General features: G+C 70.0%; 51 protein-coding genes and 12 pseudogenes (1 of these 63 cut by a window edge). 30 read left to right on the forward strand and 33 right to left on the reverse strand.

Annotated features, from left to right (window positions below):
• Positions 1-92, forward strand: the end of a protein-coding gene (locus tag CP980_RS33525) for an ester cyclase (RefSeq protein WP_132760788.1). The gene continues 388 nt to the left of window position 1, outside the view; the window shows 92 of its 480 coding nt (coding positions 389-480); its start codon lies off the left edge, out of view; its stop codon occupies positions 90-92.
• A 40-nt stretch (positions 93-132) separates the two neighbouring features.
• Here CP980_RS33525 and CP980_RS33530 read toward each other — a convergent pair whose 3' ends face one another.
• The 6 genes and pseudogenes from CP980_RS33530 to CP980_RS33555 form a co-directional block, all read right to left on the reverse strand.
• Positions 133-801 carry a hypothetical protein gene (locus tag CP980_RS33530; RefSeq protein ID WP_150529909.1) on the reverse strand — a complete coding sequence of 223 codons (669 nt, stop codon included), beginning with the start codon at positions 799-801 and terminating at the stop codon, positions 133-135.
• 603 nt (positions 802-1,404) lie between these two features.
• Positions 1,405-2,271, reverse strand: coding sequence for an NmrA family NAD(P)-binding protein (locus CP980_RS33535; protein WP_150529910.1), 867 nt, complete (start codon positions 2,269-2,271; stop codon positions 1,405-1,407).
• A gap of 118 nt (positions 2,272-2,389) precedes the next feature.
• Entirely contained in the window at positions 2,390-2,785 is a 396-nt protein-coding gene (locus CP980_RS33540) for a hypothetical protein (RefSeq protein WP_308439379.1), read from the reverse strand.
• Between the two features lie 229 nt (positions 2,786-3,014).
• Positions 3,015-3,533: a MarR family winged helix-turn-helix transcriptional regulator gene (locus CP980_RS33545; RefSeq protein WP_150529912.1), complete on the reverse strand. Its 519-nt coding sequence runs from the start codon at positions 3,531-3,533 to the stop codon at positions 3,015-3,017.
• A gap of 481 nt (positions 3,534-4,014) precedes the next feature.
• Positions 4,015-6,069 carry a hypothetical protein gene (locus CP980_RS33550; RefSeq protein ID WP_150529913.1) on the reverse strand — a complete coding sequence of 685 codons (2,055 nt, stop codon included), beginning with the start codon at positions 6,067-6,069 and terminating at the stop codon, positions 4,015-4,017.
• A 151-nt stretch (positions 6,070-6,220) separates the two neighbouring features.
• A pseudogene (locus CP980_RS33555) lies at positions 6,221-6,629 on the reverse strand (IS5 family transposase); the annotation flags it as partial.
• 130 nt (positions 6,630-6,759) lie between these two features.
• On the opposite strand from CP980_RS33555, the gene CP980_RS33560 reads away from it, so the two are divergent.
• The 4 genes from CP980_RS33560 to CP980_RS33575 all read left to right on the forward strand — a co-directional run bounded on the left by CP980_RS33560 (position 6,760) and on the right by CP980_RS33575 (position 9,753).
• Complete coding sequence (locus tag CP980_RS33560; RefSeq protein ID WP_229907119.1) at positions 6,760-7,218, forward strand: hypothetical protein; 459 nt, start codon at positions 6,760-6,762, stop codon at positions 7,216-7,218.
• 114 nt (positions 7,219-7,332) lie between these two features.
• Positions 7,333-7,896: a papain-like cysteine protease family protein gene (locus CP980_RS33565; RefSeq protein WP_229907120.1), complete on the forward strand. Its 564-nt coding sequence runs from the start codon at positions 7,333-7,335 to the stop codon at positions 7,894-7,896.
• Positions 7,897-7,906: 10 nt separating this feature from the next.
• Complete coding sequence (locus tag CP980_RS33570; protein WP_150529914.1) at positions 7,907-8,782, forward strand: hypothetical protein; 876 nt, start codon at positions 7,907-7,909, stop codon at positions 8,780-8,782.
• Between the two features lie 554 nt (positions 8,783-9,336).
• Positions 9,337-9,753: a hypothetical protein gene (locus tag CP980_RS33575; protein WP_150529915.1), complete on the forward strand. Its 417-nt coding sequence runs from the start codon at positions 9,337-9,339 to the stop codon at positions 9,751-9,753.
• Positions 9,754-9,797: 44 nt separating this feature from the next.
• Here CP980_RS33575 and CP980_RS33580 read toward each other — a convergent pair whose 3' ends face one another.
• Positions 9,798-10,454: a DJ-1/PfpI family protein gene (locus CP980_RS33580; protein WP_150529916.1), complete on the reverse strand. Its 657-nt coding sequence runs from the start codon at positions 10,452-10,454 to the stop codon at positions 9,798-9,800.
• A gap of 71 nt (positions 10,455-10,525) precedes the next feature.
• Between CP980_RS33580 and CP980_RS33585 the strand changes: the two genes are divergently transcribed.
• A complete protein-coding gene (locus tag CP980_RS33585) occupies positions 10,526-11,527 on the forward strand; it encodes a helix-turn-helix domain-containing protein (RefSeq protein ID WP_150529917.1) in 1,002 nt (333 codons plus the stop codon).
• A gap of 391 nt (positions 11,528-11,918) precedes the next feature.
• A complete protein-coding gene (locus CP980_RS33590; protein WP_132760799.1) occupies positions 11,919-12,395 on the forward strand; it encodes a cupin domain-containing protein in 477 nt (158 codons plus the stop codon).
• A gap of 564 nt (positions 12,396-12,959) precedes the next feature.
• On the opposite strand, the pseudogene CP980_RS33595 reads toward CP980_RS33590, so the two are convergent.
• Together CP980_RS33595 and CP980_RS33605 are read right to left on the reverse strand one after the other, a co-directional pair.
• Positions 12,960-13,223, reverse strand: a pseudogene (locus CP980_RS33595) (hypothetical protein); the annotation flags it as partial.
• A gap of 168 nt (positions 13,224-13,391) precedes the next feature.
• Positions 13,392-14,087, reverse strand: coding sequence for a DUF5994 family protein (locus CP980_RS33605; protein WP_425281774.1), 696 nt, complete (start codon positions 14,085-14,087; stop codon positions 13,392-13,394).
• Between the two features lie 616 nt (positions 14,088-14,703).
• Here CP980_RS33605 and CP980_RS36155 point away from each other — a divergent pair.
• A pseudogene (locus CP980_RS36155) lies at positions 14,704-15,081 on the forward strand (SAM-dependent methyltransferase); the annotation flags it as partial.
• Between the two features lie 366 nt (positions 15,082-15,447).
• On the opposite strand, the gene CP980_RS33615 reads toward CP980_RS36155, so the two are convergent.
• Positions 15,448-16,806 carry a chloride channel protein gene (locus CP980_RS33615; protein WP_150530458.1) on the reverse strand — a complete coding sequence of 453 codons (1,359 nt, stop codon included), beginning with the start codon at positions 16,804-16,806 and terminating at the stop codon, positions 15,448-15,450.
• Between the two features lie 383 nt (positions 16,807-17,189).
• Here CP980_RS33615 and CP980_RS33620 point away from each other — a divergent pair, with 383 nt between their 5' ends.
• Positions 17,190-17,417, forward strand: coding sequence for a hypothetical protein (locus tag CP980_RS33620; RefSeq protein WP_150529918.1), 228 nt, complete (start codon positions 17,190-17,192; stop codon positions 17,415-17,417).
• An 84-nt stretch (positions 17,418-17,501) separates the two neighbouring features.
• Here the strand turns inward: CP980_RS33620 and CP980_RS33625 are convergent, their stop codons facing one another.
• The gene (locus tag CP980_RS33625; RefSeq protein WP_132760803.1) at positions 17,502-17,981 is read right to left on the reverse strand and encodes an SRPBCC family protein; all 480 of its coding nucleotides are present in this window, start codon (positions 17,979-17,981) and stop codon (positions 17,502-17,504) included.
• Between the two features lie 57 nt (positions 17,982-18,038).
• Between CP980_RS33625 and CP980_RS33630 the strand changes: the two genes are divergently transcribed.
• The 3 genes and pseudogenes from CP980_RS33630 to CP980_RS36610 all read left to right on the forward strand — a co-directional run.
• Positions 18,039-18,620 carry a TetR/AcrR family transcriptional regulator gene (locus CP980_RS33630; protein WP_150529919.1) on the forward strand — a complete coding sequence of 194 codons (582 nt, stop codon included), beginning with the start codon at positions 18,039-18,041 and terminating at the stop codon, positions 18,618-18,620.
• Positions 18,621-19,182: 562 nt separating this feature from the next.
• On the forward strand, positions 19,183-19,341 hold the full coding sequence (locus CP980_RS35345) for a hypothetical protein (RefSeq protein ID WP_167535919.1): 159 nt from the start codon (positions 19,183-19,185) through the stop codon (positions 19,339-19,341).
• 180 nt (positions 19,342-19,521) lie between these two features.
• Positions 19,522-19,731 (forward strand): annotated as a pseudogene (locus CP980_RS36610) (IS5 family transposase); the annotation flags it as partial.
• Here the strand turns inward: CP980_RS36610 and CP980_RS33645 are convergent.
• The 3 genes and pseudogenes from CP980_RS33645 to CP980_RS33655 form a co-directional block, all read right to left on the reverse strand.
• Complete coding sequence (locus tag CP980_RS33645; protein WP_167535920.1) at positions 19,726-20,127, reverse strand: hypothetical protein; 402 nt, start codon at positions 20,125-20,127, stop codon at positions 19,726-19,728. The pseudogene CP980_RS36610 and the gene CP980_RS33645 sit on opposite strands and share 6 nt — an antisense overlap.
• Positions 20,128-20,351: 224 nt before the next feature.
• Positions 20,352-20,531: a hypothetical protein gene (locus CP980_RS33650; RefSeq protein ID WP_150529921.1), complete on the reverse strand. Its 180-nt coding sequence runs from the start codon at positions 20,529-20,531 to the stop codon at positions 20,352-20,354.
• Positions 20,532-21,079: 548 nt separating this feature from the next.
• A pseudogene (locus CP980_RS33655) lies at positions 21,080-21,708 on the reverse strand (IS110 family transposase); the annotation flags it as partial.
• 434 nt (positions 21,709-22,142) lie between these two features.
• On the opposite strand from CP980_RS33655, the gene CP980_RS33660 reads away from it, so the two are divergent.
• The 3 genes from CP980_RS33660 (at position 22,143) to CP980_RS33670 (ending at position 25,373) form a co-directional block, all read left to right on the forward strand.
• Positions 22,143-23,213, forward strand: a complete 1,071-nt coding sequence (locus CP980_RS33660; RefSeq protein WP_167535921.1) for a pentapeptide repeat-containing protein — start codon at positions 22,143-22,145, stop codon at positions 23,211-23,213.
• A 1,382-nt stretch (positions 23,214-24,595) separates the two neighbouring features.
• Positions 24,596-24,934: a MerR family transcriptional regulator gene (locus tag CP980_RS33665; RefSeq protein WP_132760806.1), complete on the forward strand. Its 339-nt coding sequence runs from the start codon at positions 24,596-24,598 to the stop codon at positions 24,932-24,934.
• 235 nt (positions 24,935-25,169) lie between these two features.
• Complete coding sequence (locus CP980_RS33670) at positions 25,170-25,373, forward strand: cold-shock protein (RefSeq protein WP_150529923.1); 204 nt, start codon at positions 25,170-25,172, stop codon at positions 25,371-25,373.
• 1,372 nt (positions 25,374-26,745) lie between these two features.
• On the opposite strand, the gene CP980_RS33680 is transcribed toward CP980_RS33670, so the two are convergent.
• Entirely contained in the window at positions 26,746-27,576 is an 831-nt protein-coding gene (locus tag CP980_RS33680) for a dienelactone hydrolase family protein (RefSeq protein ID WP_150529924.1), read from the reverse strand.
• A gap of 147 nt (positions 27,577-27,723) precedes the next feature.
• On the opposite strand from CP980_RS33680, the gene CP980_RS33685 reads away from it, so the two are divergent.
• On the forward strand, positions 27,724-28,764 hold the full coding sequence (locus CP980_RS33685; protein WP_150529925.1) for a GlxA family transcriptional regulator: 1,041 nt from the start codon (positions 27,724-27,726) through the stop codon (positions 28,762-28,764).
• Between the two features lie 97 nt (positions 28,765-28,861).
• On the opposite strand, the pseudogene CP980_RS33690 reads toward CP980_RS33685, so the two are convergent.
• Positions 28,862-29,787, reverse strand: a pseudogene (locus tag CP980_RS33690) (LysR family transcriptional regulator).
• Positions 29,788-29,857: 70 nt separating this feature from the next.
• Between CP980_RS33690 and CP980_RS33695 the strand changes: the two are divergent.
• Together CP980_RS33695 and CP980_RS33700 are read left to right on the forward strand one after the other, a co-directional pair.
• Positions 29,858-30,799: an NAD-dependent epimerase/dehydratase family protein gene (locus CP980_RS33695; RefSeq protein WP_132760812.1), complete on the forward strand. Its 942-nt coding sequence runs from the start codon at positions 29,858-29,860 to the stop codon at positions 30,797-30,799.
• 13 nt (positions 30,800-30,812) lie between these two features.
• A complete protein-coding gene (locus CP980_RS33700) occupies positions 30,813-31,706 on the forward strand; it encodes an aldo/keto reductase (protein WP_150529926.1) in 894 nt (297 codons plus the stop codon).
• 39 nt (positions 31,707-31,745) lie between these two features.
• Here CP980_RS33700 and CP980_RS33705 read toward each other — a convergent pair whose 3' ends face one another.
• From CP980_RS33705 to CP980_RS33735, 5 genes are all read right to left on the reverse strand, one after another.
• Positions 31,746-32,153 (reverse strand): TraR/DksA family transcriptional regulator, encoded by a 408-nt coding sequence (locus tag CP980_RS33705; protein WP_150529927.1) that lies wholly within the window; start codon positions 32,151-32,153, stop codon positions 31,746-31,748.
• Between the two features lie 522 nt (positions 32,154-32,675).
• Positions 32,676-32,942, reverse strand: a complete 267-nt coding sequence (locus CP980_RS33715) for a DUF4235 domain-containing protein (RefSeq protein ID WP_150529928.1) — start codon at positions 32,940-32,942, stop codon at positions 32,676-32,678.
• Positions 32,939-33,337, reverse strand: coding sequence for a DUF3618 domain-containing protein (locus tag CP980_RS33720; RefSeq protein WP_150529929.1), 399 nt, complete (start codon positions 33,335-33,337; stop codon positions 32,939-32,941). Before CP980_RS33720 ends, CP980_RS33715 begins: the two co-directional genes overlap by 4 nt.
• Positions 33,334-33,747 (reverse strand): phage holin family protein, encoded by a 414-nt coding sequence (locus tag CP980_RS33725; RefSeq protein ID WP_150529930.1) that lies wholly within the window; start codon positions 33,745-33,747, stop codon positions 33,334-33,336. The genes CP980_RS33720 and CP980_RS33725 overlap by 4 nt, the downstream gene beginning before the upstream one ends.
• Before the next feature lie 1,669 nt (positions 33,748-35,416).
• A complete protein-coding gene (locus CP980_RS33735; protein ID WP_150529931.1) occupies positions 35,417-35,743 on the reverse strand; it encodes a TfoX/Sxy family protein in 327 nt (108 codons plus the stop codon).
• A 141-nt stretch (positions 35,744-35,884) separates the two neighbouring features.
• On the opposite strand from CP980_RS33735, the gene CP980_RS33740 reads away from it, so the two are divergent.
• Both CP980_RS33740 and CP980_RS33745 read left to right on the forward strand, forming a co-directional pair.
• Positions 35,885-36,283 (forward strand): VOC family protein, encoded by a 399-nt coding sequence (locus tag CP980_RS33740; RefSeq protein ID WP_150529932.1) that lies wholly within the window; start codon positions 35,885-35,887, stop codon positions 36,281-36,283.
• 163 nt (positions 36,284-36,446) lie between these two features.
• Positions 36,447-36,854 carry a VOC family protein gene (locus tag CP980_RS33745; protein ID WP_150529933.1) on the forward strand — a complete coding sequence of 136 codons (408 nt, stop codon included), beginning with the start codon at positions 36,447-36,449 and terminating at the stop codon, positions 36,852-36,854.
• A gap of 160 nt (positions 36,855-37,014) precedes the next feature.
• On the opposite strand, the gene CP980_RS33750 is transcribed toward CP980_RS33745, so the two are convergent.
• Positions 37,015-37,482 (reverse strand): ATP-binding protein, encoded by a 468-nt coding sequence (locus CP980_RS33750; protein WP_132760818.1) that lies wholly within the window; start codon positions 37,480-37,482, stop codon positions 37,015-37,017.
• 326 nt (positions 37,483-37,808) lie between these two features.
• Here CP980_RS33750 and CP980_RS33755 point away from each other — a divergent pair, with 326 nt between their 5' ends.
• From CP980_RS33755 to CP980_RS33780, 6 genes and pseudogenes are all read left to right on the forward strand, one after another.
• The gene (locus CP980_RS33755; protein WP_150529934.1) at positions 37,809-38,405 is read left to right on the forward strand and encodes a TetR/AcrR family transcriptional regulator; all 597 of its coding nucleotides are present in this window, start codon (positions 37,809-37,811) and stop codon (positions 38,403-38,405) included.
• A 242-nt stretch (positions 38,406-38,647) separates the two neighbouring features.
• A complete protein-coding gene (locus tag CP980_RS33760) occupies positions 38,648-39,388 on the forward strand; it encodes a class I SAM-dependent methyltransferase (RefSeq protein ID WP_132760820.1) in 741 nt (246 codons plus the stop codon).
• 160 nt (positions 39,389-39,548) lie between these two features.
• Positions 39,549-40,055 (forward strand): DinB family protein, encoded by a 507-nt coding sequence (locus tag CP980_RS33765; RefSeq protein WP_150529935.1) that lies wholly within the window; start codon positions 39,549-39,551, stop codon positions 40,053-40,055.
• A gap of 66 nt (positions 40,056-40,121) precedes the next feature.
• Positions 40,122-40,229: pseudogene (locus tag CP980_RS36795) on the forward strand (IS5/IS1182 family transposase); the annotation flags it as partial.
• Positions 40,230-40,857: 628 nt separating this feature from the next.
• A pseudogene (locus tag CP980_RS33775) lies at positions 40,858-41,283 on the forward strand (CBS domain-containing protein); the annotation flags it as partial.
• A gap of 258 nt (positions 41,284-41,541) precedes the next feature.
• Entirely contained in the window at positions 41,542-42,726 is a 1,185-nt protein-coding gene (locus tag CP980_RS33780) for a zinc-dependent alcohol dehydrogenase (protein WP_132760822.1), read from the forward strand.
• Between the two features lie 51 nt (positions 42,727-42,777).
• On the opposite strand, the gene CP980_RS33785 is transcribed toward CP980_RS33780, so the two are convergent.
• The 5 genes from CP980_RS33785 to CP980_RS33805 form a co-directional block, all read right to left on the reverse strand.
• Positions 42,778-43,281: a hypothetical protein gene (locus CP980_RS33785; protein ID WP_132760823.1), complete on the reverse strand. Its 504-nt coding sequence runs from the start codon at positions 43,279-43,281 to the stop codon at positions 42,778-42,780.
• A 192-nt stretch (positions 43,282-43,473) separates the two neighbouring features.
• On the reverse strand, positions 43,474-44,034 hold the full coding sequence (locus CP980_RS33790; protein ID WP_132760824.1) for a hemerythrin domain-containing protein: 561 nt from the start codon (positions 44,032-44,034) through the stop codon (positions 43,474-43,476).
• Positions 44,035-44,168: 134 nt separating this feature from the next.
• On the reverse strand, positions 44,169-45,170 hold the full coding sequence (locus tag CP980_RS33795) for a PHP domain-containing protein (RefSeq protein ID WP_150529936.1): 1,002 nt from the start codon (positions 45,168-45,170) through the stop codon (positions 44,169-44,171).
• Positions 45,167-46,063 carry an SDR family oxidoreductase gene (locus CP980_RS33800; RefSeq protein WP_132760825.1) on the reverse strand — a complete coding sequence of 299 codons (897 nt, stop codon included), beginning with the start codon at positions 46,061-46,063 and terminating at the stop codon, positions 45,167-45,169. The genes CP980_RS33795 and CP980_RS33800 overlap by 4 nt, the downstream gene beginning before the upstream one ends.
• A gap of 33 nt (positions 46,064-46,096) precedes the next feature.
• A complete protein-coding gene (locus CP980_RS33805) occupies positions 46,097-46,726 on the reverse strand; it encodes a flavodoxin family protein (protein ID WP_132760826.1) in 630 nt (209 codons plus the stop codon).
• Positions 46,727-47,577: 851 nt separating this feature from the next.
• Between CP980_RS33805 and CP980_RS33815 the strand changes: the two genes are divergently transcribed.
• Positions 47,578-48,102, forward strand: coding sequence for a cysteine hydrolase family protein (locus CP980_RS33815; RefSeq protein WP_150529937.1), 525 nt, complete (start codon positions 47,578-47,580; stop codon positions 48,100-48,102).
• A gap of 102 nt (positions 48,103-48,204) precedes the next feature.
• Here the strand turns inward: CP980_RS33815 and CP980_RS35350 are convergent, their stop codons facing one another.
• The 3 genes and pseudogenes from CP980_RS35350 to CP980_RS36170 form a co-directional block, all read right to left on the reverse strand.
• Positions 48,205-48,363, reverse strand: coding sequence for a hypothetical protein (locus CP980_RS35350; RefSeq protein ID WP_167535922.1), 159 nt, complete (start codon positions 48,361-48,363; stop codon positions 48,205-48,207).
• Complete coding sequence (locus CP980_RS35355; protein WP_167535923.1) at positions 48,327-48,473, reverse strand: hypothetical protein; 147 nt, start codon at positions 48,471-48,473, stop codon at positions 48,327-48,329. Before CP980_RS35355 ends, CP980_RS35350 begins: the two co-directional genes overlap by 37 nt.
• A pseudogene (locus CP980_RS36170) lies at positions 48,452-48,754 on the reverse strand (nitrate reductase); the annotation flags it as partial. The pseudogene CP980_RS36170 and the gene CP980_RS35355, both read right to left, overlap by 22 nt.
• A gap of 224 nt (positions 48,755-48,978) precedes the next feature.
• On the opposite strand from CP980_RS36170, the gene CP980_RS33830 reads away from it, so the two are divergent.
• The gene (locus tag CP980_RS33830; protein ID WP_132760828.1) at positions 48,979-49,359 is read left to right on the forward strand and encodes a hypothetical protein; all 381 of its coding nucleotides are present in this window, start codon (positions 48,979-48,981) and stop codon (positions 49,357-49,359) included.
• A gap of 117 nt (positions 49,360-49,476) precedes the next feature.
• On the opposite strand, the gene CP980_RS33835 is transcribed toward CP980_RS33830, so the two are convergent.
• Positions 49,477-50,166 carry a hypothetical protein gene (locus CP980_RS33835; RefSeq protein ID WP_150529938.1) on the reverse strand — a complete coding sequence of 230 codons (690 nt, stop codon included), beginning with the start codon at positions 50,164-50,166 and terminating at the stop codon, positions 49,477-49,479.
• Between the two features lie 375 nt (positions 50,167-50,541).
• Here CP980_RS33835 and CP980_RS33840 point away from each other — a divergent pair.
• Positions 50,542-51,203 (forward strand): annotated as a pseudogene (locus tag CP980_RS33840) (DUF998 domain-containing protein).
• 102 nt (positions 51,204-51,305) lie between these two features.
• Here the strand turns inward: CP980_RS33840 and CP980_RS33845 are convergent.
• Positions 51,306-52,253, reverse strand: a complete 948-nt coding sequence (locus CP980_RS33845; protein ID WP_244328242.1) for a sigma-70 family RNA polymerase sigma factor — start codon at positions 52,251-52,253, stop codon at positions 51,306-51,308.
• A 577-nt stretch (positions 52,254-52,830) separates the two neighbouring features.
• Between CP980_RS33845 and CP980_RS33855 the strand changes: the two are divergent.
• A pseudogene (locus CP980_RS33855) lies at positions 52,831-53,969 on the forward strand (serine hydrolase domain-containing protein).
• Between the two features lie 479 nt (positions 53,970-54,448).
• Here the strand turns inward: CP980_RS33855 and CP980_RS35365 are convergent.
• Positions 54,449-54,733, reverse strand: a pseudogene (locus tag CP980_RS35365) (MerR family transcriptional regulator); the annotation flags it as partial.
• Between the last annotated feature and the right edge of the window lie 36 nt (positions 54,734-54,769).

The raw sequence follows: 54,769 nt of genomic DNA on the forward strand, positions 1-54,769 counted from the left end.
TCGGGGTCAGCGTCATGCTCGCCCAGCTCGGCGTCCACCCCGACTTCGCGGGCGCCGTCGCCGCAACGACCACCACGACCACCGCGCGCTGACCCGCCGCTGTCGCGGAAGGGCTCTTGGCTGCTGCGGTGTTCACTCCAGTCCCGGGTAGTAGCCGCGCTGGTACGGCGACAATTGGGAGGCGCTCAGCTGCCCCTGGCCCCGGCAGATAGGGCAGATCTTCCTCGTGTGGCACTCCGCGCACCGGCTTTTCCGCTGTGGCGGGGCGAGCACCCACCCGCGGCCGGCGCATCCGGGACACCAGCCGGAGCCTTCGCACTCGTAGCAGAGGACGTAACCAGGGACGACGGTCTCCGGTGTCCGCACCGGCTCCGGCTCCTGCGCCGGACGCTGTGGGCATAGTGCTACCACTGGCGTCTGTCCGCGGAACGACACGGCGTGTGTGTCCTCGCTCGTCAGGATGCGAATGTCGCTGCCATCCCGGCGCGCGACGATCACCGTCCAGAGAATCCCGTCGTCATCCTCCTGTGACACCGTGACGTCCCAACCCGCAGCGCGGAGAAGGGCGGTCGCACGGGAGGCCGTCTCGGCGGCGGTGGCCGTCGCCGGACGATTGCCTTGGTAGCTCGTCGAATAGTGGTAGCGCAGCGGCTCGCGCGGGTCGGCAACCTTCGGCTCGTCGAGCGACAGCCGGCGGAGGTGGACGCGAACGGTCAAATCGGTGATAAGCGCGATCAGTTGCACGCGCAGAGACCGGCCCAGCCGGTCCAGTTCGCCACGCGCCTTCGAAGTCCGATCCACGTCTGCCCCTTGCTCCCGGAACGTGTCACCGGGCCCCATTCTCGTGGTCTTGATGGAGCGGCCGCACGGGGGGCCGGCCACCACCCGTGAGTGATCGCCGGTACGTGGTCGGGCAGGTGACACCTCGCGCAGTATCAGGCCTGCGGTGACTGCGGCGAGGCCTCGTCCGAGGCTGCGGAGGGAGGAAGGTCCGGTACTGACTCCGTTTCCGACGCTCAGGCGGCCGATACGTCTGGCGCGACGTCCATGCTGCGGAGTTCGGCTCGGGCGGCCCGCAGGGCGGCGATCTCGCGGTCTACGTCGCTGCTTGCGCCGCGATCTGCAGTCGGCCAGGCCAGGCGACGAAGCGATCACCGAGCACCGTCTGCTCACGGGCCGCCGCCCCGATCTTGTCTGCGACGGCCCCCGGGCCGTCAATCGCCTTCGTGGCCAACTGACCGGCATCCAACCGGCTGTCGTGCGGGCCTACCGGTTCCACGTGTGCCCGGCCCGGCGGCTGCTGCACCCGCTACGCCCACCGCACCGAGCCGAGCCGATGACTGATCATCCGCCTTGTGCAGTGGGGCGGTTCACATTTTTCGTGACCAGGCCTGAAGCGGCCTTCTATCGGAGGAAGTGGGTGTGCTGTTCGTGCAGGAAGGCGTCGAGGGTGCGGGGCGGGCGGCCGAGGATGTCGGCCACGGTGGTGTTGGGGGTTTCGGGTCGGGCGATGGCGAGTTGCTGGATCTCCGTCACGTGGTCGGCGAGCCAGGTGGGCATGTGGGCGTTGTGGATGAGGTTGTCGCGCAGTTCGTCCCGGGTGAGGCGGACGTACCGGATCGGATTGCCAGTCAGGATAGCCAGACGGGAGGCGAGTTCGGGGTAGGAGACGGCCTCGTGTCCTGTCAGTGTGTAGGTGCCGCCGGCGATGCCGGGGCTGGTGAGGGCGGCGGCGGCGACGTCGCCGATGTCGCGGCAGTCGATGTAGTTGAAAGGCGCGTCGCCCGTCGTGCCGAGGATGATGCCCCGGGCGACAGCGGGCGCCAGGCGCAGGAGGTTCTGCATGAACGCGTGGGGGCGCAGGATGGTGTGGGTGAGGCCGCTGGCGCGCAGGTGTTCCTCGACGGCGTGGTGTCCGCGGGAGATGGCGACCGGGGAGTCGGGTTCGGCGGCCGGCGCGGAGATCTTGACTATGTGTCCGATGCCGGTGTGGGCGGCGATGTCGATGACGCGGGTTTCGAGTGCCACCTGTGCGGGGCTGTTGGCCATGGCGAGGAAGAGCTGGCCGGCGCCCTTGAAGGCGGTGCGCAGGGAGTGGTGGTCGGTGGCGTCGGCGTACTGAACCTCGACGGGCGGTCGGTGCGGGCCGGTTATGCCGGGGATCGGCTTGTGCGGGGTGCGGGTCAGTGCGCGGACGGGTGTACCGAGTGTGAGCAGGCTGTGGAGCAGGGCGTTCCCCGTCGCTCCGGTCGATCCCATGACAACGATCATCGTGTGCTCATTCCTTGGTGACTTCCCGGCGGCGGGTGCTGCCGAGGTGGCTGTGGTCGGACTTGGCCTCGGGCTTGGGCCCGTGGGGGGGGGCGGGTGGGCCCGGTGCCTGGAAGGGCTACGCCGGCGATGCCGTGGTGGTGCTGCGCCAGCGCAGGGTGACGATGGTGGTGGCGAGGGCTGCGGACACGGGCAGGTCGATGCGCAGGCGCTCCAGCCACGGGGTGGCGGGAATCGGGCTGTGGGCGGGCAGCCATTGGGCGGTGAACCATCCCAGAAGGGCCGCCGCGCCGGCTGCGGTGATGACGAGTACGGCGGTCAGGGCGACGCGCGGCGTGGTGGTGGTCCACCGTCGGGGCTGCCCTCCGTGTCGTAGCCAGGTGCCGACCAGGAACGCCACCACGGCGGAAGTGCCGGCGATGGAGGTACAGGCGGCCACGGCCAGGTCCTGCTGCCCGGTGACCACTCCGGCGGTACCGGCCATCAGCGCGGGGGCGGCGTAGGCGGTCAGCACCTCGCGCCACAAGGCGAACGGACGGGACGGCCGGGAGTCTGCCCGGTTCCGGCTGGTTCTGTCTTTTGTTGCGGGCATGCTGGCCTCTTTCTCGTGCGTGTGAGGGAAGTGAAGGGGGGGGCGGCGGAAGCGGCAGGGCGTACCCCGTCAACATAATTAGGTGGCTAACTAGTGCGTCGTAAAAAGGGCCCTACCCGAAGGGTGGGGCCAAAGCCGGCTGAGAGCCGGGTCAGTCAGCGGCCAAGGCCGCACTGCCGCGCACGACGCGGGCGAGCAGATCCAGGAACACCGCGCGCTCCTCGATGGAGAGCCCGCCCACCATCGCCTCAAGTCGCCCGAAATGCTCGGACGCCATGTCGTGCAGGCGCTGCGCACCGCGCGCGGTCAGAACGGCCACCGTGCCCCGGCCGTCCTCCGTGGACGGGCGGCGGGCGATCAAGCCGTCGCGTTCGAGGCCGTCCAGCAGGCCGGTGACCGTGGCCCTGGTGACATGAAGGTCGGCCGCGAGGCGCGAGGGGGATTTCTCGCCGCCGTGGTCTTCGAGGTCGGCGAGCAGACGGTAACGCCCGGTCGACAGGCCGAACCTGGCGAAGTGGGCCTCGGCCGCCCGGCCGACCCTCGCACCCGCCGAGATCAGCCGCACGGCGACCAGTACGGCCTGTGGGTCGACGTCCAGGCCGTAGTGCTCGACCTGCCGCCTGGCCTGGTCCAGCGTGGGTGCCTCGCCGTCGATGCCGTCCCTCGTCATGCAAGTAATATGGCGGCTAATCACTTGGGTTGTCAAGGAGCCGAGATCTCCGCCCCCGGCGTCAGATCCTCGCCCGCGACTCCGAGGGCGTTTTCGGCCTGCCCACCGGCCGGACGGCGCAGCGGCCCGTTCCCGCTCCGCTCCCGTACCACCCAATCAGCAACCACCGCCTCGGCGCCGTACGACGGTTGAGAGGGATCGCCGTTGCGACAGCGTTCCCCTTTGATCACGCTGCTGCACGGACCGGTTCGGTATGAGAGCCTCACGCCCATGGCTACTGAGACGTCGTTTCTTACGGCGTGATCATTCATTGAACCGTCCATGACGGATTTGGTTGAGCGGCTGGCGCCGGACGAAGTTGTGGGTGCTGTTCCGGCGGGTGCCGCCGACGGAGGTCATACGTCCACAGGGTGGCGGCCGACCTCGAGCGGACTTGCAGCGCCCCAGCCCATCCACCATCCCACACACCAACAACCACCCCTCAGCGACGGCCAGGGCGTGCGGATACGGCCCTGGCGCACATGCCGAAAAACGGCCAAAGCGCCACCCATGCAATGTAAGTGAAGATCAGCAGGAGGCGCGGATCACGCCAGTCAGCGAACGAGACATGCATTCCTCTGCCCCAGTACACGGACGAAAAAATCAAGCCGGAGATGCAAAGCGCCACGAACAGATGTCCGCTGATGCATAGACGCACGCTCCAGTCACTTGGTCGTTCAGCGCATGTCCGCAGACTCTCCCGACGATGCCATTCTTGCCAAGGGAACCTCAAGAAGCCAGAAAAGGCAGCGAATGTTGCGAGAGCTACTGCCGCCAGCAAAACCAAAGATCTTAGCCCCCCACCTAGTCGATCCAAAATCCAAACCCCTGTACCGTAGTCGGCCATCGCCCAGGAGCCGATACCGGACAACGAATGCTCGGGATTGCGACTGAGGAGCCAGTCGACGACCGCTGCGGCGCACACCGCTGCGATCACGCGGGACATGGCCAACGCCTGAACGCGCTTTACGTGCGTTGCCTCCATCTGCCAGTCCCGTGAGGGCAGGAATGGAGTGGACGGACCGCCGGGCTTTCCGTCGTTTTCCCCTGCGGCTTCAGGCAAGGACAGTAGGAGATGCGCCAGCGGGTACTGGACCTGTGTCAGATTGGTTGAATAGGTTGTGTGGTCCGAGACGATGGACCAGCGGTTGCTGACGGGCCACTCCTCCGGTCCGGGCTCGTTGAAGACACGGGGAATAGGAGTGTCCTCCGGCTCCACACGGTCGCTGCCAGCCTGTCGGAGCACGGCTTCCGCGATGTTTTCGGCCTCCGCCCGATTAAGCCACTCGGTGACCGGCTCCGACGTTCCGACGGCTTCCGTGGTGGGGGTGCCCCACCACGGTTGTGTGCGCCGCCCTCGGGAGTTGCGTGCCTGCCTCACGAGGGCCTCGCTGCCCGACCAGCAGTCCGGGCCTTCGCCCTCTCTCCAGGCCAGTTCAAGCTGCCCGTCTGGCGAACGCATGACGAAACCACCGACGGTGTAATGCCAAAGCGTCTCCAGCCAGCGGCTGTGTACTGCCTTCGGGCTGTCACCCATCGGGCCAGCCGGGACAAGGTCGCGCGCCGACCAGATGTTGATCCACGGAGGACAGCCCAATGACTGCCACCGTCCTACGGAATTCTCCTCATTGAGCAGACTGGTAGCTGCGCCAACTGTCACCAAGTACGTCGGCCAGGGGGCGTCCCTCGCCAGGAACGTGCGGCAAGCGATCGCGGCACCTTGTGAATGAGCAACGACAACCACGCTCCTCGAACGCCGGGACGCGTCGGCGACACGGTTGAGAAGGACCTGGCGCATTGCTGCTGCCTGAATCTCCCTGTCACGGTAGGCCTGGGCATCGCCCACGGACGTCACCAGGTCCGCGACCAACGGAGAGACTTTTTTACCGAGAACAGGAATCCGTTGCGCCACGATAAGCGCCAAGATTCCCACCACGGCAGCGCAAAGCATCAGCGGCGCCAAGAGGAACAACACGCAGAAAAGCACCAGGTAAGGCACGATCATGACGAATAGGCAAACATACCCGTAGAGCAGCAGCTGAATCCACGCTCCCAGGGCGACCACTGACCCGGCGCAACCAGCATCCCAGGCGGGGATCATCCCAAGAATCCGCGGCCACAAGCGTTTTGTGGCGGAGAACCAGAACTGATGGACTAGCGCGGCCAGTCCCCGCCTAGCAGCACGCCAGGAGAACCGGACGGCCCAGAGCAGCACATCGGAGGCCCGCGACGGATGGAAGGCCTCAGCCCATCGTGCCTCGGACAGCAGCCACGTGGTCGGCCGGCTTCCCGTTTGAGCGATCTCTAGAGTGATTTCTGGTGCGTCGCCGACAAGTTCATCTACGTTCCCCACCCGCGTGCTGAAGCCATAGCGCGGCCCTACCTGAGAAAGCACCTCAAACAGCGGTTCCGCCCAACTCAGTAGAGTCGCTCCTCGGGCCTGCGAACCGATGCCATGCACGAAGACAACGCCCACGTCGAAGGTGAAGGTGTCCACGTCATCGTGGTGTTCGACCGCGCTACCGTTCCCAGCTTCCTGCCTCACAGGCCCCAACATGCCACGCAGCATCAGGCCCAGTCTGGTGACGCCCCGAAGCTGGGCAAGAAGATGCGGCAAATACCGATCAACTTGCCGTTTAGACGTCGCTTCATTTGGTGAGGCGGCGGTGGCAGATGGGGGCTGCGGCTATGCCGACGAAGGCGAGGAAGTGGTCGGCCTTGCGCTCGTATCGCCGGTGGAGCCGTCGGCAGCCGGCGAGCCAGGACACGGTCCTTTCGACGACCCATCTGTGGCGGCCGAGCCGTTGTGAGGACTCGATGCCCCGGCGGGCGATGCGGTGGCGGATGCCGCGCTTGCGGAGCCAGCGGCGCAGGGGGTCGTAGTCGTAGCCCTTGTCTCCGTGGAGCTTGCCGGGACGCCGTTCTGCGAGCTCCTCGTCGGGACCGGATCGGCGGGATGCCCCGTACGAGCGGTTCAAGACCGAGGCTGTCATGCATGTTGGCGCCGGAGATGCCCAGCGAGAGCGGAAGTCCGTTCCGGTCGGCGATCAAGTGCCGCCACCCTGTGGACGTATGACCTCCGTCGGCGGCACCACCCGCCGGAACAGCACCCACAACTCGTCCGGCGCCAGCCGCTCAACCAGATCCGTCATGCACGGTTCAACGAACAATCACGCCATAAGAAGCGGTGCCTGAATCCGAGGTGGGAGAGCTGTTGCACCAGCGCGGCTGGCGGACGGCGTTCACGGTGGCCGACAGGGTGAGCGCGTGGGCCGCCCTGGTGAGCGTCGTCGAGCACGGCTACGGCGACGACATTTACGAGTACACCAAGGAGCTCTCCTGCCGAAACTGGCTGCACGAGGCGTGGATCCTGCTGGACGACCACAACCAGTTCCACAGGCTGCCCGGCCCCGACCTGTGGTGGTGGCGGCGACACCCCCGCATCCTCATCGGAGACCTCGGGTGTGCACTTCGCTCGGCCGGTGCCATCGGCACCGACCCGGATACGGCATGGCCCTCAGCTGGGAGGGAGCACGGGCCGCCCCTTGAGCCGGGTTGGCGGCGCCCGGCTTCGCATCCGCGCATCACGGGACAGCGCGCGCCCCAAATGAAACAGCCGTTATCGGCACGATTACATGACAATTAATCAGTATGGGTTGAATTGATGGAGAGGCCCTATGCCCTCGGAATTCAGCGCTGTCATATTCGCATCAGATCGTTCCGCTCATCTCGTCGCACCCATCAGGGGGAAGGCAGGAACATGGGCAAATTCAGGTACGGAACCGTGGCGTCGGCCATCGTGCTGGCCGCCTTGGGATCGCTCGCGGCCGCGGCCGGCACGGCTCACGCGGAAGCGGGCCAGGACACCATCACCATGCTGAAGCAGGAGAAGACCCAGTGGTGCTGGGTCGCCTCCGGGCTGACCATCGCCAAGTTCCAGGGCTTAGGTTCCACGCAGACGGACTTCTGCAACCGGGCCCAGCCCTACTACGGCTGCAACAACCAGCCCGCCACGCTCGACGACATGGCCAGGGGCTGGGGCAGCCTCGGCATGGCCCACACCGGCTCGGGCCTGAACAGCGCGGCCACGTTCAACCAGGTGTACACCGACGTCAAGGCGGCCCGGCCGATCGGTGCACGCATCGGGTGGGCGTCCGGTGGCGGCCACATGAACGTGGTGTACGGCTTCGACACGTCCAACAGCACGATCGCCGTGGCCGACCCGTGGCCGGACACCACCACGTACACGTGGTGGAACTACAGCGACTACGTCAGCAACAGCTCGTCGAAGTGGACCCACTCCCGCATCGGTATCTCCCGCTAAGGCAGGCGACATGCGCGACACCGAAATGTCCGGCAAGCGGACGGGCTCTCGCTTCTCCCGCCTGTCCATCGTCATCGCACTGAGCGCGTCCGCACTCCTGTCTGCCGTCGGTCCGGGCCATGCTGCCCCGGCCAAGGACCCTCTCCCGGCGGACATCCCCGACTACCAAGCCGCCCTCGACGCGGTGAAGTCCACCGGCGTACGCAACGCAGTCTGCCGTTTCCTGCGCACTCCGGTGCCCACCGGTGGTGCCGGCGGGCCGGTGCAGACGATCCCCGAAACGGCCGAACCGTGCCAGGACCTCCCGGTCTTCACGATCAAGGACCCCCTGGCGCGGAACGAGATCACCCCCGGGTTCGTCGCAGGGACCGCCAAGCCGCTGCCCACCGAGGCGGTCAAGCTGACACAGCTGGTCTCCTCGCTCAGCACCACCGTCAACGGCCGCAACGCGACGGTCATGCTCGCCCCCACTCAGGGAGGTGGCTGGCACCTGGCGGGCATCCGGGACGGCGACACGGACGCCACATACGCCGGCAAAGCCACCCTCGGCACGCTGGTCTTCACCGAACCGCAGATCCGCGGCTGGTACCAGCTCAAGCTCACCACCGTCGAACCCCTCAACGACGAGGCCCGGCAAGGCCTTGGCGGCCTGGCGTCGGTGTCGCTCAGCGACTACCAGAAGCTGGTGAAGGCCCGCTACGCCGACAAGCTGCCGGGCTCGGAGTACGACACCAACGGCTACTCCAGTGGCTACAGTCCCCAGCACAAGGCGGCCGACACCTCGTCCTCCGCTCTGCTCCTGGCCGGCGGTTCCAGCGCGGCACTCGCCCTCGTGGGAGGGGCCGCCGTGCTCCGGCGGCGCCGGCGCGTCGCAGGAACCTGCTGAGCCCCACCCGTACGCACCCCCACTCCGTCCCGGCGGCCGGCCGGGACGGAGTGGGGGACCGCGGGGAGTTCTCGGCTCCCGTTCGGCGGTGACGTGTCCGATGCCCGGTGGGCGTTGATCGAGCCTGTGCTCCCGGCTTGGCGGCCCGGGCGTGCCGCCCAGGACACTGCCGCAGCAGCATGCCGCCCGAGGGCTCGTATGGGGCAGCCTGCCATTGACACAGACCGAACGGCGTGCGACAAAGGCCTCATGCGCTCGGCCGGTATCCTCGTCTGAGCTGCGGTTCTCCGCGTGACCGTGCCACCACTACGGGGCCCGTGCCGACGCCGGGACCGCGTGACGATTCACTGTCGCCACACGCGAGACTGTCGAACAGTTGGCACACCGCCGCACGGATGTGAACGGACAACCCTGCTTTGACCACGATTCCCGGATCCCGTGTCCCGGGGCGGACGTGGACGGTCCGTCTGACCGGCCACAGTGACCACACCGTCTCCGTCACGTGCACCACTGAAGCGTGCCGCATGCCGCCCCGGTCCAAGGACACGGCGGCCATGAGGCGGTTCGCCGCCGAGCATTGCCGCGCGCACGCCCGCCTCGCCAGCGTCCGCCCCAACGCGGCGTGTGCCTGCCGGGCCGCCGAATGCGGATTCCACGAGGACACCAGGGCCTCGTGCACCGGCGCCCCCCTGCTCGTCCTCATCCACAACCCGGCCGTCGGGCAGGTCTGGACGCTCGCCGAGATCTGTCAGGCTTGCGCGCCCCTGATCTCCCACACCGCCGTCCTCGGCCGCGCCGAGCAGTCGGCGCCGCCGCGTTCCGCCGCGGTATCGGCCCCAGCATCGCCCCTGACCGCCTCGTCGGCTCCGGCACGTGCGGCGGTGGCCGGCGGCTTCTCGTCACCCGAGGCCGCTCCCGAGGCCGTCTCCCGCCGCCGCCCGCCCCGCGGCGGCCCCCGCCGCACCCGCTGACGGCCCGCCGTACGAAGCCTGCCGTTCCTCGGCCGCCCGCGCACTCACGGGGCGACGTCGCCGCGGAAGCGCAGGCCTCCGGGCGAGACTTCGGAGTTCCATCCGTATTCCATCTGGCGGGCGGTGCGGTCGGCGAGTTCGACACCGTGGAGGCGCCCGACGATGTGGAGGCTGGCGTCGATGCCCGCGCTGATGCCCGCGGACGTGACGATGTCACCGTCGTCGACCCACCGCACGTCGCTGCGTACCCGGACGTCCGGCCAGCGGCTGGCCAGTTCGTCCTGATCCTCCCAGTGGGTCGTGGCCGGACGGCCGTTCAGAGCGCCGGTGGCGGCCAGCAGGAAGGCGCCGGTGCAGATGCTGAAGGTCAGCGCGGAGGTCTCGTGGCGCCGGGCCAGCCAGTCGATGACCTGCGCGTCCTCCTCGACGGCCGTGGTGACCCCGCCGGGGATCACCAGGACGTCGAAGGGCGGGTCCTCGTCGAGGGTGTGGTCGGGCACGACCTTCAGTCCGCCACGCGCGCGGACCGGCCGGGCGGCCGCCGCGATCGTCACGACGCGCAGCAGGGGCTCGTCGGCGGGGGTACGGGCCAGTCGGCCTGCCGTGCTGAAGACCTCGAAGGGGCCTCCCAAGTCGAGGACTTCGACTTCGTCGAAGACGAGGATGCCGAAAGTGAGCGGGGCGAGGGTGTCAGGGTTCATGGCACCAGGCTCCGGGTGGACGGGGCTCGGGGGACAGTGTCGTGAACGGCGACCACCGCTAGGATCCCGCCATGGGTCATCACCGGGTCGCCTGCCTCGCCTTCGACGGGATGGCGCCGTTCGAGCTCGCCACGGTCACCGAGGTCTTCGCCGTCCCGAGGCCGGAGCTGGACGTGGACAGCTGGTACCGGTTCGAGCTGTGCGCCGAGACGCCCGGACCGCACCGGGTCGTGGGCGGCTTCGACATCGTGGTGCACCACGGCCTGGACCGGCTCCGGTTCGCCGACACCGTCATCGTCCCTGGAGTGCCGGACGTACGCCGTGACGTTCCGCCCGCCGTTCTGGACGCGCTGCGCGCCGCGTACGCACGAGGAGCGCGGGTGGTGTCGATCTGCAGCGGGGCGTTCGCCCTGGCCGCCGCGGGTCTGCTGGACGGCAGGCAGGCGACCACGCACTGGCGGCACGCAGGCCTGCTCCAGGCGCGCCATCCGCAGGTCGCGGTCGACGCATCCGTGCTCTACATCGACGACGGCCCGGTCATCACGGCGGCCGGCACCGCCGCGGGCATCGACGCCTGCCTGCACCTCGTCCGCAAGGACCACGGCTCCGCCGTCGCCGCCCAAGTGGCGCGCCGCATGGTCGTGGCGGCGCACCGCGAGGGCGGCCAGGCCCAGTTCGCAGAGCATCCCGTGGTCGCCCAGGCCCCGGCGGACGACCCCATCGGCAGCGCCATGAGCCATGCGCTGGACAACCTGCACCGGCCACTTGCCGTCGGCGAACTCGCCGGCGTCGCACACCTGTCGGTACGGCAGTTCGAACGCCGCTTCGTCGACACGACCGGCCTGCCGCCCGGACGCTGGCTCACGCAGCAGCGGATCCGGGCCGGCACCGTGCTGCTGGCATCCGCGGACCAACCGGTCGAGGTGGTCGCCGGGCGGGTGGGCCTGACGGTCGCCGGCTTCCGACACCACTTCCGCAGGACGATGGGCGTCAGTCCCTCGGCCTACCGGCGCCAGTTCCGGCAGGCACCGGAGCGGACCGCATCCGGGCGCTCGGTGACCACGGAGGCCTGACGGGCGAGGTGGCGTGGCGGCGCTGCGCAGGGCCGGCCTCTCCGCCCTGCGGGCCGTACGCCCGCACCCTGACCTGTCTGCGGACGCGACTCACTGTTGACCACGACACCCTGGGACGAAGGGTCCATGGGTCGTCACCGAACCGCCCGGTCACCGCCGGCCCCTGGCAGCCGCCGGTCCCGCCAGGGCGGACCGGGCTGATGTCCCAGCGGCCGGATCGCGCGCGTGCCGGACGCCCGGTGGAACGTGGCAACAGGTCGCGGTCTTTTGCGCGGTGGCGGATCGCGTGTTCGCGGCCGGAAGAGCCCAGCGCTCTGAGAATGTTGACGTGGGCCGGCGTACGGCCCCCAACCGGGTACCGCGTACCGAATTTGCAGACCGGGAGAGAAATGTGACCATCAAGGACATCGGGCCGGAACCTCAAAGCTTCGACCTTGAGGAGGCGACGCTCCAGAACACGAACTATCGCACGGTCGCCTGGTCCGGGAAGTACCTTCAGCTGACCCTGATGTCGATTCCGGTGGGTGAGGACATCGGGTTGGAGGCGCACCCGGAGACCGACCAGTTCCTACGACTCGACGCGGGCCGGGGCCGCGTCCAAATGGGCCGTACGAAGGACCGACTCGACTTCGAGCAGGAGGTCGAGGACGGCTGGGCGATCTTCGTGCCCGCCGGCACGTGGCACAACGTCACCAACATCGGTGAGGAGCCCCTGCAGCTCTACGCCGTATACGCGCCGGTCCACCACGCGCCGGGCAAGATCCATGGGACAGCCGCCGACGCGGAGCGCGACGAGGACTCAGGCAACGACGAGCCGCCGAGCTGGTCGGTCCAGCCCGCCCAGCAGCCGTCGGACAAGCACGCCTGACAAGCACGTTGAGGGAGATCGACCGCGTGGTGCCGGCGTCCGTGGCGATGTCGGTGTCGCCGCCGCGGAGCCGGCGGCGCCGTGACGGTCGAGAGGAAGTCCACCTGACGCGGCTCGGCGGAGAGCTGGTCGGGCTGGGTGCGGAGGCCCGGGGCCGCACCCAACCGCTTGGCGAACTCGGCGGCGGTGGGACGCTTCCCGGGCCCTTGGCCAGCAGCTCCTCCAGGACCGGGGCGAGCCGCCCGCGTGCCGGGCCGGTGGCAGCGGCTTCGTCATGATGGCGTAGGACGGCGACAGCAGGCTGGGTGCGGCGAAGGGTGAGATGCCCTCGACGGCGGCGTCCAGCGCACCTTCGACACCGCAACCCGGGCCCGCCCCACCACCGAGGACCACCGGCTAGACCATCGGCGAGACCGAGCCCATGGTCAGCGCCGCGAGGGGCCAGGAATTCGCCTACCAGACAGCGGAGTTCGCCCGCATCTGGACCGGCCCGTCCTCCTCGGCCTCCCTGTCGGTGATCGGCCCTTGACCCGCCGAGGCAGGCGCGGGCGGCGACCAGATCCGGGTCTCGTCGGAGTGGGCGGCGGTGCCGACGGGGGTCCTGCTGGTGGCCAGCCAGGAGCGGGCGGGGCCGGCGGGTGTCTCCGTGTCCACGGTGAGGTGGAGGCGGGTGTCACCGTCGAGGCCGGGATAGCTGCGCTGTTCCGTGCCCGCGAAACAGTGGCGGAGTGCCTCGGCGACTGCTCGCGCGGCTTCGGGGGTGTGCGCGATGATCCGTACCTCGGCGTACCCGAGTGAGGGCAGTGTCTGGGTCTCGATGTGCTTCACGTGGGCGTGGTTCCCTTCGGAGTGGGCGCGAGACCGGCGGGTCGGGGCGCCGTGGCACCCCGACCGCTGCCCCCGGTCGGAGGAAGGTCCGTTCCTCACCGGTCGGCTTCCGTGTGGTGGGCTCGACGACCGGTGTCGTCCGGCAGGCCGGGAGGCCTCGGCCGGGGGTCACTGAAGCGGTAGGTCTCGATCCGCGCGTCGTTCCGGGCGTTCAGCAGGTGGATCCAGCGCATTGCGACACCGATCATGAGGATGATCACCGCGATGAGGATGATGGTCTCCACGGAACTCACCTCCAGCCGTTCGCCGACAGCGGCAGGGCGCTTCGTCCCATCGGTGCGCCGAGGGGGACATACAGGCCCCGCCCTCGCCCTCCCAGGCGGCTTCCCGGCGCGCGGCATCGCGGATGCCGCGCCCGATGGCGGCTTCGTTGGCCATGAGCACTCCCGCGGTGAGGACGCTGCCCGGGATTGCCGCGGCGGCCATCAGCCGCGCCGCGGCTGCGGGTGCGGTCTCCGGCGGGATGACGAGCAGGTCCCAGCGGCCGATGGCGTAAGAGAGCAGGATCAGCTTGTCCGGGTCCTGTTCGGTGAACCAGCCCACGTGCAGCGTGCGCACGCCCACGGATACCCTGCGCGGTACGACGGGCCAGTGGGCGGGGTTCACGGTGACGCGGGTGATGCGCCCCCAGGGTTCTGCCAGGGCGGCGGCGAGCGGCGGGAGCTCGGCTGCGAGGTCGCGGGAGTGGGGCCACCAGGCCCCGTCCAGCTGGCCGGCGAGCGTGGTATTCGGGGTGAGGGACAAACGGGCCGGGACTTCTGGGGCGAGGTCGCGGGGTGCGGTCCGGTCGACAGTCATGGTCATGATGGGGACCTGCCCCCGGACTGCCCGTCGGCAGCCCGGTTTTTAGGCGATCGCCGGAAATGACACCCGCATGAAAGCCGGTGCTCGAAGTACTCCCGGTGCTTTCACTGTACGCCTGTTCGGCGGGCTATGGTCGGGCTCGCGTGTAGTTTCGGCCCCTACCGCGGCCCGCAGTCCCTCCCCGGAGCACGCGTGCGCCCGACCCGCCCCGGCAGCCCCTCCGTGGATTGGCAAGACGCTGTACCGCCTGCGCCCCCTCGTACCGTCCTGCGCCCCACGGCCACCGCACACGCCGAACAAGCGCTGTCGTCCAGCGCGTCTGCGCCGCCGTAGCGGTCTCGGCATCGACCGCCATGAACATCAGACTCAGCGGCGGCCGCGGTGGCGGAAGCGGCCGCCTACGACCTTCCGGCGCGGGGGATTTGACACGGGCGATTTCGCGACACGGCGGTGGCCGGTTCGGTATTGCTGACGTTCTGGGAGGGCCGGGCCAGCGTCCCGCTTCGGGTACCGGAATGTATTCGGACAGGCGAACGGGCTCGGCGGTGGAGCGGTACGGGCCGAGGGAGCGCGGCGAAGGCCGAGGTGGCGGCGGGCCGGTACTACGGGACGGATGATGTTGACGCCTTTTACGCCCGGGTGTGGGGAGGCGAGGACATCCATACCAGCGTCTACGCCCACGGGAGGGAGTCGGTGGCGGCGGCCTCTCGCCCGAGGGTCGAGCTGGCGGCCGCGAAGGTGGCCGGCCGTCTCGGTCCGGGGCGCACGGTGCTGGACCTCGGCTCCGGCTTCGGGGCCCGCCCGCTACCTGGCCGGGCGTTTCGGTTGCCGGGTGGTGGCGCTGAACATTAGCGAACCGCAGAACGAGCGGCACCGCCGGACCAACGCGGCCCAGGGCCTGGATGGGCTCATCGAGGTCGTCACCGGGCCCTTCCAGGACATCCCGTACCCGCCTGACTCGTTCGACGTGGTGTGGTCGCAGGAGGCCTTCTGCCACAGCGGCGACCGTCACCAGCTCCTCGCAGAGGCGGTCCGCGTCCTGAATCCGCAAGGAGGGCGTCGACTTCGACGACCGCAGCGACCAGCTGCTCACTCACTACCTGCGTCTGACCAAGGAGACCGGGCAACGAGCGGGCGAACTCCGTCATCTGATCAGTCCCGCTTATCTCGAAGGTCTGCTTCAGAACGTACCGCTCTGGGTGGAGGCCTGCCGTACGGGCCTCATGAGTGGGGGAACCTTCCACGGCCGCCGGCTATGAGAGCCGTCCGTCCGCGGCCGGGCGGACCTGAAGACGTGAGCAGGCTGCCCGGTGCAGCCCGATCGGCCGGCCGTCCTCGGAGCCGTCGGTGGGGCGGTGCGTCATGCCGGGACAGGGCCTGTCCGAACGCCGGCCTCGGATCTGCCGGTCGGCGCCGGGCTGAGCCTGAGCATCACGACGTAGGCGACCACCACCGCGACGATGACCAGAGGCATGACGGTGAGGCCCTGCGATCCGAGCAGCAGGGTGGCCAGCAGCACCGACGTCAACGGGAGCCTGAGCATGGTGACCGACATGGCTCCGATGCCCATGGCGAACGCCGGGGTGAGCTGCAGCCCTGGAAGATGCGACAGGGCGATCCCGCCCGCGGCCCCCAGGAACATCGCGGGGAAGATCGGGCCGCCCCGGAAAGCGCTCAGCGAGACGCAGTACGCGATGCCCTTGCAGACCACCAGAAGCGTCAACGTGCCGACGGTGTAATCGGCGCTGTTCGCCAACAGCGGACCCAGCGCGCTCTGCCCCGAATACATCACCTCGGTCGCGGCCTTCCCGGTGCCCTGGGCGTAGGCGATGGCGAACCCGCCGATCACCAGGCCCATCAGGACGGTGGCGGGAAGCCGGCGCCGTTCGACGCGCTGCTGCAGCCACAGGGCGAGTCGGCGGATGCCCGTGCCGACGAGGGCCATCGCGAGTCCGATGACGAGTGCCCAGCCGAATTCGGCGACGGTGGGCGAGTCGGCGTGCGGCACGTCCCGAACGGCCAGCGAAAACGTGCCGAGACCGGTCCAGTTGTCCAGGCCGATGAAGACGAGCGAGCCGATACCGGCGGCGAGCAGGCCCGGCACCAGCACGACCCCGAGCATCGGCCCGCCGATTCCCGACACCTCCATGAGGAGGAAGGCCCCGGTAATGGGGGACCCGAGCAGGGTGCTGACCGCTGCGAAGCTCCCGGCGGCGCCGATGACGGCCCCCGCCTGCTTGGGCAGGTCCGGCTTGAGCAGGCGTACCAGCCACAGGGCTACGCCGCTGCCGAGCATGATGAGCGGCGCCTCGGGTCCGAGGACCGCGCCGAGGCCCAGCGTGGCCAATGCCGCGAGGAGGACGCCGGGAAGCTCACGTGCTTTCGGCGGGCCTGCCGTCGACAGCCCTTCGGCGGGCTTGTGGCCGCCGATCCCTGGAAGGTAGCGGATGGTCACGCCGACCAGCAGGCCTGCGCCGGCGAGCAGCGGCAGGGGCCACCAGGGTGGGGTCCCGCGGAAACCCAGCGCCTTGGGCAGGTCGGTGTAGGTCCAGGGCTGGAGCACGTCGACCAGCGCGAGGAAGCCGTACGCGCCTGCGGAGATCGGCACTCCGAGGACCGCCGCCATGAGCAGGAGCCCGATGTAGCCGCGGGTCCTGACCTGGGCGAAGGGATCAGTCGATGGCGTCCCCGGTGCTCCGACGGGACTATCGGCCGACATGCGAATCAACTCCTCGGCATCGATGTCCGTCGGAAACCTGGTGATTCACCGGCGTCTGCCCGACGTGATACCACGTGGCATCGCTGCGCACCTGGCGTGCGCACCGCCGCCGTTCGGCGTCGGCGTGACGGTCACTCAGCCGGCCTAAACCCTGCCGAGGGGCTCGCTCGATCGGCCCTGCGCCGTCGGTGTGGTTCGCGCGGTCGTGGCGAGGGGGTACCGCGACCGAGAGGAGGCGGATACGCCATGGGGTATTTCCGCCGCCGTTCTCCGGGGCGCCACCGTAGGACCACCGGCGCCTGCTGCGGCGGCTCGCCGGCCTGGTCGCCGACCTGCTGGTCACCAAGAACGCCTACACCGACCATTTCGTCACAGCCCAGCTGATGCACCTGAACATCGTCACCCCCCCGCAGCGCTTGTTCGGCGTGGAACGCCTCATCCGTTGCGTCAACCACTACGGGGACGGGCCGTACGAGGGGATGCGGGCCGATCCGTGGCGGCTCTCCCACACGCTGAAGAGCGAGCGAGGCGGGCACACCAGCGACGACGCCACCCTCTTCATGATCGAATGGCGCGGGGACCCCGCCGACCACCACGCAGTTCTCGACTGAACGCCTCGACGTCAACTCGATCCGACCGGGACAGCGATGCCCGCGTGTCTGCGGACCCCGCCGGGAACGAGGGCTCGGGCCCCGTCAGCGTTCCTTGGGGGCGATGGCCATGAGCAGTCGGACGTACGGGGACCAGCGGGCGCGCCGCGCCGGGTGTTCGGCGCGGTCGAGGCTGTCCTCCAGCAGTGCGTCGTGCAGCCAGCGAAAGGCCAGCGGCCAGCTCAGCCGGGCGATTCCGGTGACCCTCATCGACAGGGTGTGCCGCAGCACCGTGTGCTCGTCGTCGACCGGCAGCACGGCGTACTCGTGGAAGCCGTGGAAGCCACGAGGGCCACTGAAGGTGAAACGGACCCAGGTTCCCGGGATGTACGCGGCGACCGTGTAGCGGACCGGGCCGTGCCCGCCCTTCGCGCCTGCGGACAGCGGGCGGTCGAACTCCATGGGGGACCAGGTCCGGTGCGGCCAGAGCTGATCGGCGGGCCCGTCGGCGAGGGAGTCGAGGAGGGCGCCGACTTCGGCCGCCTTCATCGGCAGCAGACGCTCGTGGACATTGTGAACGGGCATGGCGCTCCTTGAATTGGAGAGTGACCTCTAATTGAATTGGAGAGTACTCTCTGATTCATGCCGAGACCACCCCGCTTCGACGCCGACGATCTCCTCGACGCAGCCGTCATCCTCGCGGCCACCGGCGGCCCGGCCGCAGTCACCATGTCCGCCGTCGCCCAGGCCGTCGGTGCGCCCAGCGGATCCGTGTACCACCGCTTCCCGGGCCGGTCTGCGCTGCTCGCCGAAGTGTGGCTGCGTACCGTCGAGGGCTTCCAGGAGGGCTACCTGGCCGCCCTCGATGGCGACCCCGATCCCCGCGCAGCCGCACGCGCCGGCGCCCGACACGTCGTGGCCTGGAGCCGGGCCCACCCGAGGGAGGCGGCGCTGCTCCTCTACGGCGCCGAGGACTTCGGCCGGGCCGGATGGTCCCAGGAGCACCGGGAACGCGCGGATCGGGGCAACGCGCGGGTGTTCGCCCGTCTCGGCATGGTCGGCGCGGACTTCGGCCTGACCGGGCCCGAGGGGCGTGACCGGATCGTCTTGGCCCTGATCGACCTGCCGCTCGGGGTCGTCCGCCGCCCTCTGCGGGCAGGCCACCCGCTGCCCCCGCACGCCGAGCACCTCGCAGAGGAGTGCGCGGCCGCCCTCCTCGGCTGAAAGGTGCGGCGGAAGGCTCGGTTCGGCTGCTGTCGGTGCGGACATCGAGCTCGCGGGAACTCTGGCCTGTTGGTGTCCCTGCCCGCGCTGCTCATAGCGTTCGCCCGTTACAGCCGTGACCGCAGCTTCGCCATCCCCAGAACCAACCTGGGCTTCGGCGTCCTCATGGCCGGCGGTTCGATCATCGGCGCGCTCTTCGGCCGACTCCGTGCCGGTTGGGCCTTCGCAGGTCGGGGAACAGCGGTCATGTCGCTTACTTGCCTGGGCACTTCGGGCCGTGGAAGGCAGCTCACAACCGCGTGCGCATCTGGGCAGCCGGCGGCACATGGGTGAAGGTCTTCACGGTCATCGAGGCGGACGGACTGCGCGCCTCAGTCCTTGCCGCCGAAGGGCGCCCCATCCCTTCCAACCATCCCTTTTCGAGCGCTGTTTGGCGGGACTGCGCCTTCGGTAGACCATGTTCCGGCCCTGGCTTCATTGCTGACGCGGCCGGTCCAGCTGCGCGCACGTCACTGGGGGAAATCCGTGAAAGGCACTTCGCAAGGCTCTGACGGTACCGGTCATGGCCGTACACGTCTCGCTCGGCTCGGTCGGCGTCAGCAACGCCGAAGGCTGCGAATGGCCCGGAGCGGCAGGCGAGTTCTACTGCGACCTGGCCTCATCACCGACGGCGGTGCACACGCCACGCCCGCAACGGGTGACGGACGCACCGCCGTACTGACCCGGCGCGCACCGGAGTCGGTCGCAATGCACTGAGACCGACTCCGGTTGGCCTTGCCGGGCAGGGAGTAGATCTCCTTGCGGGGGTCGCGAATGGCCCAGTGCAGGGTGTGGCAGGTCAAGAGGTCGCTTTCTGCTTCCGCGCCACGGCGCCAGCCGCGGCATCGACGTCGACGTGACCCGCCGCGACCCGGGCCAGAAAGTCTTCAAGTTCATCCCACGGCGCTGGGTCGTCGAGCGGACCTTCGGATGGCTCATGAACCACCGCCGCCCCGCCCGCGACCACGAAGCCCACCTGCACCGCTCCCGAAGCGATGACCGCCCCGCGATGATCGACCTGATGAGCCGCAGGCTCACACGAGAATCGACTCCGAGCCGGAGAGACTCATAGCTGCCGGGCCACGCTGACCCGCGCGTCCTTGCCCCTCATCGCCCGCGGCCAGCGGTCGTCGATGACGCACGCCAACTCCCGGCAGGAGCCACACGCGTTCTCCCGGCCCGGCAACCACTTCTGGTCGAATGACGGCGACATACCGGCTTCCTGGATCCCGCACAGCGTCTTGCCGGAGCTACCGAAAGCGTGCGACACGTCGGCGGGAAGGCCGTCCGCGACCGCCACGTCCCAACGCATCTCCACGGGCAAGTAGTACGGCCGCGAAACCTCGGACCACTCACCACCCAGATAAGTGGTGGCGTGGCACCAGCCGCAGGACCAGATCTCCGAGTGCGTCAGCGCCGGCAGCGCCGGCCATCGCCACATTGCCCGTCCACACACATCGCATTCCACGGGTGGATCTTCACACACCTCCCCACGTGGCCCCAACCCGCTGATACCACGCGACTGAGCCACTCGGCCGGGTCCTTGCCGGCCGTGGTTCTGGTCGTTCGCGTATGCCTCCCGCCGTGCCGCCGGCCAGGGAGTCTGTTCAGCTGGTGGGAAGAGGCATTCGTAAAGTGCCGTATTCCGTTCCGACCTCGTATCCGACGACTGGCGTGTCCGTCCTGAGACGCCTACGGCAGAGCGTCCGCCTTGCCGATCAGTTCTGCTGGGGTGGTGCCGGGTGTGATCACCAGGTCGAAGTCGTACCCCTGGTCGCAGAAGGTCACTTCGATGGAACCTGGCACGTACTGACGGAGCACGCAGGCGACCTCGGCTGCGTCGGCGAGGGCGGCATCGATGTAGAGACACATGCCGTCCGTGTCCAGATACGCCTCAGGTGGACCATTGGACGTGTGGAAGCTCCAGGCGAAGCCCCGAGCCTCGTTACGGACGGTCGGATCGGTGATTGTGTCGTCCCACATGTCTTGCAGCCCGGGAGTGAGCGCTGAGGGTTCGATACGCCCGGTGGTACTGGCGGACCTTCCGGACGATCGGATCACCGCCCGAGGTGTGAAGGTCCGTCGATAGGGCCGCGCTGGCGTGCTTGGAGGTAGGCAGTCCAGTCGGTGGCGGTGCGGCGTCGCCGGTGGGCTGCGGTGACGGCGTGGATGCCGAGCATCGTCCGAGGACTGCTGGGGGGAAGGTCCTGGGCGAGGGCGACGAGGGCGGTGGCCCGGGCGGGGTCGGTTGGGGATGTGGTGAGCGGCCGGGCGTCGGCCGAGTACGGTGTCGGAAAGGTGCTGTCCGGGAGGGCCGTCGGGGAACAGCCACTGTCGGGAGGAGTTCGCCGCCCCGTTGGGGGGCGCTGGCATGTGAGGACGGTCTGGCGCCGGGTGCGCGGCGGGTGATGATGTTCCTTCTCGACCAGCCGTTCGGCCATCCTCGGTGCTTTCGGCCGCAGCAGCGTGACCAGCCGATGTCGGCCTGCCTTGCGCATCTGGTGCCGCGAACCGCTCCCGCAGCGCGAGGACGGCAGGGTGCTGCAACCGCGGCCCAAGGACCCGTTCCAGCGACGGGTGGATCTGGGTCAGGAGGCCGGGCAGGCGGTTCGCGACCCTGGTCGCCTCGTCGGCCAGGTCCTCGTCGAACCCGACGATCATCTCCAGCTCGGCGCTGGTCTCGTCCTCGCCGTCGACCGCCCGCAGCGCCGCGATGATGAACGCGTCCTTCGCGTCCGTCTTGGCCTCACCGGGACAGAGGTCGGCGATCCGCCGCATCGTCAGGCCCGGTATGTGTCCGACTGGGCAGCCCATGTCCCTCACGACGGCCAGCGGCTGAGCTCCGATCGAGGCCGACTGGTCGACCACGACCAGCACCGTTCCGTGCTTGGCCTGGAGCTGCGCGAATAGCTCGCGGAGCCTGGGTTCGGTGTTGGGTAATCGCTTGGTCGAAGGCCTTCATTCTGACCGGGGTGACGGCGGCGTCGTGGTGTTAGTCCTTGCCGACGTCCAGAACGACGAAGACGTCGATGTCGCCGGTGTCGATCACGTACCGGCCCCTCCATCACGCTTTCGTCCGGCCTCGCCACGGCACCGAGCTGCCACATCCACGTTACGGAGAGCTCTTCCGGCCGGGGGTGAAGCCGGTGCTCAAGCCCCTCATCAGCGGGCGGTCCGTCGATGCCTCCGGCCCCGGTGACACCACCCCTCCCGGATCATCAACAACAAGTGGGGGGAAGTCATGCCGGACCCGAAGGCCGGAGGCCCCATTTCGGACCACGAAAATGGTCACGGGGAGGCGATGGCTGTGTTCGGACGTTGCGGAACGAACGGCGGTCCGGGGTCGCCCGGAGCGATTCACCTGAATCCACACGTTGATCTTGGTGCTGCTTCTAGGCTTGCCGTGTGGCGGCGAGGGGTGAGCGTTCAAGTCCACCAATTCGGAACGTGATGCGCTGGTCGTTGAGACTGCATGTCACTGTCGTGCTGCTCCTGGCAGGGCTCGCCGCGTGCCTCGTCGCGGGAGTTCTGTGGTTGCTTTTGGGCAGGCCCCCGCTACCTGTGGCCGGGCCGCTCAAGCCGGGAGAGGTCTACGACGGGATCAAGATCGCTCTGGCGATCGTCGCGGGAACCGGCGGTGCGGTGGCTCTTGTGGTCGGCTATCGGCGTCAGTACCTCACCGAGGTGAGCGAGACGCGGGAGCACGAGCGGGCGTTCACCGACCGGTTCGGTGCCGCGGCCGAGCAGCTCGGGGCCGATCAGCCCGCTGCGCGGATGGCGGGCGCATACGCCATGGCCAGACTTGCCGATGCCTGGAATCAGGAACGGCAGACCTGCATCGACGTACTGTGCGGCTATCTGAGGATGCCCTTTGCCCCAGATCCCCCCGCCGGAGAGCAGGCCTTCGCCGACTGGCGGCGCGAACGAGAGGTGCGTAAAACCGTCCTGCGGCTCATCGCCGCCCATCTGCGAGACGGGTCAACCGAATCCTGGCAGGGCTGCGATCTCGATTTCACAGGCGCCGTGTTCGACGAAGCCGACTTCCGCGGCGCCCGCTTCACCGGAGGCGAGATCCTTTTCATCAATGCGGTCTTCGTCGGTCACGGTCGAGACCAAGTCGTCTTCGACGAGGTCGAATTCGCCGAGGGCAGTCACGTGTACTTCCGACTCGCCGAGTTCCGCGGCGGTCACATCCGCTTCGACCGGGCCACGTTCAGCGGCGGCTGGGTCACGTTCGACCATGCCCGCTTCACCGGCGCCCGCGTCAACTTCCGCGATGCCGCCTTCACCGCAGGAGAGGTCCGTTTCGAGGGCGCGGAGTTCACCGACGGACTCGTCGACTTCACCGGCTCCGCTTTCACGGGCGCCGACGTGAACTTCGGCGAGCGCCATCTCGCAACCCTCCACAGCGCGGTTCCTGCCGCCCGATTCACCGGCGGCACCGTCGACCTTTCTCGCTCCGCAGCATTCGTCCGTTCGCCGCGCTTCGGGCTGCGGACCATCCCGGAAGGCCTCTTACTGCCGCCCGGTACCGGCATCTCGGACCTGTCGTGACAGTGACAGTGACCAGAGGGACCGGTATCCGTCGTCCGGAGTCGCGGCACCGATGTCGACACCGCGAAGCTGCGGGACCGGTTTCGGACCCCGGCTGTGCCTGGCCGGGCCAGGCGGAGAGGGGTGGGGCCCGGGCGTCAGGGGGGGAAGGTGACTGCCCGGGCCGGCGTCGCGGTACCGCGGGGGAGCGGTATGCATTTCCGTCGCGACAACTGGAGGAACGATTCGCCAGCCAAGAGGTAACGGGCCTGGGAGGCGGAAGCGACATACGCGCCTCCCGGGACTCGCGGGGGCCGGCGTTCGCGCCTCCGGATGGCTGCCGTCCCGGGTGGGTGCCTGCTGCAGTTCGCCGCAGGTCATCGTGGGCCCTGGGGATCAGCCTCCGGTGCGGTCCGCCACCGCATGGCGGCGGTCGGTCCTCGCCCTCAGGGCGGCCGCCTCGGGCAGGCACCGTGCTATGCGATGCGGGGCACGCCTTCTCCTGCCGGCCCTTCCCCGTCGCTGCTGTCCCGCTGCGACCGTCATCGCCCCTGGTCGCGCAGCCGTCTGCGAAGCGGGGCCTCGGCGGCCCGAGGGGTACCTCTGCCCGGTGTCGACTATCCCCTGGCCGAGCACGCGAAAATCTATGTCGGCCGGAGTAGACATTGGGCTGTGGCGTGGCTATGGTTTCTCTCGTAACGCAGAGAGACCGCAGGGCCCGGCAGAGACGAACTGCCGGGCAGTAGTACCCGCAGTTGCAGTGCGTAGGGCGGTGCGGCCGTGGAGTTCCGGAGCCAGAGCAGTTGCAGGACGGTGACGGGACTGGCGGCCGGACCGGGTGGCCCGCAGTGATCAGGGGCCGCCGCCAGCAGTAAGGGAAGTAAGTGCAGTTGGCAGTACCCAGCAGTGAAGTCTGTGAGCAGTACCTCGGTGAAGGCGTCGGCTGCGGGCGCGCGCACCGGGAGGTTCGGCAGTGGGGTTCTAAGCCAGAGCAGATGCAGGATGGGCGACGGGGCTGGCTGTCGAAGGTGGCGCTTGGTGAGGTCACCGGCAATTCGCAGTACCGGCAGTACCGGCAGTACCGGCAGTACGAGTAGTTCGCAGTATCAGCAGTACGCAGTCCCGTTTGGCAGCAGTTGATCACCGAGGGAGAACGGAGGAGCCGAGCACCATCAGGATCGCCCGGGCGGAATTCTGAGTCCGGGTACCGCAGGACATCGATAGTGAGGTGGTCTCCGGTCAAGCAACCGCGATCCCCGCGCCCCCGACAGCAACACGGTCGGGCCCGCGGACACAGAGGGCCGGCGCAGTATCGGGGCCGGCAGATGGTGTAGTAGTTCCTTCGGGGCCCTGGTGCCGTACGGCACCAGGGCCCCTCCACGCGTGTCCATGAAAGAGGTGCAATGACAGCAGATGACTCGTTCGGCCGTCTTGACGACGACGACTACCCCGCCTACACGATGGGCCGGGCTGCCGAGATGCTCGGCACCACCCAAGGCTTCCTCCGTGCCATCGGCGAAGCCCGCCTGATCACCCCGCTCCGGTCCGCGGGCGGGCACCGACGCTACTCCCGCTACCAGCTGCGTATCGCCGCCCGTGCGCGGGAACTCGTCGATCAGGGCACCCCCATCGAGGCCGCCTGCCGCATCATCATCTTGGAAGACCAGCTAGAAGAAGCCCAGCGCCTCAACGCGGAATACCGCCGCGCCGCCGAGTCCGCGCCTCCCTCGTCCGCACCCTGAAGTGAGCGCGCCCGCCGTTCGCGGCGGGCCGAGGCATCCAGCGGTGTACGCGTCCACGCGTGCTGCGGTGACAGCGCGTGTGTGGACGTGTACGGTCGGGTCAGATGTCGTGGTTCGGAATTCCCCTGCCCCGCCTTTGGTGTGGGCATTTTGCTGTGCTGTGCCGCAGGGACCAGGGCGATCACCTCCGCCTTCCGCATGCTGCGGGAGGCGTCCGTCGACTGGAAGGCATGACATGGCAAAGGGAACTGTGAAGTGGTTCAACGCGGAGAAGGGGTTCGGCTTCATCGCCCAGGACGGCGGGGGCCCGGACGTCTTCGCCCACTACTCCGCGATCAACTCGTCGGGCTTTCGTGAGCTCCAGGAGGGCCAGACGGTGACGTTCGACGTCGCCCAAGGCCAGAAGGGCCTCCAGGCCGAGAACATCAACCTGGCCTGATCGTCCTGCCCGCCCGCCGTGGTGACCCGCCGGGCGGTACTGCCCAGGCCCATACGGCGGGGCAGCCAGCGGGCCGTGTCCCGTGCGTTGGAGCTGACGGCCGGCGGCTGCGGTCTGCGCGTCGGAGACACGGAAGGGGAGCGCCTTCCAGGGATCGCCGCCGCTCACTCAAGCGGCAGCCGGCGTGCGTCACCCCGGCGGGTTTGTACAGCAGGTCGTCGGAACGCTCGTCCCCGGGAACGCCCTCGGCCTTGGCGGCGCAGCTCCCGCATCCGGCTCGCATTCGGCCCGCATCCGGCGCCAGGCCCGGCTTCAGGATCCAGCCGGGGTCGCGGGTCCGGCCTGACCGGAAGCCACGCTCCGGTTCACAGCAGGACAGCCCGTAGGTCCCCGCACGGCCACGGGCTGCGGCTGCGGGTGCCCCGGTCGGCTGCTGGCTGGGCAGTGGACTCTGGTGTCGTCCCGCCGACGGGATCGCACCGGACGCCTTTAAGTTCTCCGGGCCTTCCACGGACCGGCACCAACGGCGCACCAGGGCCAGCAGGAGGCCGCATGTGGTCGCATAGCTGAGGGCGAAGGCCGCGATCAGGGGCGGCGCCGACGTCGCCGCAGCTGGTACCAGCAGCGCCAGGGACACGAGCGCGGCACACCACACGGCAGTAGGGCCGCGTGATCGGCGCCGATCGCGATGCCGGCCCGGGGACGGGAAGAGCGCACATTCGGAAGCGATCAAGTGGGTGAACGAAGGGTCCTCACCCAGGCCGCGCTCGATGTCGTCGAGTGCTCTGCTCTCCTGGGGGAGAGCCTCCGCCCGGACATGACGAGATTCCCTTCCGCGGCCGCGGGCCCCGTGCGCCGTGTGCTTGACCGACCTCAGGGCGGTCGGTCCTCGTCTCCGCGGCCCAGGGCTGCTTCCGTCGCCTGCCCGGTCTCATGCGCCGCTAACCCGTTGGGCCGAACGGCCGTGGGACCTGCGGCTGATCCCTTCGACACCGCCCGTGCGACCTCAAGACCCGACTCCTCGACGTTTCCCCGGTGCGGCTCCTCGGCGCCGCCCGTGTCGCAAGGGCCAGCCGCAGATCGGTGACACGGCAGCACCCGTACGTCGACGCCCAACGGCGCCTCCACCGCCAAGCTCTCCTCTTCGACGGTGCACTGGTCCACGGGGCGGGGGCATCGCACCCGGGGCGGACGGCGCACCGGGGCTCGGCCTGACCCTGCGCGATAAAGAGGCCCACCCCTACCGGACGGCCTGACCGGCCACGTCTCGCCAACCGAGCGGCCGACCGGCACGCCAGAGGAGAAGCCGCGGCGGGTCGGCCCTGCCCGGGGCGTACCTCTGCCCTGCCCGGGCGCTTTGGCGCCGGCCTGGTCAGGGGGCGGGCGCGGGCCGGTTCCCGCGCGGGTGCAGGCGGTCGGTGAGGAATGCGAGGATCTCGTCGCGGGCCCGGGCCGTCGGGTGGCCGGCCTCGTCGACGAGGTGGGCCGTGACGACGCTGTGCGGGGTTCCGACCAGGTCGGCGAAGAACGGCGGCGGGGCCGGGTTGGCAGCGCTGTCCGGCAGGACGCGCCCGTCGAAGGCGTCGCCGAGCAGTGCGCGGTAGGCGGCGAAGCGCTGGCCCGTGCACCAGCGGTCGCCCTCGAAGCGGTAGGCGAGCACGGTGAGCCCATCGCGGTCGAGGCGGTCGCGCACCGCGCGCGCGTCCGCCTCGTCGAGTTCGAGTCCGCCGGGGTCGTCGAGCGGTAGCGACGGGTGGTTGACGACGGAGGCGATCACCGCCGGTTCCAGAGCCATGGTGAGGGCGAAGTTGCCGGTGAAGCACAGGCCGATCGCACCCACCCCGGGGCCGCCGCACGCGGTGTGCGCCTGGCGCGCCAGACCGCGCAGCCAGACCGTCACCGGGCTGGTGCCGCCCCCGGCGAAGGCACGGAACTCCGCGCTGACACACGCGCGGCGGACGACCTCTCGGCCGCCCTCGACCGTGGGGAAGGCGCCGTCGGTCCCGAACAGGGAGGGCACGTGGACGGTGAACCCCGCGTCCCGCACCCAGCGAGCCAGTCGCAGGACATCAGGACTGATGCCCGGCATCTCGGGCAATACCACGACAGCCGGTCCGGCACCGGCCACGTACACCGTCTTTTCCAGCCCCTTCACGGACACGCGCCGGCGGGTGAAGTCGCTGATCGGATCATCGTTGCTCATGGGCCCAGCCTGGGCTGGACAGGGAGCCGGGTGAGGGGCGGGATCGCCAAGGCCGGAGGTAATCTCGCCACGCGGGGGAGAGGCGCGCGCCAGGCGGCCGATGACCGGGGCGGGCCTGGGCCCACGACACCGGGGGATACGGGAGCAATGGCGCAGGACGCTGCGGGTACGGGTGAGCGGCCGGGTGCGCTGCGGGTCGGGGTCCTCGCGTACCCGGGCTGCTTCGCATCCGAAGTGTTCGGTGTCCCGGACCTGTTGACGATGGCCGGTCATGTCGCAGGGCCGGATGCTCCCGGGTACCGGGTGTCGGTCGTCTCGCCCCGCCGCCGGGTCACCGCTTCGGGTGGCGCGAGCCTGGACGTGCGCCCCCTGCGCGAGGTCGACGTCCTCGTGGTCCCCGGCTTCGAACTGCGCCCCGACACCGACCTCGACGCGCGGCTGGCCCTGCTCGCCCCCGAGATCGCGTCGATCCGTGCGCAGGCCGCCGCGGGAACCGCGTTGGTCTCCCTCTGCGTCGGTGCGTTCCTGCTCGGCGAGGCGGGGCTCCTCGTACGGCGCCGGGTCACCACCTCCTGGCTGTACGCCGGGGAACTGGCCAGGCGTTGCCCGGATGCCGACGTGCGCCCCGAGCACCTGGTCGTCACCGATACGGGGGTGACGACCACCGCCGCCTTCAGCGCCATGTACGACTTCGCGCTGGATCTGATCCGCCGGCACGACGGCGTGCGGGTGGCCCGTACCACCGCCCGGGTGGCGCTCGTCGACTACGCTCGGGCCTCGCAGACCCCCTACGTCGACCCACGGCTGCTCCCGCAGCCCGGCGGGGAGTTCTCCCAGCGGGTGATGCGGCGGCTCGAACAGAGCCTCGCCGAGCGGTACGACCTCGCCGCGCTCGCGGGCGCCTTCCAGGTCAGTACCCGCACGCTGCTGCGCCGCTTCGCCGAGGAGACCGGACGCAGCCCGCTGGCGCATCTGCAGGCAGCCCGGGTCCGCCGCGCCCGCCACCTTCTGGAAACCACCGACCGCACCGTCGCCGCCGTCGCCGCGGCCGTCGGCTATCAGGACCCCGGCACCTTCGCCGCCCTGTTCGCCCGCCACACCGGGCACCGCCCGAGCGCGTGCAGGGCAGCCTTCCGCCACACGCTCCCGGAGTCGTCCCCCGACGACGGCGGCCGGCGGCCCGAGTAGAACTGTCGGCGTCGGCCACCACCACGTCGGCGGTCCGGTTCACGTAGGAGTTCGAGTCCCTCATGCGCCCAGCCGCGGCCATGCCCTTGGGGAAGCGTCAGGCAGAAGGTTTCGCCGGCGGTGTATGACGGGCTGCCTGTTCGCGCAGCGCCTGGAGGAACGCCGTGATGTGCGGGCGATCGCCGTGGCGGCCGATCGTGGCCACGCCTATGTATCGGGTCGGCGCGGGTGCCTCGACCGGGACGGCGCGTACGCCCGGCACCGGCGGGACGAGCGCGATGGAGGGGATGAGGGAAATACCCATGCCCGCGGCGACGAGCGAGCAGGCGAAGAAGTAGTCGGTGGTGCTTCCGCGTACTTCCGGCGCGAAGCCCGCCCGGTCGGCGTAACGGCGCAGGTACGCCTCGGTCTTGAGGCAGCCGAGTACCCAGGGCTCGGGCGCCAGTTCCGCGATGTCCAGCGAGGTGCGGTCGGCGAGGTGGTGGCCCTCCGGCAGGACGACGTGCAACGGGTCTTCCAGCAGCGCGGTCCACCGCAGTCCGGAGTTCGGGCCCGGCCCGACGGGCAGGGGGCCGTCGAAGTGGTAGGCGAGGGCGAGGTCGACGGCGCCCTGGCGGACCAGGGGCAAGGTGATCTCGGGCTCGCCCTGCCGGACGTGGAGCAGGGTGCGGGGGTGGGCCGCCGTGAACCGGGCGAGGGCGCCGGGCAGCAGGTGCCGACCCCCGGTGCCGAACGTACCGACGGTGAGTTGGGTGCGTCCCGAACTGAGCTGCTCCACCTGCTGCTTGGCACGTTCGAGCTCGGCCGCCACGGACTCGGCGGCCCCGACCATGATCTGGCCGGCCTCGGTGAGGGTGACCCGCGCGTGCTGCGCGCCACGATCTCGGCTCCCAGGCTGCGTTCCAGCACCGCCATGTGCTGGGACACGGCAGAGGGCGTGAGGTGGAGCGCCGCGGCAGCCCTGCTGAAACTGCCGTACTCCGCCACCGCCCGCAGCACGCGCAGCCGCTGCACATCGATCAACAGTTTTCCTTACATCGCCACCAGCAAGCCGTTACTTCTGCTGATGACGATAGGTGTCCACAGTGGGGGCATGCAAAGGATCTGCGTCATCGGCGGAAGCCGCTACTTCGGCAAACTCCTGGTCGAGCGCCTGCAGTCTGCGGGCCACCAGGTCACGGTCATCAACCGCGGTTCGAGCCGGCCGCCCGAGGGGATCGAGCACCTCGTCGCCGATCGCGATGACGAGACGGCGCTCCTCGCCGCGCTCGGCAGCCGCACCTTCGACGTCGTCGTGGACCAGGTGTGCTACACGCCCGTTCAGGCCGCGATCGCCGCCCGCGTCTTCGCCGGCCGCGCCCACCGATACGTCATGACCTCCACGATCGAGGTCTACGACCCCGCGACCGCCGCGCTGCCGGCGGTTTCGCCGGGCACGCCGGTGCCGGAGATGAGCGTGGACCCGGCCACGTGGCGGGTGGCTCTGGACCTGCCCTGGCACGACGAGGCGTACCTCGGAGCCCACTACGCGGAGGGCAAGCGCCAGGCGGAGGCCGTCCTCACCCGAGCCGGCGGCTTCGCGTTCGCCTCCGTGCGCAGCGCGCACGTACTCGGCGGTGGAGCAGAGGAGTTCACCGGCAGGCTGGCCCACTACACCGAGCGCATACGCCGGGGCGAAGAGATCACGGTGCACGAGAAGGCGCTGCCGTCGGTGTTCATCCACTACGCCGAGCTGGCCGATCTGCTGCTGTGGGCGGCCGCCGACAGCTCGTTCACCGGCCCCCTCAACGCCTGCTCCGACGGCCTGCTCGACGTACGCGACCTCGCCGCGGCCGTTGCCGACCAGGTCGGCCGGGAGCCCGTCTACCGGGTGGTCACCGAGGGCGCGACCGCGTCGCCGTTCTCCTTCGACCGCCACTACGCCATGAGCAACACCCGGGCCAAGAGCATGCATTTCGCCTTCTCGCGCACGTCTGATTGGCTGCCCGGTGCCGTCGCCGAGGCTCTCACCGCATCCGCCGTACACCCCGCCTGAGGAGTGCACCACCATGCAACACCGCACCATCGGGGACACCAGCGTGAGCGCCATCGGGCTCGGAGCCATGCCGCTGTCCATCGAGCACCGTCCGGACGAGAGCCGGGCCATCACCACCGTCCACGCCGCGCTCGACGCGGGCGTCACGCTCATCGACACCGCCGACTCCTACCACTGGCACGCCGACGAGGTGGGCCACAACGAGCGGCTCATCGCCCGCGCCCTGGCTCACTACGGCGGCGACCTGTCCCATGTCCTGATCGCCACCAAGGGCGGCCGCGGCCGTCCCGGAGACGGGAGCTGGACCGTAGACGGGGATCCGGAACACCTCAAGCGCGCAGCCGGAGCCTCCGCGAAGCGGCTGGGCGTCGAGGCGATCGGCCTGTACCAGCTCCACAAGCCGGACCCGGCCATCCCCTGGGCGGAATCCGTCGGCGCTCTGCGCGATCTCGTCGAGGCCGGCACCATCCGCGCCGCCGGTATCTCCAACGTGACCACCGCCCAGATCCGCGAAGCGCACGCCATCCTCGGCGACGCACTGGTCTCCGTTCAGAACCAGTACTCGCCCGCTGTCCGCGACAGCGAGCCCCAGCTTCGGCTGAGCACCGAACTGGGCCTGGCCTTCCTCCCATGGAGCCCCCTCGGCGGCATCAGCCGCAGTTCCCTCGACGGCCCCACGGGCCCCACCTCCGCAGGCACGGCCTTCCACCGCGTCGCGGCCGAACGCGGTGTCAGCCCGCAGCGGGTCGCGCTGGCCTGGCTGCTCTCGCGCTCTGCGGCGGTGATCCCCGTACCGGGAGCCAGCCGCCCGGCCTCCATCACGGACTCGGCCCTGGCCGCGGACTTCGAACTGACGGAATCCGAGCAGACGCGACTCGCCCCCGGAAAGGCGGCCGAGAACGTGTGACGGTGCAATCGGCACGGGAGGTCTGCCGCGGGGCAGGGCCTACCGTGGATCGTGACGGGTGCGGGGCCGGGCGCAGGTCACGCAGGTGGTCGCCGCCGGGCGGGCTTCCAAGCGCTCGGGCGGGATCGTCGTGCCGCAGCTTTCGCACCGCCCGTACTCGCCCTGTTCGAGGCGTTCCAGGGCGCGGTCGAGTTCGTCCAGGTGCTCGCGTGCCTGTGTGAGCAGTGAGGTCACGTGCGCCCGCTCGAAGGCGGTGGTACCCCCTTCGGGGTCGTGCTCGTCGTCGACGGCCACCAAGGCGTTCGCCGCGACGATCCCGTCGAAGTCGCGGCCGAGCGCCGCCATGCGAGCGAGCGTGTCGGCGCGGTCGGCTGCGAGTCGCTCGTGAACCGTGGTCGAGATCGACTGGCTGTGGTCCTGCTGATCGCGCCGGGGCGTATCGCTCATGTGTGCGATAACGCCGCTGCGCTGTCCGTGATTCCCCCGCCCCCGCGTCGGACCACGTGCACTCCCACCAGCTCGGGCCGGCGGGGTCCTCGCGCCGGGGGGCTCGCTCATGGCATGGCCGGCGCCCTCAGCCCGGGCCCCCTGCCCCGGTGTGCGGTGCGAGTCCTCACCTCTAGTCGAACGGGTCGAAGCGCGGTGGCCGGCCGCCCCGCGAGCCGAGCTTCCGGCGGATGAGCGGCTGATCGGCCCTGTCGGGAGTGGTGCAGCGGATCCCGCGGCGGCGAAGTAGGCGCGGTTCCTGCGTTCTTGCCGTTCTTAGGGAGGCCTACGCCTTGTCCGCCCGAGGCGTCGCCGTGCGGCTCGGCGTCGGCGTGGCCGGCCGCAGCGGGCGGCGGCGTCCCTCCGGGAGTCCGCCGCCCGCACGCACCGTGCCCCGAGCTCCGACCGGTACCCGGCCTGCCGATAGCGGCACGTGATCGCCGCGTACGCGTCCGAGCTGCCTGGAGGCCGGCACCGCGGCGCTCAGTCCGGCCAGGTGCCCGTCAGACGCCGTACGGCCACAGCCCCTGACCGTTCGACCGACGCTTTGACCACGGCGAAGATCGCACCCTGGATGGCCGCGGCGAGCAGGATCTGATTCCAGGGCCGGTCCTCGTCGGTGGCGTCGGGAGCGTCGCCTTGGCCCTCGACGAGCTTCCACGCCTGCTTGAATGCGGCGCCTGCGATCATGCCGCTGAGGGCGCCCAGGGCCAGCCCGACGGGCTTGTACGCGATCTTGGACGCTGTCATCGGCGGCGCCCCCGGCTGCGGCGGACCAGCAGGAGCACGACCACGGCGCCTGCGAGCAGCAGGAGCGGGGTGCGGTTGGCGCGTGCGGCATTGGCTGCCTGGTCTGCCTTCTCCAGGAGGGGATCGGGGGTCTTGCCCTTCATCAGCTGGGCGGCGTCGCCGGCCTTCTCCCGTATCTGGTCGGAGACCAGCGCTGCCTTCTCGGCGGCCTGGTCCTTTACCGTGGCGGCCTTCTCCTTCGCCTGGGCCTTGATGTCGGCCTTCGCGGCGAGGGCCTCGACCGTCTTGCCGAGCTCGTCGCGGGTGCGCTCGACCTGCTCGCGCAGTTCCGCGGAGTCGGAGCCGCCAGGGGTGGGGGCGGGGGTGCCGATGTTGGTTCGGGCTTCGTCGTTCATCGGTGTGCCTTCTCCTTGATCTCGGCCAGGTCGGCCTTGACGCTGTCGATGGTTTGCTCGGGAGTCGGGGTGCCGGCCCGGCCGATCTGCTTCTTTCCGGCCAGGGCGGTCGCGCCCGCCACGGCCCCCAGGACCGCGGCGACGATGAGGGCGGAGGCCCAGACCGGCAGAACGAGCGCGAGGGCGGCGATACAGGTTGCCGCCAGGGCCTGAAGTGCAATGAAGCCGACAAGTCCTGCGGCGCCGAAGAGGCCGCTGCCCTTCCCGTAGCGCTTTCCCTTCTGCGTCATCTCCGCCCGGGCCAGCTGCATCTCCTCGCGCACCAGCTCGGATATCTGCTGCGAGGCGCGTGTGACCAGGACGCCCACCGAGTCGTCGGCGACGTGGGGCTGCCGCTGTGTCGTGGTCATGATGGGGACACCTTGCCCTTCTTCGAACTGCCGGAACGGGCGACACATCGGTCTGGAGCTCTGCGCGGAGCTGCTGGTCCCGGACGGGAGCGCGATGCCCGGACGGGAGAGCGGCGCTGCGCCCGGCCGAGGCGATGCCGTTCAGGGTTGCGATACTCATGTCGTCGTCACGGGGCGACTACCCCGCAACCGCAATGTCACCCGCCCTGCCCGAAAGGCGGCCCGACAGAGGCCCAGGGGGTCGGCCTGGCAAGGGCTGCGAGTGCCGGGCCACGCCCTGATCGGCGGCCTCGGCCCACGCCGGAGCGAGCGTGCCGTGCGGTCCAGGAGGGTCGGGAGGTTCCCGGTGGTAGCAGTTCGCGCCAGGAGGCAGGCCCCGGACAGGAAGCGGCACAGAACAGTCCACCACAGTTGACCGGACGAGCAATCTCCGCGCTGACCTATAGCAGCTGGGCGAAGGGGCTCATGGTTGGTCTGCGTCGGGTGTGTTCAACGGCGAGTCGGACCCGACCGGGCTCCCCGGCTTCCTGGTAGGTCTCGCTGCTCTGGCGAAAAGGGCGACCGTTTACGGCCGTCAGCTGTACTGCTGGATCAGCATGTGACCGAAGCGCGGACCGCAAACAGGACTCGCTTGCACGGTGCAATCCGATGCGCAGACAGACCTGGCCCGCCGCCGTACCGACACGGTAGCCGCGGCCGTGAGGGTCTGATTCAGGCGGCTCCGAGCATGGGCTGAAAGAACTCGCCCCCAGAACCGACTGGGCCCCTCATATCTTTCGGCCTATGGGGGAGCCCGTAACTGGCACCAAGGGCCGACTTCCCTGAGGCAGGATCACATCTCGGGCCAGAGGTCGCAGTCGACTGACCGCCGCGGGGCGGCCGAAGCGTGAAGCGGTGCGCTTCGAAGCCGCGGACTTTTTGGAGCGGGGGGTGCGGCCGCCGGAGGTGAACCCGGAGATTATGGGTGTCGCGGAAGTCGGCGTCCGCCTGGCGCCAGGGCGGCAGAACGCGGCCAGCCGGCTCGACCGCGCCGTTCAACTCCCGCGGCCACCTCGTCACTCTCCATCCTTCCCCGCTGGTGGCACGCCTGGCCGATAGGGCCGGAATCCAGAGGATCGCCGTACCGTCGTTTACGAGCCGGATGCACGCCACGAACCCTGGGACGGGGTGCGGAGCCGGGAAGGCGGATCCCGGTGACGCTTCGCCCACCGAACTGCGTATGGGGACGGGTTCCAGACCGCGGGCGCCGGGTCGCGATCAGCGACCTCCGATACCGCCACAGCGGCACCCGCATTTCGATCCGGCAGGGGGCAGCCTCGCCGTCGCGCAGCGCATGATGCGCCTCTACGGCCCCCCTCTGAACATGGTTGTCTCCGCGGGGGAAGCGCGCGAGGCCCGGCCGTGGTTTCCAGAGACCGGATGCCTCAGATCCCTTTGCTGGTCCGCGACGGCCGCCCAAGCCCCCTTCGCGTTTCGGTCGCCTGCTGCCCGCCTGTGCAGGCGGGTGGGGGTTCATCCGGCATGCGAACGCCATCGGCCTGCGCCGGCGAGGCTGCGGCTTCGGTAGCGGGTGAACGAGGCGGCCAACTGGGATACCGTCTCCCTTGCCCTCACGCGCTCTTGGGCCCCGGGGCGGGCCGCATCCTCACGGGCGGTGGGGAAGAGGACGTTACTTCGGTGGAAGGGCGGCGGCGGCCCTGCGGCCCAGTTGCAGCCAACTGTTCAGGACGTGGTCGTCGAGGACTTCTCCTGCCACGGTGACCCAGCCTTTCGAGATCCGGCCGCGGACCTCGAAAGGCCGCGCGCCGGGCTGAGCGAGAGCCTGTTCGGTGTCGTCTGGGGCGACGCGTACCAGCAGCTCGTCGCCGACCACACCGACCACCGTGTTGCCCTGCACGGTGAAGACGAGTCCGCCGAACATCTTCTTCACAGTAGTTTCCTCGGTCTGCTCCAGCAGTTCCCGGACCCGTTCCGCCAGCACTTCGTCGTAAGCCACGGCCGCACGTTACCCAGGCGCCGTCGCGCCTGCCCGCCAACCCCACCACAAGCGATATGGGACATCTCCTGTCCTATTTGCTGATTATGGTCGTCTTCGGCGAACGCAACCGCCCCACGCACCGCACCGTAGGAGAAGACCATGATCGACACTGATGCCGGCAGCGCCGTGAGCGGGAAGGATCTGTCGTATGCGATCTGGGCCCAGGACGGGGGCGAGCTCGCGAACTTCTACGCCGCCGCCCTGGGCGCGCAGGTCGCCGAGCCGTACCGTGAGGAGCACGGCCGCCCGGCGGCGTTCCCGGTGGGGGTCGGCGACATGATGTACGTCTTCTGGTCCGCCGCGACGTTCAAGGCCCGCACCTGGCCGCAGGATGAACTCGCCTTCCACATGGACATCGGGTTCGGCGACGTCGAGGCAGCGGAGGAGCGCCTCCTCGGGCTGGGCGCCACCATGCCCGCCCACCAGCCGGGCGAGGACCTCTGGACCGTCCTGCTCGACCCCTCCGGCCAGCCCTTCTGCGTCAGCAGCACGCACTGACTACCCCGGCCGGCCCGCTTTGAGCGGCTGCTCTCATCAATACGGCGGCCCCCGGAGTGCACGCCCGCCGTACGGGCGGAGAAATGGAACCGTGGTGTGCCCGGCGTATGCCGGCCCCGCGCTCGCACCCTGGTGGAGGCCGCACCCCGATCATGGAGGATTCATGCCGTTCGCTCCCTGCCTGAGTGTCAAGGACACCGCGGCCAGCATCGCGTTCTACGAGCAGCTCGGCTTCGACGTCGATTCCAGCACCACCAGCCCCGGCGACGACATCCACATGCTGCTCTACCAGGGCGGATTCTGCGGGATGCTCTACAGCAACGCCGACCTGAAGAACTGGCTGCCCAGCCTGGCCGACACCCCCATCGGCTTCGCCGGCATGTTCTACCTGGGCGTGGACGACTTCGACGGAACCCACGACCGCATCGCCCGGCACGCGGAGATCATCAAGGACACCGTCACCGACCACACCGGCCAGCGCATGTTCTACTTCCGCGACCCGGACGGCTACGTCATCGGCATCAACGACCAGGCCGCCCTCCAGGCCAGCGACCTCGGCAAATACGCCTGACCTGGGCTCCGGACACCGAGCTGTCGTCGGGGCCCGGTGACTGGGTGCGGGAACCGCGACCTGGCGGGGCCCGGCTTCGGCGCCGCGTCTGCGGTGGTGCCTCGCGACCAAGGACCGACCTCTGATGAATGCACCCTGTACCCCAAGGGCGTGCCCCTGGTCACGTAGGCAGCGCCGGATACGCCTGGTTGTGACCGGGGTCGGGGATGGCCAGTTCGAACCAGGTCGTCTTGCCGGTCGTCGTGCGCTCGCTGCCCCAGTCCTGGGCCAGGGCGTCGACGAGTTCGATGCCACGCCCGCTCTCGGAGTCGGTGTCAGCGCTGCGGCGGGCGGGGCTGGCGGGGCTGGCGTCTTCCACCTCGCAGCGCAGGACCGCCCCATGCACGCGCACGTTGACCTGGACCGGGCCGTGGGCGTGGCGCAAGGCGTTGGTGATGAGTTCGCTGACCAGGAGCCGAGTGGTGTCGGTGACCCCGTGAAGTCCCCAAGAGGACAGCTGTGCTGCGAGGGCGCGCCGGGCACGGCCTACCGAGGCCGGTTCACGGGCCACGGGCCAGGACGTGTCCCATACGCCGGCGCAGAGGGGCGAGGCGCTGTGGGGAGTGAGGGCGACTGACCACAGTGCCATTTGCCGGGCGATCCATGACGTGTCGGCATGGCTGCCCACTCGCTGCTTGCCGCGGGCGGACACGGGCCGGATGGAGTCATGCCGGCAGTACGGGCGACAGGCCCTGAGCCCGCCGGGTCGGCCGGTACGGGTTGCGCGGAGGCCGTCGTTCTGGGCGGCCATGCTGATCACTCCATTCACTCGGATGGCGGGCGGCCTCGGGGGCGGTCGGTGTCGCCGCCGTTCATGTAGCACCCGCTACGGTCAAATGTACACGTAGCAGGTGCTACAGTAAATACCTGCCTAAATGCGACATTCCCGTACGGTAGGGGAGAGGGGGCGACTCCATGGGGCGACCGGCTGACCTGCGCAAACGAGCAGACCTGCTGCGCCGGGTCCGCGAGTATGTGATCCGCAACGGGCTCGCGGACCTCTCGCTGCGCCCTCTCGCCAAAGCTCTGGGCACCAGTGACCGCATGCTCCTCTACTACTTCGGCAGCAAGGACCGTCTGATCGCCCAAGCGCTGGCCCAGGACGAGGGGAGACCTGTCCTGCTCCTGCGGCAGGCGCTCGACAGCCGAGGCGCCCCCCAGGACGCCGCCGGCCTGCGGCGCATCGTGGAAGACCTGTGGAACCAGTTCACGGCTCCCGAGCGCCGTGAGGTCCTCCCCCTCACCTTCGAGGTGATGACCGCGAGCGTGCTCCACCCCAGCCGCTACGGCCCGGTCATGCGCAACGTGCTCGGCGAATGGCGAGCTCTGCTCAGCTCCGCGTTCACCGCCCTCGGAATGCCCGAGAAAAGGGCCGTCGTCGAGGCCCGCCTCCTGGTCAACGCCACTCTGGGGCTGCTCCACGCGGCGCCGGCCGACAACGACTGGGACCAGGCGACAGCCGCCTTCCGGATACTGCTCGACCGCCTCGAACCCGCCTGGCGCCCCGGATGAGTGGCCCACGGCCGGTCCAGGCCCCTTCGGGACGGGAACCGATCGCGGTGCCCTTCGGGACGGGAACCGATCGCGGGAATCGCGCAGCGTGCCACCCGGAGCCGTCCTCGGTACCGCCCCAGGATGCCGTCTAGGAACCGTCCGGCGGATCGTGGACCGAGCCGGGGCAGGATCGAGGAGAGGGCCGGCCAGTGCCCCAAATCGTGTTGACCGCCCCCGGCATGCAGTGCTGGAGTCGGCACGTGGACAGCATCCCCGCCAACCGGCGGTTCTGGAACGAGATCAGCAGCGCTTACCAGCACGCGCACGATCCGCAAATTGGCTCCGCGCCGCGGCTGTGGGGCATGTATTCCATCCCCGACGCGCATCTGCACGCCCTGGGCGAGGTCACCGGCAAGCGCGTCCTTGAGCTCGGCTGCGGCGCGGGCCAGTGGTCCAGGGCGCTCGCCGCCGAGGGCGCCACCGTGGTCGGGCTCGACCTGTCTGAAGCCCAGCTCGCCGCGGCGGCCCGCGCGATGGGAGCGGCCCGCTACCCGCTGGTGCAAGGTGCCGCCGAACAACTCCCGTTCGCCGACGATAGCTTCGACCTGGTGTTCTGCGACTTCGGTGGGCTCAGCTGGGCGCCCCCGCACCTGGCCGTCCCGCAGGCCGCTCGCGTCCTGGGCCAGGGCGGGCGCCTGGTCTTCAACGTCGCCAGCCCATGGTTCGAAGCCTGCTACGACGAAGCCGCCGGCCGCGTGACCACCACGCTGCAGCAGGACTACTTCGGGCTGAACGCCATTGCCGAAGACGACGGCGCGAACAGCTACCAGCTCACCTACGGCGACTGGGTCAAGGTCCTGGTCGGTGCGGGTCTCATCATCGACGACCTCATCGAGCCGCGGCCCGAACGTGGAACACCGAACGGCTACAACGAAACCGACCCGCCCGACTGGGCACACCGCTGGCCGGCGGAACTGCTCTGGGTAGCCCACAAACCGTAAGTTCCGCCGCCGGAGAGGTGAAGGCACCCCGTCGCCGGGCAGGACTACGGCCCGTCGGCGCTGGATCGCTGTGGTGACCCGCCGGACTAGCCCAAGTGGAACGGTCGGCCCGTCGGAAAACACTTCGACATCGGTCGCGTGATCGGGGATGCTTCGCGCGATGACCAGAATCGACGACACGCCGCCCGCGTGGGACGAGCGCACCCAGCTCACCACGTTCCTCGACTACACACGAGACACCGCCCGCGCCAAGTGCGACGGCGTCGCCGCGGAGAACGCCCGCAAGTCGCTCCTGCCGGGTTCCCCCTTGATGACCATGTGCGGAGTGATCAACCACCTCCGATGGGTCGAGTACTACTGGTTCCAGGTGGTCTTCCTCGGCGAGGAAGACCAGGGCCCCTGGACCGATGAGGACCCCGACCGCGAGATGCGTATCGCCGTTGACTTCCCGCTCACGCAGTTGCTCGACGAATACGCCGAACAGAGCGCCCGCTACCGCGAACTGGTCGCCGCTAGCAGCCTGGACACCCAGGCCAAGGGAGCCGTCCGTGACGGTCTCCATGTCGACCTGCGCTGGATCCTCCTTCACCTCACCGAGGAGACAGCCCGCCACAACGGCCACCTGGACATCCTGCGCGAGATGCTCGACGGCCAGACCGGCGACTAGCGTGTCTCTTTGAACGGTTGGTCAGTCGATCGGACTTGCCTGTCCGTCTAGCGGCAGCAGTGGGCCGACCACCGCCGCACGTTTGAGACCATCGCGTGGAAGTACCGCACCAACTCGCCCTGGCGTGACCTGCCCGACGAGCGCGGCCCGTTCCGGGCCGCCACAAACCGCTGATCAGATGGGCCGTCGACGGCACCTGGCAGGGCGTCCTGACCGCGGTCCTCGCGGCCGCGGACGCCGACGACGACATCGGCAGGACCCTCACGCGGCGGCTTGAGCACCCCTGAGCACCAAGGTCCACTTGGCCGCAGACGACCGTGCACGGCCCCGCCGTGCGGCCGTCGCCCTCGGCGTGACCGTCCCCGTCACCTCCTGACCTGGCCGCGCGGAGGATGGACAGCGTGCGAGGGTAGGGGCGACCGGCTGTCTCTGCATCGACAGACATCCAGGTGGTGGGGAACACCCCACGTCGACCGCCCCGCCCGGCTCCGCCTCCGGCCCCAGGGCGCCGGTCCGGCCGGTCCCCCGGCCGGACCCTCACAAGCGCCAGCACCAGCCGCCGTCATTCAGGCCCGGATCTCCTTGGCGAGCACGCGCAGGTCCTCATCCCGTCTCGCCGGAATCAGGCCCCGCTATGGCTGACCCGGGGCGGGCGACCCGATCGCCGGGCATACCGTCGTCGGCCGGTGGGGAGCTGGTTGCCGGTGCGTGGGCTGCTTGGCGGACCGGGAACAGGGCAGGCGCACGGATACCAGGCCACCGGGGCCGGCGCGTGGCCGAATCGAGTCGCGGGAGACGCATCGTGACTACCGCACGCGACATGATGACCGCCGGACGCCACCTGCATCGGTGCCGACGACAGCATCCTGGATGCGGCGAAGAAGATGACCGGCCTCGGAGTGGGTGCGCTGCCGATCTGTGGCAGCGATCAACTCCTGAAGGGCATGCTCACCGACCGCGCCATCGCAGCGAAGGCCCTCGGCGCCGGAAGGGACTCGGAAGGGACCCCGCCAGTTATGCGGCCGGCGAGCTCACCCAGGGTGAGGCGGTCACCATCGGTGCCGACGACGACGTCGCGGAGATCCTGCGGACCATGACCGAGCACAAGGTTCGGCGCCTGCCCGTGATCGACGGCCACACGCTCGCCGTCGCCGTCGCCCAGGCCGAGGTCGTCCGTTCTCTCCCCGACCCCCGTGTCGGCCAACTCTCGCAGCCCCCTCCAGCTGACACTCGTGCCCCGGCGGCTCGTGAAGCTCGGGCCGCCCGGGCGAGCGGCAGGCCAAGGCCTGCGGCGGAGACGAGGGAACGCCCGACACCCGCCCCGACACCGGTCCCGTCGACGTCCCCGTGGGATCCGAGCGCGGTCCCCACCACCTGCTTCGCTCCCGATCTCCTTCCCGCGGTGGCGAAAGCGCATTGATCCTGCGGTGTCGGCCGCGAGGTGCCGCACTACGCATACGTACGCATACGTAACCCAGGAGGCGTGATGAAAGCCGTGACCTGGCAGGGCCGCCGCAAGATCGAGGTGGCAACCGTTCCGGACCCGAAGATCACTGATCCCACGGACGTCGTGATCAGAGTGACGACGACGGGCCTGTGCGGATCGGACCTGCATCTGTACGAGGTGCTCGGGCCCTTCTTGGACGCGGGGGACATCCTGGGACACGAGCCGATGGGAGTCGTCGCCGAGGTGGGGCCCGACGTCCGGGAACTGAAGGTCGGCGACCGGGTCGTCGTACCGTTCAACGTGTCCTGCGGGACCTGTTTCATGTGCGAGCGGGGACTGCACTCGCAGTGCGAGACGACCCAGGTCCACGAGCACGGCAGCGGCGCGAGCCTTTTCGGATACACGAAGCTCTACGGGCAGGTGCCCGGAGGGCAGGCCGAGTACCTGCGCGTCCCCTTCGCCGACACCCTCCCGATCCGCGTCCCCGAAGGGCCACCGGACGAACGGTTCGTGTACCTGTCGGACGTCCTCCCGACCGCCTGGCAGGCCGTCGTCTACGCCGACATACCCCCCGGCGGCAGCGTTGCCGTCCTGGGCCTCGGACCCATCGGCGACATGTGCACCCGCATCGCCGCCCACCGCGGTGCCGGCAAGGTGATCGGCATCGACCTCGTCCCCGAACGACTCGCCCGCGCAGCCGGCCACGGCGTCCAGGTCTACGACCTGTCCCATTACGGAGACCAGCTCGTCGACGCGGTCCGCAGCGCCACCGGCGGACGGGGCCCGGACGCCGTGATCGACGCCGTCGGCATGGAAGCCCACGGCAGCGTCGGCACCAAGGCCGTACAGACCGCGACCGGCCTGCTCCCGGACGCCATGGCCGCCGCCCTGATGAAGAAGGCCGGGGTCGACCGGCTGGGCGCCCTGAAGCTGGCCATAGAGCTCGTACGCCGCGGCGGCACGATATCCGTCTCCGGCGTCTACGGCGGCGCCGCCGACCCACTCCCGATGCTCACCATGTTCGACAAACAGATCCAGCTGCGCATGGGACAGGCCAACGTCCGTCGGTGGGTCGACGACCTGATGCCCTTGCTGACCGACGGCGACCCCCTCGGGGTCGAAGGCTTCGCCACCCATCACCTGCCATTGGACGACGCACCGCGGGCGTACGCGGACTTCCAAGCGAAGCGGGACGACATGGTGAAGGTCCTCTTCCATCCCTGACGTCGATCACCAGGCCGCCGAGGCGGAGCGGGGAGCGGGCTTCGCCCTGCCCTACCTGGTAGCGGTGGCCTCGTTGTCCAGCAGGTCCAGCAGCAGAGCCCGGTGGAGGGCGGCGACGGGCTCCAGCAGGTCGGGATGGCGCAGCAAGGGCGCGGCGTCGTGTTCGTGGTCGCCGGGGCGGGTGAGCCGGGCGACATCACCGGCCTGGCCGCGGTCGACGAGGTGGTGGGCGGCGAGGGCAACGGTGGGGGCGGCGAGGAGGCAGGCGGCCCAGCTGACGACGGTTTCGTCCACCCATGTCCGCCAGTCGGCGTCGGCGTCGTCGCCCTGGTCGGCGCCGGTCAGCCAGTCCAGCCGGGCGCTTCCGCCCGGGCCGAGGAGATGCAGAAGCTCTGCGTCGAGCGGCGTCGGGTACCGCAGGGCGGCGGCGAGGGTGACGGCCTGGCGGGCCTGGGCCTCGGCCAGGGCCTGGCTGAACGCCCCGGGGGAGGGCGGGAAGGCGGTGAGCAGCCAGCGGGTGCCAGCGGCTATGACGGGCGTGAGATCGGCGGACACGGCGGCTTCCTCGGGGGCGTGCTCGCCTGGGCCCGGCCGGGTCCGCGAGCTGCGGCGCGAAGCTGCGCCGCTCCGCTCGTGGCCGACCAGCGTAGCCCCAAGCGACGGGCTCGCGGCATGACGCACGTCACGCTCCGTCCCGGGGCGGCAGGCCCGGACGCGTACCTGCGGCCCGCCGCCCCGGAGCGGAGGTCAGGACTTGCCGCGGCCGGTCACGAAGTCGCGCGCCCGGTCCACCAGGCCGGCGCCCGGCGCGAGGAGCTTGCTGGCCGTGGGGCTGCTCGGTGCGGCGGGGTGCGGGCGGGTGGGCGCCATGGCCTTGGCGCGGCGGATCTTGTCACCGAGATCGTCCAGCTGCTGCGGGGTACAGGCTCTCCTCAGCATCGGGAAGAGGTTGCTCTCCTCGTCCTGGACGTGGGCCGAGACCTCGTCCATGAGCTGTTGCAGGAGCGGGCTCATGTGTGCGTCGTCGGTGCTCATCTTCTCCAGCCGCTTGAGCAGCTTCTCGACGCGGCCGTGGTCCTCGATCTCCTTGTCCGCCATCGGCCCGCCGCCCTCGACGTGCTCGCGTACGGCCGGGTAGAGGTACTGCTCCTCGGCGACCGAGTGCCGCACCAGCTCGATGGTGATCTCGTCGATGAGATCGCGGAGCTCCTGCCCGGTGCCGGTCATGGCCTGGATCCGGGCGAACATACCCTCCACCTCGCGGTGGTCGGCCATCAGCTCGTCGATCACGTTCCCGCCGTGTCCCATGTCGCCTCCATGCGTGTTCGGGTCGGGCCTGTCCGGCCCGAACCGAACGCTTCCCCGCCGGACGTGCGGGCGCCCGCACACGCAGGGCGTCTCACCCGCTCGGGGGAGGCAGCCACATGCGGAAGGTGGATGGTTCACGGCGTGCCGCTTCTGCTGCTCACGAGCCGGCCGAGTGGCCAGGTCGTGACCAGCCGGTCCGGTCCGAGGCCGATCCGGGCGGCACGTGCGTAGCCGGTGCTCTGCCAGTGCAGCTGTTCGGGGGCGTGGGCGTCGGTGTCCACGGCGAACCGGCAGCCTGCGGCGGCGGCCTGCGCGAGCAGGTCGTCCGGGGGGTCGCGCCGTTCGGGCCGGCAGTTGATCTCCACCGCGGTACCGGCCTCCGCGCACGCGGCGAACACGGCCTCGGCGTCGAAGCGGGACTGCGGGCGCCCCCGGCCGGTGATGATCCGCCCTGTGCAGTGCCCCAGGACGTCGACGTGCGGGTTGCGGACCGCGGCCAGCAGGCGGGTGGTCATGGGCTCGGGGTCCGAGCGGAGCTTGGAGTGCACGGATGCCACGACGATGTCGAGCCGGCCGAGGAGGTCTTCGTCCTGGTCGAGGGAGCCGTCGTCGAGGATGTCGCACTCGATGCCGGTGAGCAGCCGAAAGCCCGGGCCCATCCGGGAATTCAGGCCGGCCACGACCTCCAGCTGGCTTTCGAGCCGCTCGGGGCTCAATCCGTGGGCGATCGTCAGCCGCGGCGAGTGGTCGGTCAGCACGGCCCACTGGTGGCCCAGGGCGCGGGCCGCTTCGGCCATGTCCTCGATCGGGCTGCCGCCGTCCGACCAGTCGGAGTGCAGGTGACAGTCCCCGGTGCTGGACGCCGCGAGATCCCAGCCGGCCGCGGCGCCGGGGCCGGCTTCGGCCTGCAGACGGGCGAGGTAGTCCGGGACCGCCCCGGTCGAGGCCTGGGCGATCACCTCGGCGGTGACCGGCCCCACCCCGCGCGCCCGCTCCGCCTGCGCGGCGTCCACCGGCCCCGGTGGCAGGTCGTGGACGGCGTCGGCCGCCGTGAGGAAGGCCCGTACGCGGTACGGGGACGCGCCGCGCCATTCGAGGAGGAAGGCGATCCGGCGCAGTGCCTCGGCCGGGGTCACGGCAGCGGGGTTCCGCCGGTCGCGTTGACGATCTCGCCCGTGATGTAGGAGGCGCGGTCGGAGGCGAGGAAGACGTACGCGGGTGCCATCTCGGCCGGCTGCGCGGGCCGGCCCAGCGGTGACTGCTCGCCGAACGTGGTCGGGTCGGGCATGGTCGCCGGGATCAGGGGGGTCCAGACCGGCCCGGGGGCGACGGCGTTGACCCGGATTCCGCGCTCGGCGAGCATCTGGGCCAGGTTGTGGGTGAAGGAGATGATCGCGGACTTGGTCATGGCGTAGTCGAGGAGGTGCGGGCTGGGCTGGTAGCCCTGCACCGAGGTGGTGTTGATCACCGAGGAGCCGCGCGGCATGTGGGCCAGGGCGGCTTTGGTCAGCCAGAACATCCCGTAGAGGTTGGTCTTCATCACCCGGTCGAACTGCTCGGTGGTGATCGCCTCGATCCCGTCCGGCTGGGCCATCTGGTAGGCGGCGTTGTTGACGAGCAGGTCGATTCCGCCCAGCTCGCCCACTGCCTTGTCGACGAGGGCGGTGCACTCGTCTTCGTGCCGGATGTCGCAGGCCACGGCAACCGCCGTGCGGCCGGCCTCGCGGATCAGGCGGGCGGTTTCGTCGGCCTCCTCCGCTTCCTCGGACAAGTGGGTGAAGACGACGTCGGCGCCTTCCCGTGCGAAGGCCAGGCAGACGGCCCGGCCGATTCCGGAGTCGCCTCCGGTGACCAGCGCCTTGCGGCCGTGCAGGAGGCCGTGGCCCTGGTAGGTGTCCTCGCCGTGGTCGGGGCGGGGCTCCATCGCCTCCGTCGAGCCGGGATGGCTCTGGTCCTGGTCGGGGAACGGGGGGCGGGCGTGGAGCGACACCGGATCGGCGGTGTGGTGGGGCTGGTCGTGGGAGGACATCGCGGTCTCCTTCCGGCCTGGTCGGGGCGGGTGTCAGGCAGAGGGCGGGTAGGGGGCGGCCTTGAGGCGGCGCGCGAGGTGCGCGGTGTTCGCGGCCAGGGTCCTGGTGGTGGCGGCGGTCTTCTCGGGGGTCTTGTCGAGGTCCTGGTAGTCGGTGCCCTGCATGGCTTCGCCGACCCAGTACGTGACGGCGTTCGGGGCCAGGGAGAAGCCGACGTCGTTCAGACCCTGGAAGAGTTCGGCACTGACGTGGTGTGCGCCGTCCTCGTTGCCGACCACACACACCGCGGCGGCCTTGCCGTACGTGAGCATGCGGCCCTCGTCGTCGCTCTCGCCGAGTTCGGCGTTGAGCCGTTCCAGGACGCGCTGGGCAACGCTGGAGGGGTGGCCGACCCAGATCGGCGTCGACAGGATCAGGATGTCGCAGCCCAGGATCGTGTCGCGGATCCCCGGCCAGGCGTCGCCGTCGCCCATGTCGACTTCGACGCCGGGCTTGACGTCGTGATCGGCGATACGGATCACCTTGCCGGTAACCCCGTGATCGGCCAGGGCGGCCATGGTCTGTTCGGCCAGCAACTGGGAGCTGGACGGCTTGGGGGAGGGCGAGAGCGTGCAGACCAGCGCGACGGCGCGCAGCGGGGTGGTTTCGGTAGTGGTGTCCATGTGGTCCGGCTACCCGGATCGTCACTGCGTATCCCGCCCCGTGTGTGGCGAGAGCGTCGATCTGGTGCTGGAGGTGCGTGCCGGCCGCGCCTGCCGGCCCGCGGACCCGGGCTCGGCCATCCGGCGGTGCCCTTCTGCCTTGAGGGTGTCGGGCAGGACCTTGTCGGCCATGCTCCGAGTCATGTTTCGCGTCTCCCGTGCCGGGCAGACCATGCCGCGGCACCCCCACAGGGCCGGCTGGCGTGGGGCACCCCTTGCGGCGGCCGCACCACGGAGCGCAGCCGCCCTGAGCGGTACGCGGGCCTGAGCCGTACGCGGCGTGGCTTGCGTGTCGGAAACGGGCCGAGGCGGGAAACTGTCGGCCACCTCGTCTCCGTGCTGGATGGAGGACCCGTCATGCTGCTGACCCACACCCTCGATGGAGGCGTGCTCATCGTCCGGCTGGCCCCTGCCCTGGCCGTACGCCACCGCGCGGCCGTGACGCTGGCCGTGGAGGAACTCCTGCGGGCCCACCGGCCGGACCATCTCGTCGTAGCCGCCGAGGGAGTGTGGACGCCGGCTGTCTTCAGTACGGTCCTTCGGGCCCATCGAACAGCGCAGGAGCACCGTGTCGGATTCTCCGTGGTGACGACCTCTCCGACTGCTGCGGACCAGCTGGCTGCCAATACCGCCGGCCCGGTCCGGGTCCACCCCTCGCTGGCTCAGGCAGTAAGCGGGGCACGCGCCCAGCCGCCCGCGCCGACGGCACCCGGGCCACGGCCGTGAGCGGCGGTCGCACTTCCCACAGCCGTCCGCTGGGCCGCGCGGCGGGCAGCGGCGACGCATGTCGCACAGGGCTCATCGTGATCGACATGCTCAACACCTATGAGCACGAGGACGCCGAGGCGCTGGTGCGGTCCGTGCGCGAAGCCCTGCCGGGCGTCGGGGCGCTGCTCCGGCTGGCGAGGGAGGCGGGGGCGCCGGTCGTGTACGTGAACGACAACTTCGGCCGCTGGCGCTCCCACCACGGCGAGATCCTGGAAGCCGCCCTGGCGGGCCGATACTCCGAGCTGGTGGAGCCGATCGCGCCCGACGAGGAGTCCCTGTTCGTCGTCAAGGCGCGGCACTCGGTCTTCTACGAAACACCCTTGGCCTACCTGCTGGGCCAGCTCGATGTACGGCGGGTGGTGCTGTGCGGGCAGGTGACCGAGCAGTGCGTCCTGTACTCGGCCCTGGACGCCCACATCCGGCACCTCGAAGTCGTCGTGGCCGTCGACGCGGTCGCCCACATCGACGCAGGCCTCGCCGAAGCGGCCCTGCGCATGATGGAACGCAACATGTCGGCCGAACTCCGTCCGAGCGGCGAGATCACCTTCGAGGGTGACCCTTCACAGTGACGGCGGCTCGGACCGTGTCGGCCGGGCGGGGCCACCGGCTCGTTCGACGAGGGAGAGAGCGGCTGCGGCGGTCTTGAACTGCGGCTCCTTGGAGACGCGATCTCAGACGGTGGCGATCAGCTCGCGCGGCACGCGCCACAGCACCCGGGGCCGGGGCGCTGCCGGCAGGGGTGCCCCGTACCCGTAGTGGAAGGGGACGAACAGGACGCCGTGGCGGATGGAGCCTACGCGCAGCCGCCCGCGCAGCGCAGCGCACCGCACCGCGTGGTGAGCTCCACGAGGTCGCCTTCCGCCAGTGCGAGGCGGGCAGCGTCGGAGGCTGCGATCTCCACCCACACGTCCGGGGCCGCGGCCGCGGGTTGGCCTGCCACGCGTACAGGTCCTTCGGCTCCAGCCGGCCGCGGTTGACGCGGTCGCCGGACCGGCCACGGACCCCCACGATGCGCCCGTCCCGGACGGCGATGTCCACCGCGTCACCACCGGAATACAGGAGCGAAGCCGACCGCACCCCCGGGTCGACGTCGCCCTCCGCGATGCCCGTCGCCAGGCAGGAGTCGGTACGGATGGGCCACTGTCCGCCCCGGCCGTAGGGGGTGCGGTCTCCCCATGGATCGCCGGTCCGATCGCCGGACACATTCACCGGAGTCCGCATCTCGGCCGCTCCTCTCCACCGGGCGGCGCCTGCACCGGACCGGGCCGGCGCGCGCCGCCGAACCCTCGATAGAGCGCCGTCCACCCTGCGCGTCCCGCCCGAGACGGCTCGCTGATCGCCTGGACTGCCCGGTCCGCCTGGCAGGGAGGGCAAAAGAGGGGTTTCCCTCCCCGCCAGTGGGCAGGCGCACGGCGACCGAAGGCCCCAACCAGGAGGTGGCTGCCATGGCCACGCGTCCGAAGTCGCACGTCCCCCACGGCGAGGGACCCAGCCGCCATACGGGTACGCAGCAGCACGGCTGGTCACCCGATGTCGACTCGACACACACCCAGGAGAACCCGAGCGCCAAGCGCTCCTTTGACCCGCCCCAGAAGGAAGCCGGCGGCGCCAAGAGCCGCAAGGGCTCGCGCCCCGGTAAAGCCGACGAGGGCGTACCCGTCGAGAGCAGCTCACGCAGCGGCGAAGACCTCGCCCGGAAGGGAAGCCAGAAGGGCCATCACGACCTGGGTCCCCGAGGCCGCTCTCAGCGCCCCAGCGGCGGCAAGGACAATTCCGCTTTCACCGGCGTCGAGGAGAAGGACTCCAAGCGGCTCCGCCCTGGCTGACGTGCGTTCCCCTGGCCGGACAGGCCTGGGCCGGCCAGGGGATGAGCATCGCGACGAGGCCGACTTCGGCGTGGACCCGTTACGCAACGGATCTGACTCGAAGTCACGCGGCACTGCCTATGCCGGGGGTCCCGGACTGTTGACGCGTTGTGGGTCTTGATCCGAAAGGCGACCGAGTCGCTCGGCCAGGGCTTCGATGTGCTCCGGCTGAGCCAGGACCGACATGGCCGCTTCCTGCATGCGATGGAGTGCGGCCGCGTCCTGACGCAACACGCGAAGGCGCGCATGCATCCGCAATCGCGTCTGCCATGGGTGCCACAGAGCCCGGAGCAGGTGTTGAGCTGTCGCCTGCCGATATTCCGCACACTGCGTCATGAGTTCTTCGAGCGACTCACCCAGGACACCGCCCAAGTGGAGATCGACCATTGTGATGACCTCGCATTGCAAGGCACGTTCCTCACTACCTCCGGCGAAGTCCAGGATCCTGCGGGGTATGCCCGCCGAGAGCGCGGCCACCACAAGATCTGCGATCGCTTCCCGTTGGGCGCGCTCGGCGTCGTGGCCGTCCTCCAGGACCGCCGTAACGCCAAAACGTGCCGTGGCGAGCAGTCGTGCCCCGGCTAAGGGCCACGACGGACTCTCCCTCCGGCTCGGCACGATGGCGCGTACCCTCTCGCGCACCGCTGCGACGCGGAGGAGCTGCTGCATGACCGCCGCTCGCTGCTGCCGACGTTCCTGGTTCTTGGAGAGGTAGTTGGTCACCGCGGCGCCGACCACACCGCCGGCCGTGCTGTATGCCAAGTCCATCCATCCAGGCATGGGAGACGCCTCACTGTGCCGGGAGCCAGCAAATCACTTTTGCACTGAAACGGTCCGAGCGTATGCGTGTTGCTGGGCCCAGGGAAGTCCGAAATCCGAGGGCCATGATCACCGAATCTGACTGAGCGCCCCCCGTGGGCACTGATGGATCACTTCGCGGCTCGGAACCTGCGCTGCTGGGGGAGGCAGCCGTCGCCTGGCCCCGTCGCCGTCCAAGGCGCGCCGGGCATATGGGGCTCGACGCAGGCGTCTTGCGACTGCCGGCCAGGAGACCGTGATCCAGCACACACTGCCCGGAGCGATGACTTTGCTGATCCGGGTCGGTCGGATGAGTGACAACACCACTTGGAGGAAGGCTCGTTCATGCCCCCCACGCTCAGCGCATCCGTTCATGTCGCGCCCGTAGCACCGGCGTCCACCGTGGCGGCACGCCGGTGGCTGCTCGGCGCAGTCGCGGCCGGTCCGGTGTTCCTTGCGGTCGGTGTCGCTCAGGGACTCGCCCGTGACGGCTTCGACTTCAGCCGGAACGCGCTCAGTCAGCTCGCGCTCGGCGAGGCGGGCTGGGTCCAGACGGTGAACTTCCTGCTCGCCGGCGCTCTGCTGGTCATAGGGGCGGTCGGTCTGCGCCGGGTGCTGGGCGGGCACCCGGGCGGCACCTGGGTCCGGTTCTGGTCGGTGTCTTCGGGGCCTCCTTCGGGGCCGCATCGGCTTTCCCGGCCGACGCCGGAGCGGGCTTTCCCGCCGGAGCCCCCGATGCGACCGTGATGAGCGGCCACGGCGCCGTCCACATGGTCGCCGGGATGGTCGGCTACCTCGCTTTGTGCGCCGCATTCGTCGTGCTAGCCGGCTCGCTCGCCGCCCGGGGGCACCGCGGGTGGGCCGTGGCCTCGCGTGTCGTCCCGGTCTTCGTCCTCGCCGGCTTCGCCGCCTCCGCCGCCTCCGTCCTGGCCTTCACAGCCGGAGCGGGCCTTGGCCTGTTGTGGCTGACGGCGGTGACGACCCGCCTGGCTTCGGCCCCCCGCTGAGAGCTGGCCGACGGGTGTTCCCGGGTTCCCGGTCCGGCTCCTCTTCGGTTCCACCGTATGTGGTGACGCCGCCACGTACTTGGAGGCGAGCACCGAGTGCGCCTACTCCTCCTCCGAGCCCAGGCGGTCCGGCAGGCCGAAGAGCGGGAAGAGGCGGTCGGTGTCACGGTAGGCCGTGATGCCGCTGATCCGGTCGTTTCGGAACTCGACGACTTGCAGGGCCCAGGGCACGTAGCCGGTGGCGTCCGGGGACGCGCGGTACTGGCCGAAGGCGGGGGAGCCGTTCGCCGTGGTCGCCACCAGACGCGAGCCGCGGCAGCCGATCGCCGGGCCGGTGAGCCACGCCTCGATGTCGGGGAGACCGCGCATCCACTTCGCGTACGGAGGCAAGCACAGCGTGGCGTCGACATGGAGGAGCATGCTCAACTCCTCCATGTCGTAGCGGGTAAAGGCCGTGGCGTACCGCTCGGCCAGCACCCGGCGGACGCCGTCGTTCGATGGCCCGGCGCCCGGATCGTCCGGCGCGTCGCGGCGGTCGGCCAGTGTGGCACGGGCCCGCTGCAGGGCGCTGTTGGCCGAGGCGACGGTGCAGCCGTGCAGGTCGGCGACCTCCCGTGCCGAGAATCCCAGGACGTCCCGCAGGATCAGCGTGGCCCGCTGCCGGGGCGGCAAGTGCTGCAGCGCCGCGACGAACGCCAACCTGACCGACTCGCCCCTCGCCGCGGCCGCCTCGGGGTCCCCTCCTGGACAGGGTTCCACCCACAGGACGGAGTCCTGTGGGGGCTCCGGCGGGGTGCTGCCCCCGCTCGGACCGGCCAGGTCCATCGGCAGCGCCCGCCGCTTGCCCGAAGCGAGAGCGTCCAGGCAGACGTTGGTGGCGATGCGGTACACCCAAGTCCGCAGTGCCGAGCGGCCCTCGAAGCGGTCGATGTTCCGCCAAGCCCGGACCAGCGCCTCCTGGACGGCGTCCTCGGCCTCGGCGTACGCCCCCAACATCCGGTAGCCGTACCCGGTCAGCTCCCCCCGGTACTCCTCAAGCGACTCCGCCATGGCGCCGGATGCCCCTGTTTCCCCATGCCGCACCCCTTCAAAGTGACAGTCCCAGGCCGCTGACCTGGTACTCCACTGTAGGAGAACGGTCCAGGGCCGACGCGTGGGGTTCCTCCGTGGCTGCTCTTTCCTCACCTTTACCAGCACCCCTGGCCAGGGTCTGGTCCGGATGGTCCGGCTGTACATCTCCGTGGGCCAGGGGCGCGAGCGGGTTCTGGACGCCCTCGCCGCCCGGACCGCCCCGCCGGAGAGTCGCGCGGGCCTGCGCAGTGGGCAGGACACCGCGGCGGCCGGGGTGAACGCGGCTCCTCCGCCGGCGTACACACAGGTACCGCCCAGCCCGTCCCGGCAGTGCGCCGCGGTACTGGTGCAGGGGACCCTTTGTCCGCCGACCGGCCTAGCAGCCGGGCGCGGCGCGGCCCAGGGACGCCTGCCCGGCTGCTAGGCAGACAGCTCCGGCAGGCACCGCCCTTGCCGCCCCACCGCACACCGGGAGACATCCGTGCCCACCCCCACCCCCACCCCCGCCCCCGCCCCCGCCCCCGCCCCCGCCCCCGCACGCCGTTTCCGCGCCGGACTGTCCGTCGCGGCGCTCACCGCCGCCACGCTCGGCGCGCTCCTCCCGCCTGCGCAGGCGGCAGGGTCCGACCCCGCCCACGACGGTCGGCTCCAGCGGGAGCTCGAACAGCTCGTCGGCCAGGACGACGGTCCGCCCGGGGTGATCGCCGTGCTCACCCGGGGCGACCGCACACAGGTGTATACCGCCGGGGTCGGGGACCTCACCACCGGAAGGCCGCCGCAGCTCGACGACCACATGCGAATCGCCAGCATCAGCAAGGCGTTCAGCGGGGCCGTCGCCCTCCGGCTCGTCGACCGGGGGGTCCTCTCCCTCGACGACACCATCGGCGGAGTGCTGCCCACACAGCCCCCCGCCTGGCACCCGGTAACCCTGCGTCAGCTCCTCCAGCACACCAGCGGACTGCCGGACTACACCGCCGCCCCCGAGTACCTGAGCATCCTGCAGACCGACCCGCGCCACGTCTTCGACCCCCGCGCGCTCCTCGACTACGTCGCGGACGAGCCGCTGCTCTTCCGCCCGGGCAGCCTGTACGAGTACTCCAACTCCGACAACATCGCCATCGCCCTCATGGCGGAGGCCGCGACGGGACGCCGCTACGAGGACCTCCTCAAGGAGCTCGTGTACCGGCCCCTCGGCCTGAAGCAGACCAGCCTGCCGCTGGGTTACCGCCTCCCGCACCCGTTCCTGCACGGCTACGACGTCACTCCACCCGCCGAACCCGAGGACGTCAGCGAGGCCCTGAGCGCCTCCGCGGTCTGGGCCTCCGGCGGCATCGTCTCCACCCCCAAGGACCTGGAGCCTTCATCCGGGCGTACGCCGGCCCCACACTGCTTTCGGAGAAGACCCGCAAGGAGCAGCTCACCTTCCGCCCCGGCGACTCCTCCGAGCCCGCCGGGCCCGGCACCAACGCCGCCGGGCTCGCGATCTTCCGCTACACCACCCGCTGCGGCGTGCTCCACGGCCACACCGGCAACTTCCCCGGCTACACGCAGCTCGCCGCAGCCACCCCCGACGGCACCCGTTCCCTCACGTTCTCCATCAACACCCAGACCAACAAAGGCATGAAACCCGCCCTCCTCGCCCGGCTCCGCACGGTCCAGGAAGACTTCGTCTGCGCACTGCTGAAGGACCGGTAACCCCCCCACCGGGCGCCGGGCCGCCCGCTGCACGCTCCCGGAGCCGCCCGGCCGATCACCGTCGTGCCGCGTCGGGCATGGTGCCGGGGTGCAGCGGCCCTGGGGATGCGGTCGTCCGGCGAGGCGCGGGGCGGCCGGTGAGGTGATCGCCGGTGTGCGTTGGGCGGGATGCCGGGCGGGTGCGCCGGTGACGTGTCGCTTCTGCGGTGAACCAGCGCATCGGGCCGGATGATGGCCGCTGACGACGTCGTTGCAGTCGTTCCGGAGGAACGCGCGGCGGCCCATCCGGGATCCTCAGGCACCGCCACACCAGCGATCAGCTGCCTGCGGAGGCGTCCGCGGCAAGGAGTCGTGCCGTGAGTTCCATGCACCGCGTGCGGGCCGCGGAGAAGCCGTAGGGCATCTTGGTGACTGCTTCGAAGGCACTCATCTGGGCGTCCTCCTCGCCGCTCGCGGCGGCGTCGTGGTTCTCGAAGAGCTTCTCCTCGGCCGCGTCCAGTCCGTCCGCCGTCCTCGACGTCCCGGGCTTCGTCGAAGGCGGACCGCATGTCGTCCAGGCTGATGCCGGCCTCGGACATCTTGCGGATCCACAGCAGGCGGATCATGTCGTCGTAGCCGTAGCGGCGGCGTCCGTCTCCGCCGCGCCCGGGCTCCGGCAGCAGACCGATCTGGTGGTAGTGACGGATGGCGCGCGGGGTGGTTCCGGCGAAAGCGGCGGCATCGCCGATCTTGACCTCGCGGGGAGGCGTGGCGGAGGGGTACATCGCAGACAGGGCCTTTCATGCTCGGGTCCCCTCGAC

It is taken from the genome of Streptomyces vinaceus, from assembly GCF_008704935.1.
Classification (GTDB): Bacteria; Actinomycetota; Actinomycetes; order Streptomycetales; family Streptomycetaceae; genus Streptomyces; species Streptomyces vinaceus.

What these genes read in the sequence shown, in the direction of transcription:
- CP980_RS33815 (WP_150529937.1), top strand. Translation starts at nt 47,578, where the DNA reads ATGCTCAACACCTATGAGCACGAGGACGCCGAGGCGCTGGTGCGGTCC.
- CP980_RS33535 (WP_150529910.1), bottom strand. Translation starts at nt 2,271, where the DNA reads ATGATCGTTGTCATGGGATCGACCGGAGCGACGGGGAACGCCCTGCTC.
- CP980_RS33575 (WP_150529915.1), top strand. Translation starts at nt 9,337, where the DNA reads ATGAGGCGGTTCGCCGCCGAGCATTGCCGCGCGCACGCCCGCCTCGCC.
- CP980_RS33665 (WP_132760806.1), top strand. Translation starts at nt 24,596, where the DNA reads ATGACAGCAGATGACTCGTTCGGCCGTCTTGACGACGACGACTACCCC.
- CP980_RS33700 (WP_150529926.1), top strand. Translation starts at nt 30,813, where the DNA reads ATGCAACACCGCACCATCGGGGACACCAGCGTGAGCGCCATCGGGCTC.
- CP980_RS33790 (WP_132760824.1), bottom strand. Translation starts at nt 44,034, where the DNA reads ATGGGACACGGCGGGAACGTGATCGACGAGCTGATGGCCGACCACCGC.
- CP980_RS35345 (WP_167535919.1), top strand. Translation starts at nt 19,183, where the DNA reads ATGGCCGTACACGTCTCGCTCGGCTCGGTCGGCGTCAGCAACGCCGAA.
- CP980_RS33625 (WP_132760803.1), bottom strand. Translation starts at nt 17,981, where the DNA reads ATGCCCGTTCACAATGTCCACGAGCGTCTGCTGCCGATGAAGGCGGCC.
- CP980_RS33740 (WP_150529932.1), top strand. Translation starts at nt 35,885, where the DNA reads ATGATCGACACTGATGCCGGCAGCGCCGTGAGCGGGAAGGATCTGTCG.
- CP980_RS33615 (WP_150530458.1), bottom strand. Translation starts at nt 16,806, where the DNA reads ATGTCGGCCGATAGTCCCGTCGGAGCACCGGGGACGCCATCGACTGAT.
- CP980_RS33605 (WP_425281774.1), bottom strand. Translation starts at nt 14,087, where the DNA reads ATGACCATGACTGTCGACCGGACCGCACCCCGCGACCTCGCCCCAGAA.
- CP980_RS33745 (WP_150529933.1), top strand. Translation starts at nt 36,447, where the DNA reads ATGCCGTTCGCTCCCTGCCTGAGTGTCAAGGACACCGCGGCCAGCATC.
- CP980_RS33580 (WP_150529916.1), bottom strand. Translation starts at nt 10,454, where the DNA reads ATGAACCCTGACACCCTCGCCCCGCTCACTTTCGGCATCCTCGTCTTC.
- CP980_RS33720 (WP_150529929.1), bottom strand. Translation starts at nt 33,337, where the DNA reads ATGAACGACGAAGCCCGAACCAACATCGGCACCCCCGCCCCCACCCCT.
- CP980_RS33545 (WP_150529912.1), bottom strand. Translation starts at nt 3,533, where the DNA reads ATGACGAGGGACGGCATCGACGGCGAGGCACCCACGCTGGACCAGGCC.
- CP980_RS33835 (WP_150529938.1), bottom strand. Translation starts at nt 50,166, where the DNA reads ATGGACTTGGCATACAGCACGGCCGGCGGTGTGGTCGGCGCCGCGGTG.
- CP980_RS33750 (WP_132760818.1), bottom strand. Translation starts at nt 37,482, where the DNA reads ATGGCACTGTGGTCAGTCGCCCTCACTCCCCACAGCGCCTCGCCCCTC.
- CP980_RS33805 (WP_132760826.1), bottom strand. Translation starts at nt 46,726, where the DNA reads ATGGACACCACTACCGAAACCACCCCGCTGCGCGCCGTCGCGCTGGTC.
- CP980_RS33670 (WP_150529923.1), top strand. Translation starts at nt 25,170, where the DNA reads ATGGCAAAGGGAACTGTGAAGTGGTTCAACGCGGAGAAGGGGTTCGGC.
- CP980_RS33680 (WP_150529924.1), bottom strand. Translation starts at nt 27,576, where the DNA reads ATGAGCAACGATGATCCGATCAGCGACTTCACCCGCCGGCGCGTGTCC.
- CP980_RS33630 (WP_150529919.1), top strand. Translation starts at nt 18,039, where the DNA reads ATGCCGAGACCACCCCGCTTCGACGCCGACGATCTCCTCGACGCAGCC.
- CP980_RS33830 (WP_132760828.1), top strand. Translation starts at nt 48,979, where the DNA reads ATGGCCACGCGTCCGAAGTCGCACGTCCCCCACGGCGAGGGACCCAGC.
- CP980_RS33715 (WP_150529928.1), bottom strand. Translation starts at nt 32,942, where the DNA reads ATGACAGCGTCCAAGATCGCGTACAAGCCCGTCGGGCTGGCCCTGGGC.
- CP980_RS33565 (WP_229907120.1), top strand. Translation starts at nt 7,333, where the DNA reads ATGGGCAAATTCAGGTACGGAACCGTGGCGTCGGCCATCGTGCTGGCC.
- CP980_RS33620 (WP_150529918.1), top strand. Translation starts at nt 17,190, where the DNA reads ATGCACCTGAACATCGTCACCCCCCCGCAGCGCTTGTTCGGCGTGGAA.
- CP980_RS33685 (WP_150529925.1), top strand. Translation starts at nt 27,724, where the DNA reads ATGGCGCAGGACGCTGCGGGTACGGGTGAGCGGCCGGGTGCGCTGCGG.
- CP980_RS33585 (WP_150529917.1), top strand. Translation starts at nt 10,526, where the DNA reads ATGGGTCATCACCGGGTCGCCTGCCTCGCCTTCGACGGGATGGCGCCG.
- CP980_RS33570 (WP_150529914.1), top strand. Translation starts at nt 7,907, where the DNA reads ATGCGCGACACCGAAATGTCCGGCAAGCGGACGGGCTCTCGCTTCTCC.
- CP980_RS33845 (WP_244328242.1), bottom strand. Translation starts at nt 52,253, where the DNA reads ATGGCGGAGTCGCTTGAGGAGTACCGGGGGGAGCTGACCGGGTACGGC.
- CP980_RS33800 (WP_132760825.1), bottom strand. Translation starts at nt 46,063, where the DNA reads ATGTCCTCCCACGACCAGCCCCACCACACCGCCGATCCGGTGTCGCTC.
- CP980_RS33765 (WP_150529935.1), top strand. Translation starts at nt 39,549, where the DNA reads ATGACCAGAATCGACGACACGCCGCCCGCGTGGGACGAGCGCACCCAG.
- CP980_RS33725 (WP_150529930.1), bottom strand. Translation starts at nt 33,747, where the DNA reads ATGACCACGACACAGCGGCAGCCCCACGTCGCCGACGACTCGGTGGGC.
- CP980_RS33650 (WP_150529921.1), bottom strand. Translation starts at nt 20,531, where the DNA reads ATGTGTCTCTACATCGATGCCGCCCTCGCCGACGCAGCCGAGGTCGCC.
- CP980_RS33705 (WP_150529927.1), bottom strand. Translation starts at nt 32,153, where the DNA reads ATGAGCGATACGCCCCGGCGCGATCAGCAGGACCACAGCCAGTCGATC.
- CP980_RS33755 (WP_150529934.1), top strand. Translation starts at nt 37,809, where the DNA reads ATGGGGCGACCGGCTGACCTGCGCAAACGAGCAGACCTGCTGCGCCGG.
- CP980_RS33695 (WP_132760812.1), top strand. Translation starts at nt 29,858, where the DNA reads ATGCAAAGGATCTGCGTCATCGGCGGAAGCCGCTACTTCGGCAAACTC.
- CP980_RS33780 (WP_132760822.1), top strand. Translation starts at nt 41,542, where the DNA reads ATGAAAGCCGTGACCTGGCAGGGCCGCCGCAAGATCGAGGTGGCAACC.